The sequence below is a fragment of the Fictibacillus sp. WQ 8-8 genome (genome assembly GCF_024494405.1).
GTDB classification, from domain to species: Bacteria; Bacillota; Bacilli; order Bacillales; family Fictibacillaceae; genus Fictibacillus_C; species Fictibacillus_C marinisediminis.
In genome coordinates this window covers 1-57,671 of the sequence record NZ_JAMXKG010000001.1, presented here as the reverse complement: position 1 = coordinate 57,671, position 57,671 = coordinate 1, and the positions used below count along the sequence as shown (strand labels likewise).

The window sequence follows — 57,671 nt, the reverse complement described above, 5'->3', positions numbered from 1 at the left end:
TCCTTGAACATGGCTGTAATGCTTTTTTAAATGAGGCGATGGGACGCGGATGGGACTGTCAAAATCTGAATATCTTAACGTCCATAAAGGCATGGGAGTCCCCATCATATAAAAGCTGGCTAGGGTTTCACCGTTTTCCAGAGGATTATTTGACTTTAAGCTTTTGATGCTGTCAGGTATTTTTTCCGGGATAAATTGAAGGTCATAAAAATAATTGCTCGCTATAACCGTGCCAAGGCTGTGAGAGACGACAGAAAGCGGAGTTTGATCTCCTGTTTTGTTCCGCAGTGTATGTAAGCCTTTCGCAACGGTTTCATGAACTCTTTCATAGTTTGGATTTAAATGCGAGGATGAAGCGGGAGCTGGCTGATAAGCGATAGCATCGCCGAAAAAGCGAATGACAAACTGACGAAGAGGGGCATAATTCAGCGAAATCTTCTTATTCATCGAAGTCCATAAATCTTCTTCCCTTTCATTGAATACGCCACCCCAAAAAACAGGGACCATTTCAATTTGCGTTTCAGGTGCATGATGAAAGGAAGCAATTTTTTGTCCGAAGCTATGTTTTAATGAATTCATAAAATCATCGGCGTACGTTTCATCCTGGTTGCCGATTCCGTGAAGGATCAGAACTCCTACTTTAACTGACATGACTTCACTTCCTTTGATGTTTTGATGAGTGATTAGGGCTTGGTTTTACTATGACAAAAACCTTTACAAAAAGAAAGAAAATTCTATGTTGTCAAAATAATCGAAATGTCTTATGATGAGTATAGAACTAAATTTAAAAAGTAGTCATTTATTTTTTACCCTAAAAATGAATGAGTGTTCATTCAATAGCTGAAGGAGGAAATAAGATGGCCATAACCATTCAAAAGGCTGCTGTTTTGGGGTCTGGAGTGATGGGAGCAGGAATCGCTGCACATCTCGCGAATGTAGGAATCCCTACTTTGCTTCTGGATATGGTGCCGAGAGAGTTGTCAGAGGCTGAAAAGGCAAAAGGCATTACGGAAGACAGCCCCCAGTTCCGCAACAGACTCACCATACAGGCAAAGGAAAGAATGCTTAAACAAAAACCAGCACCTCTGGCGGTAAAAGAGAATCTTGATTTAATTTCAGTCGGCAACTTTACAGATGACTTATCCAAGCTGAATGATGTGGACTGGATCATTGAGGTCGTTGTTGAACGGCTGGATGTAAAGCGACAGATTTTTGAACAAGTGGAACAATTCCGAAAGAAAGGTTCAATTATTAGCTCTAACACATCAGGTATTTCCATCCATGCGATGGCAGCGGATCGTTCTGACGATTTTAAAGAACATTTCCTAGGCACGCATTTCTTTAATCCGCCGCGATACTTAAAACTGTTGGAAATCATCCCAACAAAGGATACCAGCCCTGAGATCGTTTCTTTTATGAAGGAATTTGGGGAGAACATACTTGGAAAAGGCGTAGTCGTAGCAAAAGATACACCGAACTTCATCGCCAACAGGATTGGAACATACGGCCTGATGGTCACGGTTCAGGAAATGATGAAACAGGGGTACAGCGTAGGGGAGATTGATTCTGTGACAGGCCCGCTGATCGGCCGCCCGAAAAGTGCGACCTTCAGGACCCTTGACGTAGTAGGATTGGATACCTTCCTCCACGTGGCAAGAAACGTATATGACCAAGTCGAAGGAAAAGAAAAAGAAGTGTTTGATGTTCCTCCATTCTTGAACGAAATGGTGGAAAAAGGGTGGATGGGAAGCAAATCCGGCCAAGGCTTCTATTTAAAGCAGAAGAGCAAGCAGGGAGCAGAGATCCTTGAACTGGATCCTGCTACACTGGAATACAAGCCGCGCCAAAAACTGAAGACCGCCACCACAGAACAGGCAAAACAATTGAAGACAACAGAGCAAAAAGTGAAAGCGCTTTTATATAGTAAAGACCGTGCAGGAGAGATGCTTTGGTCGATCGTTAAACCGGTATTGATCTACTCTGCTGAAAAAGCGTATGAAATCGCGGATGATATTGTTGCCATCGATAATGCGATGAAATGGGGCTTCGGATGGGAGCACGGACCGTTTGAGATCTGGGATGCCATCGGAGTGAAAGAATCCGTTAAACGCATGACGGATGAAGGAGAGACTGTACCATCCTGGATTCATGAGTTTGTTGAAAGCGGAAACAATTCTTTCTACCAGACAGAGCAGGGTGAAGTTTCGTTCTACCATAACGGTGACTATAGAAGAGTCAATGAAAACAAAAAGACGATTCACCTTTCATTGCTGAAAAACAAAGGAAACCTGATCACAAAGAACAACGGTGCGAGTCTGATCGACATGGGGGACGGGGTAGCCTGTTTAGAATTTACGTCTCCAAACAACGCCATGGGCCCTGATATCATCATGATGATCCATAAAGCGCTGGAAGAAGTAGAAAGAAATTACGAAGGGCTTGTCATCGGAAACCAGGGGAAAAACTTCTGCGTCGGTGCCAACCTGATGCTAATTTTAATGGAAGCACAAGATGACAATTTTTATGAGCTGGATATGATGGTCCGCCAGTTCCAGAATACGATGGGCATGGTGCGCTACAGTAAAAAACCGGTCGTCACCGCAAACTTTGGCATGAGCCTTGGCGGAGGAGTGGAAGTTTCTCTTCCTGCAGCTGAGATGCAAATGTCGTCTGAAACATATATGGGCCTTGTGGAAGTAGGTGTCGGGTTAATCCCTGGCGGTGGCGGAAACAAAGAATTGCTGCTTCGCCAGGTGGAACGTCTGCCTAAAGGTGCAAAATTGGATCTTCAAGGTGTTGTTAACCAAGTGTTTGAAACCATTGCGATGGCCAAGGTTTCTACTTCAGCACAAGAAGCTGAAAAGCTTGGATTCTTAAGGCCGCAGGATGGAATCTCTGTTAACAGCGATCATCTTCTGTATGATGCCAAACAGCGCGTGCTTTCATTGGCGAAGCAGGGGTACCAGCCGCCGAAACACAAAAAGATACCGGTTGTTGGTGAAGCAGGTTATGCGACACTTTCACTCGGTGCTGAAACGATGAGATTTGGGGGCTACGTCTCCGAGCATGATCTGAAAATAGCTAAAAAACTCGCCTTCGTCCTGTCAGGCGGAAGAGTCCCTGAAGGAACACTGGTCGATGAACAATATTTATTGGATCTCGAACGGGAAGCTTTCCTGAGTCTTGCGGGTGAGCCAAAATCCCAAGCAAGAATGCAGTATATGCTGACTAAAGGTAAACCGCTTCGCAACTAAAAGGAGGGGAAACAATGCTAAAAGAAGCTGTAATCGTAGCAGGAGCAAGAACACCGATAGGCAAAGCAAAAAAAGGATCATTCGCTCAAATGCGTTCAGATGAACTCGCAGCGATCACCGTAAAAGAAACACTGCGGCGCGCTGGCGGCTATGACGGCCCGATTGACGATCTCATCATGGGATGTGCCATTCCAGAGGCAGAACAGGGCATGAACATGGCAAGATTGATCGGGGCGAGAGCAGGCCTCCCGGATACCATTCCGGCGATCACCGTTAACCGGTTCTGTTCCTCAGGACTTCAAAGTATTGCTTATGGCGCTGAGAAAATTATGCTCGGTCATGCGCAGGCTGTTTTAGCCGGCGGAGCGGAATCTATGAGTTTGCTGCCGATGGAAGGCCATGTCATCAAACCGAATCCTCACCTGGTTGAAACAGTTCCTCAATATTACATGGGGATGGGATTCACAGCCGAGGAAGTGGCAAAGCGATTTGGTGTAACGAGGGAAGATCAGGATGCCTTTGCGGTTCGAAGCCATCAAAATGCTGCACGAGCCATTAAAGAAGGCAGATTCAAGGATGAAATCGTACCTGTCTCCGTCACAAGACGATGGCTTGGGGAAGACAACAAGCTAAAAGAAAAAGAGTTCATGGTTGATACGGACGAGGGCGTTCGTGCTGATACCTCATTAGAAGGCCTTGCTCGCCTGCGCCCTGCATTTTCCATTAATGGTTCTGTAACAGCAGGCAACGCATCACAAACGAGTGATGGGGCTGCGACCGTTCTTGTGATGGACCGTGAGAAAGCAGAAGCAGAAGGCTTGACGCCGCTGCTGAAGTTCAGAAGCTTTGCCGTGGCGGGTGTACCGCCTGAAATCATGGGGATCGGTCCTGTCGCTGCTGTTCCTAAAGCGTTAAAACTTGCGGGACTTGAAGTATCCGATATCGGCTTGTTCGAGCTCAATGAAGCGTTCGCCTCACAGGCTGTGCAAGTGATTCGTGAGCTGGGTCTTCCGGAAGACAGAGTCAATGTCAACGGAGGAGGAATCGCTCTCGGCCATCCGCTTGGATGCTCCGGAGCAAAGCTTACTCTCACGCTTCTTCACGAAATGAAGCGAAGAGGAGAGCAGTTTGGTGTCGTAACCATGTGTATCGGCGGCGGAATGGGCGCTGCTGGCGTATTCGAATTAGTAGGCTAATCCAATACAGGAGGGTATAAACATGTCTAACACAATGGAAAAGGTTTTTAAAGGCGGAAGCTTTTTAGTGGAAGATATTCAGGCAGAGGACCTCTTTACACCAGAGGATTTTTCAGAAGAACACCTCATGATCGCCAAAACAACTGAGGATTATGTGGGTAAAGAAGTTGTTCCGCAGCTTGATAAGCTCGAGAACCATGAGTTCGATATTTCCAGGAAGCTCCTGACGAAAGCGGGAGAGCTGGGTCTTCTTGGTGCTGATGTTCCTGAAGAATACGGCGGCCTTGGACTTGATAAAATTTCTTCTTCCTTAATTACTGAGAAATTTGCACGCGGACGCGGCTTTTCAATCAGCTATGGTGCCCACGTCGGAATCGGTTCACTGCCGATTGTCCTCTTTGGTAACGAAGAACAGAAGAAAAAGTATCTGCCTGATCTGGCAGTAGGAGCAAAAATTGCAGCTTATGCACTCACTGAGCCAGGATCTGGTTCCGATGCTCTAGGTGCCAAAACTACGGCGAGGCTGAACGCTGAAGGCACACATTATGTGCTGAACGGAGAAAAGCAATGGATCACAAACTCCGCTTTTGCCGATGTTTTTGTCGTGTATGCGAAAATTGATGGAGAACAATTCTCTGCGTTTATCGTAGAAAGGGATTATCCGGGCGTTTCCACAGGGCCGGAAGAAAAGAAAATGGGTATCAAATCTTCATCCACCCGAACGCTTATTTTAGAAGACGTTCACGTGCCGAAAGAAAATCTTCTTGGTGAGCCGGGAAGAGGGCATGTGATCGCGTTTAACATTTTGAACATCGGACGCTATAAGCTTGCGATCGGATGCGTGGGTGCTGCGAAACGCGGAATCGAAGTTTCTGCGAAGTATGCGAACGAGCGCTCTCAATTCAAACGCAAAATCAGTTCCTTTAGCCTGATTCAGGAAAAGATCGCTAACATGGCGCTTCAAACATATGCGTCAGAAAGCTCGGTTTACCGGACAGTCGGTTTGTTTGAGACACGTCTCGGCAGCCTGAGTGAAGAAGCTCAAAAGGATGGGCTGCAAATCGGAAAAGCCATTGCTGAATATGCGATTGAATGCTCAATAAACAAGTTCTTCGCCTCTGAAGTGCTGGATTATGTAGCTGACGAAGCTGTCCAGATTCATGGCGGATATGGCTTCATGAGTGAATATGAAGTCGAGGGAATGTACCGAGATGCCCGTATTAATCGTATTTTTGAAGGAACAAACGAGATCAACCGCTTATTAGTGCCAGGCACCCTCGTCCGTAAAGCGATGAAAGGTGAGCTTCCTCTAATCGAGAAAGCGACCGCGCTTCAGAATGAGCTCATGATGATGATGCCACAGGAAGTAGGAACGGAGCCGCTTGAGCAGGAGAAATATCTTGTAAGCATGGCGAAAAAGGTCATACTGATGGTAGCTGGTCTCGCAGTTCAAAAGTTTGGACCAAAGCTTGAAAACGAGCAAGAGCTGCTTGCCAACATGGCGGATTTGGTCAGTGAAGTGTACGCGATGGAATCTGTCGTTCTTCGTACGGAAAAAGCGATCAACAGAACAAGTCTTGAAAGAAACACGCAAAAAATGCTTATGACAGAAGTGTTCTGTCAGGAAGCTTTCAACCGCATCGAAGCACATGCGAAGGAATCCATTATCGGAGTGGAAGAAGGGGACACTTTGCGCATGATGCTGTCCGCACTGCGTAAGCTTACCCGCCACACACCGATCAACGTGATCAAGAAGAAACGTGAAATTGCTGCTGTTGTTTTGGAAGAAGAACGCTACGTTATCTAAATTTATTCTAATAATGCCTTATCTTGAAACATACTCTCTCAATTTGGCTCCGGTGATTCACCGGAGCACTTTTTTTATTTAATACGGTGCCAGGCACCGAAATTACACAAGTGTCAAAAAGCAGTGCCAGGCACCGAGATAAGTGATTAATTTCCCTTTACCTGGCTAGACTATTTTGTGTTACTATGGAATGGAAGGAGTGAGAAATTGCATGAGTATAACCTTTTATCAATACCCAAAATGCGGAACATGCCAAAAGGCTAAAAAGTGGCTGGATTCCCATGATGTTGAGTTTGAATCCGTACATATCGTCGAAAACCCTCCTTCTAAAGAGGAAATCAAAGAGCTGGTAGAAAAGAGCGGCCTTGATATCAAAAAGTTCTTTAATACGAGCGGGATGAAATACAGGGAGCTTGGCTTGAAGGACAAGGTGAAAACAGCTTCCGAAGATGAGCTGCTGAATCTTTTGGCTTCTGACGGCATGCTGCTGAAACGCCCGATCACTACAGATGGAAACAAGGTAACAGTCGGCTTTAACGAAGGTGCCTATAACGAAACTTGGAGTAAGTGATGTAATTAGTTGCTTAACTATAATAAATTTAATATTATAGTTATTATAAATAACAAGAAAAGCTGGAGGGATACAAATGAATTTTCCAAAAGAATTGCGTTATTCAGAAGAACACGAATGGGTAAAAGTTGAAGATGGAAATAAGGTAAGAATCGGTATTACTGACTTTGCACAGGATGAACTGGGTGATATCGTATTTGTAGAGCTTCCAGAAGTGGGCGATGAAATTAAAGCGGACGAGCCTTTTGGCAGTGTTGAATCTGTTAAAACAGTCTCTGAACTTTATGCTCCAATCTCTGGCAAGGTGGTTGAAATCAACGAAGATCTTGATGACAGCCCTGAGCTTGTAAACGAATCTGCTTATGAAAAAGCTTGGATGATCGTTGTTGAGGCATCTGATCTTTCTGAGACAGAAAACCTAATGACAGCTGAACAATATGAGGAAATGACAAAAGAAGACTAATCCCTTATTTTAAGTATTTTTGATGAGTACTCAGCTTCTTTCCGGAGACAATACTTCTATGGAAGGAAGTGAGTGTTCATTGGGTTCAAAAAACTCAGGATCTAAATCGGACATTACGTCAAAAGTGTATGGAAAAATGGATACAGGTTACATGTCCCTGTTCCATGATAACCAGAAAATAGGCCGCGTCATCTTTTCCGATCAAGGAAATCAGTATGAAATGGCTGAAGGCTTTGAATTTGATGCTGACAAAATTTATAAAAAAGACAACAGTTCTGCAGAATATCCCCAAAGTTACGTACAGGGATGCGATGAGGGCTGGTGTTAGTTAGAAAAGTGTAAAAAAGGGCAAACCCTCAGGGCTTGTCCTTTTTGCAATTTTATATATTAATCGCTGCTGCGGCTGTTACCGCCTTTTTTGCCGATTTCTCTGTAAAAATCTTTGTTATGGCTGTCGGAAGTAGCTTCTCCGCCCTTTTTACCGATCTCCTGATAAAAATCCTTATCATGGCTATCAGCCGTCGACTTACCGCCTTTTTTGCCAATATCTTGATAGAAGTCTTTATCATGGCTGGATGCAGTTGATACTCCGCCTTTTTGACCGATTTCCTGGTAGAAGTTTTGATCGTGGCTTTTAGAAGTAGCATTTCCGCCCTTTTTGCCGATTTCCTGATAAAAATCTTTGCCACGGGTTTTAGACGTTTTTTGACCGCCCATGCGCCCTGCTTCTTCTCTGCTCATTCCGTCTCGGTTGTCATTATTCTTAGCCATTTCAAAATTCCTCCTTATATATGGTAAATAGTGTGTTCCCAACAGCTATTCACTTTGTGCTGTTGGACTTAGAGAAACCATATCCCCTTTTCGCAATGGTTAAACAGCTTTAATCGAAGTTAGTACGAAACTCCTTATTAAGTTGGCTGCTTGTAGGAAAATGGGTTACATATACATAAATAGTTGTCTGATTTATTAACAATCAATGGAGGATTCTAATAAAATAAAGGGTATTATAGTAAGTAAGAAAAAAATATCAATCGCATTAATACTCGTTCTTTAGCAGATATAGGAGAGATGATTGATGAATAACAACTTGGACAAAGTGATTATCGTTGAAGGGAAATCAGACAAGGAAAAACTGTTCTCCATTTTAAATGAGCCTGTTGAGATCATCTGTACCAATGGCACAATGGGGCTTTCCCGGCTTGAGGAACTTGCAATACAAATTGAAAACCGAGATGTCTATATACTGGTCGATGCGGACGAAGCTGGAGCAAAATTAAGAAAAATGCTTCAGCGGGAGCTTCCAAATGCAGAACATCTTTATATTCATAAAATGTACCGAGAAGTGGCAAAAACACCGCTCATGTATCTTGCCAATATTCTGCTTGGCGCTCGTTTCACCGTAAATAAAGAATGCCTGGGATAAGGAAAGCAAAATTGAACCGAAAGAAATCCTCTTTGAGGAGGATTTCTTAAGTTTGTATTTTACGTACTGTTATAAGCACGGTTGTTGACAGCACCTCTTAGATCCGGGATATTCAATTACATAGAGAAAAAATGGATCCGTAAAAAACTGCAATTGGAGAGAGATATGAGGGATTTAACTAATATAGAAATTCATAATTTTATTAAAGGTTCAACAGAGGAGCCAGCAGCTCTTTATATCCAGACACCGCTTTGCGGAACGTGTAAGATGGGAAGGCGGATGCTCGACATCACATTGGAAGCAATAAGCCAGTCAGAAACGTCTGAACCTAAAATCGGTGCTTGCAACCTAAATGCGATGCCGGAGCTTGCTGAAAAGTACAGCATCACCAGTGTCCCTTGCCTGCTTTTTTTACACAGGGGCATTGCCGTAAAGAAGATTTATGCCATGCAATCTGTTGATTTTTTGTATCAAAACGTAAAAAAGTACCTGTAAAAGACACGGATTGTGTCTTTTTTTGTTTTTAGGGGGTATTTTTTAAATGTAATACATGGTTTATGTGGTAAAATAAAGAAGAAATGTGTAATAAATTTTACAGAACGATTCAGGTGCAACAAAATGAAACGATATCTCCAAACAGCAGTAATAGCAAGCAAGTTACCGCTTCCGAACGATTTATGGGTCAAGACTGCAAAAATTATCCTTTTCAGGAACGTGACAAAAACATTACAATTGTTATAAGTCCTGTAACATTGTTATACAACTGTATCCTACAAACCTACGAATCAATGGTATAAATGTATAGGAGAGCTTGAAATATGTTTGCTCCTGTCGACTTTTGGAATGTATGATCATTTTATCCAAAAGTACAATACAACCTGGATTTAAGAGGTGAAACTATGTCTACTGCATTTGTACCAACTATTCGTAACAGCACACCACTCATTAACATTGAGGATAAAGTACTAAGAATTCAAAGAGGAAATGATTCCTTAAGAAATGAGCTGATCGAAGCTTACCAGCCATTTATTAAAAAAGTGACTTCAAAAGTTTGCAGTCAATATATAGATCGTACGATGGATGAATTTAGTGTAGGTCTTTACGCTTTCAATGAAGCCATTGATCAATATCAAGAAGGACAAGGAAGCCGTTTTCTTTCCTTTGCTGACATGGTAATCCGCCGCAGGGTTATCGACTATATCCGAAAAGAAGTTAGACAGAACCGTCTGATTTATTTGCAGCCGGATGAGGAAGATGAAGAAGGCCGTGTCGAGGACAGCTACGCAGAACAAAAAGCTGCCATGGAACATTACGAAGAAAAGATCCAGGCAGAGAACCGCGTGTATGAAATCGAAGAGTATCAAAAACTGCTGAAGGATTTCAGCCTTAATTTTAAAGTGTTAAGCAAACATTGCCCTAAGCATGTGGATGCAAGGGAAAACGCTAAAGAAATCGCTCGTTTGTTAGTGGAAAACCAGGAAATGGCTGAATTTTTATTGGAAAAAAAACAACTTCCTATAAAAGATTTGTTAAGTATGGTTTCCTGCAGTCGTAAAACAATAGAGAGAAATCGAAAATATATAATAGCGGTATCGCTAATATATCTAGGGGACTTTAAAGCGTTAAAGTCTTATATTCAGCCTTAAATAAGGGGAAGTTAAACGGTTGTAATTACTCGTGGGGACATCGTAATAAATAAGCAAAGCAAGAGAGCAGCAAAACCCATGATGGTTATGATACGAAGCAGATCCTTCGCCTAGCAGGAGGGATATGTGGGATGAAGAATGGAATTTTAATGGAAGTTAAGAAAGGGAAAGCCGTCCTATTAACGAAAGACGGTTGTTTCATCACCGTTAAGGTACCACGCGGAAAGCATCCGGTGGTAGGTATGGAATACAGCGTTTCAAGTTTTTCAAAAAGCAGAACACGCCAATTTATTTTTCCTTCTCTTTCACTTACAATAGCAGCATTGCTTATACTTGTTTTATTTTCAGGAGTAAATCCACTGGGCCGCAACGACAATACTGTTGCGGCTTATGTGAGTTTTGACGTAAATCCCAGCCTCGAAGCAGGAGTTAACAAAGACTTGCAAGTCATAAAAGTAAAAGCATATAACGCTGAGGGACGGGAAATTCTCCAATCATTAAAACAAAAGAAAAACATAAGCCTTTCCCACTTTGCTTCAGCTTTGCTGAATGCTTATGACAACAAAGGATATCTGAAGAAAAACCCGGATGTCATGATCGGAACAACCATCGTGAACCAAAATAATGACAAGCTTTTGTCTGCATTGGATGAGACTGTATCTTCAATTAAACGGAATGCATCCATCTATAATTCGAAAGCCGCCATCATGGTAAAGAATATTAATACAAATAAACGGAATGTTGCCCAAAAGAATGGGGTATCATCCGGAAAATATATGATGTACTTGGATGCTAGACGAAAAGATAAAAACATTTCTCTTAATGAAGTGAAGAACATGTCTTATACCGAGCTAAAGAGAAAGATAAAACCTGTACATGAAGAGCCGGAAGAATCCGGCTTTAAAAAAAACCATTCAGAAAAAATTCTTCGCAATCATAGAAATCTTGAACCCATAAAGATTAAGACGAGTTCCCTGCATAGTTCTTCTCTAAAAGAACATGCGAAAAAAGAAGTCAAAGAAGAAAGGATTGAACCCAAGCTAGAACCAAACAATAAACGTGCTGTCCCAAAAACCAAAAGGCACGAAGATCGAAAAAGCCGCAGTAAAGCTGAAGATAAAGAAAAAAATGAATCAAAAAAAGTAAAACCACATTCTTCAAAGCAACATCACGAACAGCCGATGTACAACAAGCAAGCAAAGAAAAATACTAATTTGAATACTGCTCCGAAACAGCATGTTCATGAAAAGAATAAACATGAAAACCATAAATGGGATAAGGGGAAAAGGCTTGAAAAAAGAGAGCAGAAAAATTCTCCCGTTCATCGGCCTGAAAAAAAGTACTGGAAAAAAGAACTGCAGAAAAATCATAAAAAGGCACAAATGAATAAAGAAATACATAAAAAGGCTGGCTAAAAGTCGACACTACGTTTAATAAACTGTCGAAGGAAAAATCAAGGAAGACACCAACCATCTCCCGAACATTAAGATATACATGTTTTTAAAAGGGGGATGTTTATGGATTGGGTTCTTTGGCAGGAACAGGTTCAAAAAACGGCCTTCCTTCAGCCGCTGATAGGCACGGAGACTCCCAGTGTGACGGCTGACGGAGAACGATTATGTTTTTCCTTCGTAAATAAGTATAACGGATCAGAACGGATATCCATGCTTACAGGCAGGATGGATGATTTGCATGAGGTGTTTGAAGGCCAGCAGCGTCTGAGCGATTTAATCAGGATAAAAAGAGTAACTTTTACGGGAACATACAGAGAACAGCTTAAGTTAGAATCTCTTCTGTTTTTATGCAAATTGGAGTCCTAAGCCAAAAGAATCGGGTCCTTCTATCTAAAAAACAGGAGTTATGGATTGACACTCCATAAAGGTGATGTTAAAATTCGAAACGTGTTAAGAAATGCTAACTATATAACGAATAACAAATTCGTTCTTATCGCGAGTGGTGGAGGGACTGGCCCTATGAAACCCGGCAACCGTTAAGCAGCTTCCTGTTTGAAAAGGTGCCAAATCCTGCAAAGCAAACTGCTTTGGGAGATGAGATGACGGTGCATATAAATTTTTATGCCCTTCTGCTCATGACCTGGCAGAAGGGCATTTTTTATTTTTCAGAAAGTGAGGGATCCGGTCTCTTGATAACATTAGACGCAGTAAAAAAGATTTTTCAGACGAAAGACGGAGCTGTAAACGCAGTTGACCATGTCGATCTTTCTATAGATCAAGGAGAAATTTTCGGGATTATTGGATACAGTGGTGCAGGTAAAAGTACACTGATCCGAATGCTGAACATGCTGGAAAGACCGACGAGCGGAGATGTTAACGTTGCGGGAAAAAATCTTTCCAAACTTAGTAACAACGAGCTTCGAAAAGCTCGGCAGGAAATCAGCATGATATTTCAGCATTTCAATCTGCTTTGGTCCAGAACAGTAAGGGAAAACATTGCATTTCCACTTGAGATTGCAGGTGTGCCGAAAACAGAGCGCCTGAAGCGGGTGGATGAACTGATTAAACTTGTTGGACTAGAGGGCCGCGGAGAATCGTATCCTTCCCAATTGAGTGGAGGACAGAAGCAAAGAGTCGGGATCGCACGTGCACTGGCCAATAACCCTAAAGTTCTTCTCTGTGACGAGGCGACTTCAGCCCTTGATCCGAAAACAACAGACAGCATCCTTAATTTATTAGTTGAGATCAATCAAAAGCTCGGCTTGACCATTGTTCTTATCACACATGAGATGCATGTCATCCGTAAGATCTGCCATCGGGTCGCTGTTATGGAAGACGGTAAAATAGTGGAACAAGGGCCGGTTTTGGAAGTATTCAGGCAACCTAAAGAGTCCATTACAAAAGATTTTGTTAAGCAAGTAACAGAGCCAGAAGAAACGACAGACATGATCAAGCAGCTGGCATCTGAAAAACCTCAGAGCCAAATTGTACAGCTTACCTTTGTTGGAGGAAGTGCAGAACAGCCCGTTATTACAGATGTGATCCGTAAATTTGACGTTCAGGTGAATATCCTGCAGGGTAAGGTATCACAAACACAAAACGGGCCATATGGAACGTTGTTCATCCAGCTGGAAGGAACAGATACCGAAATTCAGGAAGCGGTAGCCTATATGAATGGGCAGAAAGTAGAAGTGGAGGTGATCTCATATGAATAGTCTTTTTCCGAATGTGGAATGGAGTGGAATGTGGGGTGCCACCGGACAAACACTGTACATGACAGCTGTTGCGGTTCTTGCCACTTTTATTTTAGGTCTTCTTTTAGGATTAGCATTATTTTTAACGGGTAAAGGGAACCTATGGGAGAATCGGTTTTTAAATTTTGTCTTTTCAGCGATCGTAAATATCTTCCGTTCCATTCCGTTTATTATCCTGATCATTTTATTGCTTCCGTTTACACTCTTGTTAGTGGGATCTATGCTTGGCGCCAATGCAGCATTGCCTGCTTTGATTATTGGAGCTGCACCGTTTTATGCCCGGATGGTTGAGATTGCACTTCGCGAGATTGATAAAGGGGTAATCGAAGCGGCAAAATCGATGGGATCGAGCAACGCTCAAATTATTTTTAAAGTTTTGATCCCTGAAAGCCTTCCTGCATTAGTTTCCGGGATAACGGTAACTTCAATCGCGCTTGTCGGTTATACAGCAATGGCGGGGGTAGTCGGAGCAGGCGGGCTCGGGAATTTGGCGTTCCTTGAAGGTTTCCAGCGTACGCAAAATGATGTTACATTTGTCGCTACTGTTATCATTCTAATCATTGTGTTTATCATTCAGTTTATTGGGGATAATGTAACTCGCCGTCTTGATAAACGTTAAAATCTAAATTACACAACCAGGAGGAACAACATGAAAAAAATCATTACACTCGTTCTTTTACTTGCATTGACAACAGCCCTTGCTGCATGTGGTGCAAACGGAGGGAAAGACAAAAAACTAGCTGACGATAAGATTGTTGTGGGAGCATCCAATGTTCCGCATGCCGAAATTCTTGAAGCAGCTAAACCTTTAATGAAGAAAAAAGGAATTGATCTTGAAATTAAAACGTTCCAGGATTATGTACTTCCTAATAAAGCACTTGCAAACAATGAAATTGATGCCAACTACTTTCAGCACGTTCCGTATTTGAAATCACAAATGAAAGAAAATAAAAATTACAAATTTGAGAACGCCGGCGGTATTCATATCGAACCGATCGGAGTATATTCTAAAAAGTACAAGTCTTTAAAAGAACTTCCAAACGGAGCAACGATCATCATGAGTAATTCCGTTGCTGACCACGGACGTATGCTAACATTGCTTGAGCACGAAGGCTTGATCAAACTTAAACCTGGAAAAGGTTACAACTCAAAGATTAAAGACATTGCCAAAAACCCAAAACATTTGAAATTTAAAGCAGATGTTGAAGCTGGCCTTCTTCCAAAAGCGTATAAAAACGGTGAAGGAGACGCTGTATTGATCAACACGAACTATGCGATCGATGCTGGGTTGAACCCTCAAAAGGATTCCATTGCAATTGAAGGATCTGACTCACCGTTTGTAAATATCATTGCTGTGCGCAAAGGCGATAAAGATGCTAAAACGGTGAAAACCCTTGTTGAAGTGCTTCACTCTAAAGAAATTCAAGATTTTATCAAAAAGAAATATAAGGGTGCTGTTGTACCGGTAAACAAATAAATGATTTTAAGAAGGACAGCCTTTGGGCTGTTCTTTTTTTTGTCCATTTGTAATAACTGTAAGATGATTTAACAATTTATTGATGGAGGGATGCAGGATGGAAGTACAGCAACCGGCTGGTTTTTGGATCAGGTTTGGAGCCAGTATACTGGATGGCCTTATTATTGGTATTCCATTATCATTAATCGGTTATTTATTCACAGGTAACTTTGTATCAGAAGATCCGGGTGGAGACTGGTTCATGAATGTGATTAGTTTTCTTTATGCGCTTTTGCTGCCCATTTACTGGAACGGTTATGTGGTTGGCAAGAGAATCTGTGGAATCAGGATTGTTAAAGCGGACGGAAGCAAGCTTGGAATTGGGGCAATGGTGCTGAGAGTGTTAGTCGGCGGCTTAATATATGGGTTAACCCTTGGAATTGCGTTGATTGTCAGCGCCTTTATGGTCGGTATCCGCAAAGACAAAAGAGGCATCCATGATTTGATCGCTGGTACGTATGTTACCCATTTGCCACCGCAAAAAGAAGGGTGAACAAGGCGGCATGGAACTGCATCCTTATTGTTAGACACAGGTAACAATGGGAGGGTGCAGTTCATAGATGCCGTCTTATTTTAATGTGATGGATGTAATTTCAGGCCGGCAGAAGAAACGGAAGGGCAGATGAGTAGTTCCCATTCCTCTGTTGGTATATAGAAATTTGTTTTCTGTTTCATAAAGTCCACTATGGTATTTCCTTCCCATTTTTGAAGTGATGATCGGACCGAACAATGGCATTCGGACTTGTCCTCCGTGACTATGGCCAGACAGCTGCAGATCTACAGGGAATTTGGAACTGACTTTGAAATAATCCGGTTCATGGGCAAGCAGAAGAGTAAAACGGTCTAAAGGAATACCATTCAGTGTTTTTTCGAGATCTGCTTCTCCTCTCAGATAGTCATCCAATCCTGCGAGGTACAGCTCATCATTTTCTTTTTTAATCATCCTTTTCTCATTTATTAGAAGTTCAAAGCCGCTTTTTCTCAGCAGTTCAGAAATGGTATCGATACTTTCAAGGTAATCATGATTACCGAGAATCGCGAATTTACCGAAGGGTGCCTTGATTTTATTTAGGTAAGGAAGGCTCTTTATAACGGTTTTCAGCGACGGGTGGGAATTCACCAAATCGCCTGTGAAGACGATCATATCAGGATTAAGCTTCTGTATTTTATCTGCCATCTTAGCAATATGCCTGGCCTTAAAATGAAAGCCCAGATGAAAATCACTAATATGGACAATATGAAATTTTTTAAAGGCCTCTGGGAGCCTTGGGAGCTTAATATCGATTTTTTTAACATCAAACCAGTACGGTTCAATAAACGCAGAATAAAAAGCTGCCGCTCCTGCAGCGCCTGCAAGGGCACCCAATCCGATTGAACCTGCAATCAATGACTTCTTTACCTTTTCCTCTTCCATCTTTTACTCCTTTTTTTCAGCCAGTTTCTTTTAGCCTATTATATTCCCGACTGCAGAAGACTTGAAGCAAAAAGTTCAGCTCCCGTTTTAAAATTGGGATAAGAAAAATAGCTATAACTCATACTAAATCTTGTCTATCTTATGGACAGGAGGATGAAAAGGAAATGGAACATCAAGAAATGTCTGGAAAAAACTCAACGCAGCACCATCTGATCCGCTATAAAGAAGGTCTCGGTAAGTATACGGAAAATATGCCTGAACTGGTCCATTCATTCAGTGAATTCACACGCCATTGTTTCAAGGAAGGCGAGATCTCTGAAAAGAACAAGCAGCTGATGGCTTTAGGGATCAGTATTTATTCTCAGGATGAATACTGTATCATCTATCACACGAAAGGCTGTTTGGATCAGGGAGCCAGTGAAAATGAAATTCTTGAGGCTGTGGGAGTTGCAGCAGCTTTTGGCGGCGGAGCTGCTATGAGCCAAGGTGTAACACTTGTTCAGGAATGCATCCAGGAATTAAACAATCCCATGCATTAAAAATAAAAGGGGCTGTCCTGAATTGACCTTCAGGCATCCCCTTTTCGCGTAAAAAATCTTCAATGAAAAGTTGATTGTAGTGGAAGGTGCGAGACTCCTGCGGGACTAGCGTGACAGGTGAGACTCCCGCAGGCGCTTGCGCCAAGAGGCTCACCGTACGCCCCGCGGAAAGCGAGCGGCCTGGAACGAAAATCAACGGCTTTCAGACTTCTTGGACAGCCCGTTTTTTGTATTTGCTCACATAAGCAAGCATTTGGGAGGATATATAAGGATTCATGAGTCATTAAGGTTCAACAAAAGAATAACCCTTGAGCCTTGTATATATGGCGCTGAATGGAAATTGAATCACAGGAGTGGCTTTGTTACGCTATATACGTTGATTAAGTGTTATATACACGAAAGGAATGATTCATTATTCACTCGATTAAAGTTAACCACACTCCTGAAATGGAAAAAGCCATGCAAAAGAATCATGGTATTGGTTATGCTGAATATGAACGAAATCTAGAAAAACGAATCACTATTGAACAAGAACGTGATAAAGAATATCAAAAAAGTTTAGAAGTTTCTAATGAAATGGAACGAAAAATTCTATAGTATAGGTAGGGAAATCAGCATTCAGAACTGGGTGCTGATTTTCTATTTATGTAGTTTTTGCATTTTCTTCTGCCAATAACTCCTACAGGTTGAAGATAAAATGAATTTGTTATAATATTAGAATGAGAATAAATTGAGAATGGAATGAGAGAAGCTTTCATTCTTGTTCACATTAACAATATATTTCACTGAAATATAAGATGGAGGTAAATTTTATGTCTACACCAAATTTAAAGATTGAAAACCTGCGTGTTTCTATCGATGACAAAGAGATCATCAAAGGTTTAAACCTTGAAATAAACGGCGGAGAAATCCATGCGATCATGGGGCCAAATGGAACAGGTAAATCCACTCTTTCATCTGCGTTAATGGGGCACCCTAAATACGAAGTGACCGATGGAAACGTTACATTTGACGGAGAAGACCTTTTCGAAATGGAAGTTGACGAACGTGCAAAAGCTGGTCTTTTCCTAGCGATGCAATATCCAAGTGAAGTAAGCGGAATTACAAACGCTGACTTTTTGCGTTCTGCTATTAATGCACGCCGAGAAGAAGGTCAGGAAATTTCTCTTATGAAATTTATCCGTGAATTGGATAAGAAGATGGAGCTTCTTGAAATGGACAATGCGTTTGCTCACCGTTATTTAAATGAAGGCTTCTCTGGTGGAGAAAAGAAACGTAATGAAATTCTTCAATTGATGATGATCGAACCTAAGATTGCCATCTTGGATGAAATTGATTCTGGTTTGGATATCGATGCTCTTAAAGTAGTAGCTAAAGGCATCAATGAAATGAGAAACCCAGAGTTTGGCTGCTTAATCATTACTCACTATCAGCGTTTACTTAACTACATCACTCCAGATAAAGTACATGTGATGATGCAAGGACGCATTGTAAAATCAGGAGGACCTGAACTTGCACAGCGTCTAGAAGCGGAAGGATATGACTGGATTAAGGAAGAGTTGGGAATTGAAGACGAAACTGTTGGCCAAGAGGCGTAAGCAAGTTAGGAGGATTTGTACATGTCAGTTGAAACTTCTTTAAAATATGACAGGGATTATGTAAGCAAGTTCTCTGAAAGCCGCCAAGAACCAGCATGGCTTTCAGAACTTCGTTTACGCGCATTGGAATTGGCACAGCAGCTTCCTATGCCTAAACCTGATAAAACAAAAATTGATAAATGGAACCTTACTGAATTCAATCACCTGAGCACTGCTGAGGAAAGCGCAGACCTTCCTGAGCAAGTGAAAGCATTAATTGGTGATGAAGAAGCGGGCAATCTGCTTGTGATCCGCAACGGAAACGTCGCTCACTCATCGGTTACAGAAGAGCTGGCTTCTCAAGGTGTCATTTTCACCGATTTCGTAACCGCAGCTCAAAAGCATGGAGACCTTCTTCAAAAGTATTTCATGAAAGAAGCTGTCAGCATTGACGAAAACCGCCTTACAGCCATTCATGCGGCACTAGTAACCAATGGTGCATTCATTTATGTTCCAAAGAATGTAGAATTGAAAACTCCGCTTCAGGCGATCTACTTCCATGATGATGAGCAAACAGGGCTCGTTAACCATGTCATCATCGCAGCGGAAGACAACAGTTCGGTCACGTATGTTGAGAACTACTTGTCAACAAACGAAAACAGTGAATCTGTTGCCAATATCGTATCTGAGGTTTTTGCAGGTTCAGGTGCTAAAGTAGTGTACGGAGCTGTCGATAATCTGGCCAAAGGAATGACTTCCTATATCAGCCGCCGAGGACGTGCAGGACGCGACGCGCGAATCGAGTGGGCATTAGGACAGCTTAATGATGGAAACACAGTATCTGATAATACAACACATCTTGTCGGAGACGGTTCATTCACAGACACGAAGACTGTAAATATCGGCCAGGGTGATCAAAAACAGAACTTTGTTGCTCAAATTTTCCATCATGGAAAAAGCTCTGAAGGCTACATCTTAACTCATGGAGTAATGAAGGATTCTGCAAGCTCGATCTTCAATGGAATTACAAAGATTGAACATGGTGCGACAAAATCAAACGGCGAACAGACAGAACGGGTATTAATGCTGAGCGAAAAAGCACGCGGAGATGCGAACCCGATTCTCTTGATCGATGAAGATGATGTTACAGCTGGCCACGCCGCATCAGTTGGACGAATTGATCCGATTCAGTTGTTCTACTTGATGAGCCGCGGAATATCAAAAGCTGAGGCTGAACGATTGATCATTCATGGTTTCCTAGGGCCTGTTGTCAATGAAATGCCGCTTGAATCCGTGAAAAAACGTTTAGTTGAGGTAATAGAAAGGAAAGTCAGATAATGAACGCACATGAAGTAAGAAAGCTGTTTCCGATCCTGCATCAGGAAGTCAATGGAAAACCGCTTGTTTACTTTGATAGTGCCGCCACTTCACAAAAGCCGGTACCTGTCATTGGAGCGCTGGAAAAATATTACCGGGAATATAATTCAAACGTTCATCGGGGTGTCCATACTTTGGGGACCAGAGCTACTGACGGCTACGAGGGAGCCAGGGAGAAAGTTCGGCGTTTTATTAACGCGAAATCCACACAGGAAATTATTTTCACACGTGGAACTACGACCTCAATCAACACAGTTGCAGCAAGCTACGGTTTAACGAACCTGTCAGAAGGCGACGAGATCGTCATTACGCCGATGGAACATCACAGCAATATTATTCCATGGCAGCAGGTCGCTAAAAAAACCGGTGCGGCACTTAAATACATTCCTTTAAAAGAAGATGGATCCATTGATCTTCAGGATGTTGAAAATACCGTAACTCCACAAACTAAAATCGTATCCGTTATGCACGTATCCAATGTGCTGGGAACAATTAATCCTGTAAAGGAAATTGCAGCGATCGCTCATAAAAACGGAGCTGTAATGGTAGTGGATGGGGCGCAGAGCACACCGCATTTAAAAGTGGATGTTCAAGATCTGGATTGCGATTTCTTTGCCTTCTCTTCCCATAAAATGTGCGGGCCGACTGGTATTGGTGTACTTTACGGAAAAAAAGCATTGCTAAACCAAATGGAGCCTGTTGAGTTCGGTGGAGAAATGATCGATTTCGTTGATTTGTATGACTCCACATGGAAAGAGCTTCCTTGGAAATTTGAAGGAGGCACTCCAATCATTGCAGGAGCGATCGGTTTGGGGGCAGCCATTGATTTTCTTCAGGAAATTGGGCTTGAAAACATTCAAAAGCATGAACATGATCTTGCGGAGTATGCTATTGAGCGCATGTCGGAAATTGAGGGCATTACCATTTACGGGCCTAAGGACCGTGCTGGAATCGTGACGTTTAATATCGACGATGTTCATCCTCATGATGTAGCCACTGTTTTAGATGCTGAAGGAATTGCCGTGCGCGCTGGACATCACTGCGCCCAGCCATTGATGAAATGGCTGAATGCATCTTCAACCGCACGGGCAAGCTTTTATTTATATAACACCAAAGACGAGATTGATTCTTTTGTAAAGGGATTAGTCACGACAAAGGAGTATTTCGGCCATGTCTTCTAATTTAGATCAGCTTTACCGGCAAGTCATTATGGATCATTACAAAAACCCTCGCAATAAAGGGCAATTAGCCGATGATTCGGTCACCATCAACATGAATAATCCAACGTGCGGAGACAGAATTCAGCTTCATTTGAAGGTGGACGATGGAAAAATTTCTGACGCAAAGTTTGATGGAGAAGGGTGCTCAATCAGCCTTGCTTCTGCAAGCATGATGACACAAACGGTAAAGGGTTTATCTGTGGAGGACGCGGTTAAGCTCGCACATGTATTCTACAATATGATGCTGGGTAAAGATTATGATGATACAACATTTGATCTCGGTGACATTGAAGCCCTGCAGGGTGTTTCCAAATTCCCGGCCCGCATAAAATGTGCCACCCTTGCCTGGAAAGCGATGGAGAAGGGCGTAGGGCACGAAAAAGAAGAATAAAACATCAAGTATTCGAAGAAGCAATTAGTTCTTTTAATTGGGTGCCAGGCACCATTTGGGATTAACTGCTGGTGCCAGGCACCGTTTCAGAGAAGTGATTTTCACTTTTTATTTGGTGTAATGCATCATTTGGGTTAAACTGGTGGTGTAAGTTACTATTTCATAGAAGCAATTAGTTCTTTTAATTGGGTGCCAGGCACCATTTGGGATTAACTGCTGGTGCCAGGCACCGTTTCAGAGAAGTGATTTTCACTTTTTATTTGGTGTAATGCATCATTTGGGTTAAACTGGTGGTGTAAGTTACTATTTCATAGAAGCAATTAGTTCTTTTAATTGGGTGCCAGGCACCATTTGGGATTAACTGCTGGTGCCAGGCACCGTTTCAGAGAAGTGATTTTCACTTTTTATTTGGTGTAATGCATCATTTGGGTTAAACTGGTGGTGTAAGTTACTATTTCATAGAAGCAATTAGTTCTTTTTAAATGGTGTCAGGCACCAAGTGGGTTAAATTGCTGATGCCAGACACCCGTTCAAAGAAGTTTTTGTGCCATTGCAAGAGAATTGTATCCTTTAAGGAGGGATGAAACGATGGCTAAGAAAATGCCTGATATCGGTGAATACAAATACGGTTTTCACGATAAAGACGTTTCGATATTCCGCTCAAAACGCGGATTGACTAAAGAAGTTGTAGTAGAAATCTCCAAGATGAAGAACGAACCACAATGGATGCTGGACTTCCGTTTGAAATCTTTAGAGCAATTTTATAAAATGCCTATGCCTCAATGGGGCGGAAACTTGAAAGACTTGAACTTTGATGACATTACGTACTATGTAAAGCCGTCCGAGAAGTCCGAAAAGTCTTGGGATGAAGTGCCGCCTGAGATTAAGGCTACGTTTGATAAACTTGGAATTCCTGAAGCAGAGCAAAAATATCTCGCAGGAGTTTCTGCACAATACGAATCAGAAGTGGTATACCACAACATGAAAGAAGACCTTACTGACTTAGGGATTCTGTTTACAGATACTGATACAGCGCTAAAAGAGCACGAAGAAATTTTCAGAGAGTATTTTGGAACGATTATTCCTCCTTCTGACAACAAGTTTGCTGCTCTTAACTCGGCTGTATGGTCCGGTGGTTCTTTCATTTATGTGCCAAAAGGCGTAAAATGTGATACTCCATTGCAGGCGTACTTCCGAATTAACTCTGAGAACATGGGTCAATTCGAGCGTACCCTGATCATCGCTGACGAAGACAGCTCCGTTCACTATGTAGAAGGATGTACAGCACCAGTGTACTCAACGAACTCTCTGCACAGTGCGGTTGTTGAGATCATTGTTAAAAAGAACGCTTATGCTCGTTATACAACCATTCAAAACTGGGCGAATAACATTTATAACCTTGTAACAAAACGTGCCGTTGCAGAAGAAAATGCAACAATGGAATGGGTAGATGGAAACATCGGTTCACGCCTGACCATGAAGTATCCGGCCGTTGTTATGAAGGGACGCGGGGCGAAAGGAACTATCCTTTCCATCGCGATTGCAGGGAAAGGACAGCATCAGGATGCTGGAGCGAAGGTTCTTCACTTAGCGCCTGATTGTTCATCTACTATCGTTTCGAAGTCAATTTCCAAGCATGGCGGTAAAGTTACGTACCGCGGTATTTCTCACTTTGGACGCCGTTCTGAAGGATCCAAATCCAATATCAAATGTGATACATTGATTATGGATAACCAATCCACTTCAGATACGATTCCTTACAACGAAATTCTGAACAACAATATTACTCTTGAGCATGAAGCTACGGTTTCAAAAGTGTCAGAGGATCAATTGTTCTACCTCATGAGCCGTGGTATTTCTGAGCAGGAAGCAACAGAAATGATCGTAATGGGCTTCATCGAGCCATTTACAAAAGAACTTCCAATGGAATATGCGGTTGAAATGAACCGTCTGATTAAATTCGAGATGGAAGGTTCTATCGGATAAAGTCTGAAAAGCCTTGGTATAAGGGATATACCAAGGCTTTTTTTGTTCGAATTCTTTTCGTGCTGATTTCGTGCGATTCGAAATTTTTTCATTCTAATAGTTATACTTTTTTAAGTTATGAAATACATCTAATTTCAACAAAGGGCAAGATTGTAGAGGAAAAAGTGTCCATGCAAGCGATGCTTACCTTCGCTGCCATGAACCTTAAAAAACTGGCAAACTGGAGATGGCAAGGGCCATGTCCAGCATAAGAAATAGTAATCATTTCATTTTAAATAGAAAACCCCTAGTCAGAATAATTGTGACTAGGGGTTTGTCGACGGTCTGTGGGGCTGTCCAGAAAGTCGAAAATTGACCTTCAGGCAGCCCCTTTTTGGCTTGAAAAATCTTCAATGAAAAGTTAATTGAAGTGGAAGATGCGAGACTCCTGCGGGACTAGCGTGACAGGTGAGACTCCCGCCGGTGCTTGCACCAAGAGGCTCACCGCACGCCCCGCGGAAAGCGGGCAGCCTGGAACGGAAATCAACAGCTTACAGACTTCTTGGACAGCCCCTTTTTTATATGGTTTTTAACATTTTGAATGTGGTTTGAACAAGATTTTGACAGGCGGAAATTAGCATTTGTTTGACTCGAACATCAAATGCAATCTTTTTTTCCAACTTAAGCGATCGGAACCAATAGAGATAGTTATCTAGATATTTGGTCGCTGTCACCTGGAAGCTCCCCAATTTCGTGTTTCTCGGATTTCTATCATAATAGCCAAGATAATGGTTTCAAATGTTAAACGGACAGTTTCAATCATCGAATCTTCTATAAGGGCATTGAAATTAATTAATTCCAATAGGATAAGAATTGTTAATTATTAAAAACAATTGTGCATCAGTCTTATATAAAGGAAATTGAAAGCGCTTTATAATTAAAGGAACACATCCAAAGTTAACGGTAAAGTGCTTCGAGAGAAAGGAAAAGCTTTCTATTTTTACTATGATCGTATTTAAATAGGAGATGAAAAGATGAAGTTACTGGATGAAGATTTTTTGTTGAATACATAGAGTGCCAAACTCTTATATCTAGAGGAAAAAGAACTGATTTAATGTCATTTAATGTTTACATTTTATCCCCTTATACTAATGAAAAATATATAAAAGGAGGCATCTATGAAACTAAATAAAAGCGCAATCCATACTGTTAGGTTAGAGCAAAAGTCCGTTTTTATAAGAAAAAAAACAAGGGAAAAAAGGTGGGAGGCACCATTAATCGGGTATTTGTTTGTTTCACCGTGGCTGCTTGGTCTATTTCTATTGACTCTTTATCCTATGGTACAATCTCTCTACTTTTCCTTTACAGATTATTCTTTATTGGAAGCCCCAAATTGGATAGGCTTAGAAAACTATCAAAAAATATTTCTGCACGATAAACTTTTCTATAAATCGTTAACCGTCACGATCGTATTCGTAGTCATTTCTGTCCCTTTAAAATTAATAACAGCATTAATGATGGCTATGTTTTTGAATCAAAAAATTAAGGGGATTTCGATTTATAGAACGTTGATTTATTTGCCTTCTCTTATCGGAACGAGTATTGCAGTTGCTATTCTTTGGAGTAACATGTTCGGCAACGATGGATTGGCAAATCACATTTTGGCTTTATTCGGCATAGTGGGTAAGAACTGGATTGGGAGTCCAGATACTGCGCTAGGCACTTTAATATTGCTCATTGTGTGGCAATTTGGTTCTTCTATGGTAATTTTCCTTGCAGGATTAAAACAAATTTCACCGGAGCTATACGAAGCATCTGCTGTAGATGGGGCTACCAAGATTAAACAGTTTTTCTCGATTACACTTCCTATGCTTTCTCCAGTCATTTTATTTAATCTCGTATTACAAACAATAGGTTCGTTCCAAATGTTTACTCAAGCTTTTGTTATAACTAAGGGAGGTCCTATTCAATCTACCTATATGTTTGCCTTGTATTTATATCAAAAAGCATTTGCAGGATTTGAAATGGGCTATGCTTCTGCCTTAGCATGGATACTCCTTCTTATTATTGCACTGTTTACAGGTTTGATTTTTATCTCCTCGAGATATTGGACTTTTTACGAATCTGAGGGAGGAAAAGGATGATGAAAAAGAAGTGGTTTAGTCATATTATTTTAGTGATCATTTGTCTCTTTATAATTTATCCTATTTTCTGGTGGTTTGGAGCAGCATTTAAGACAAATAGTGAAATTGATTCAATTAATCTGTTTCCGATTAATCCGACACTATCTAACTTTACAGAAGGTTGGCATGCGATCCCGGGATTTACTTTCACTCATTTTTTTATGAATACATTTGAATTGATACTTGGTGTGTTATTTACAACCATTATTTCTTGTAGTCTTGTTGCTTTTGCTTTTGCCCGTCTAGATTTTCCGCTACGCAAATTCTGGTTCTCAATCGTTTTGGTAACCTTAATGTTACCGAGCCAAATTACATTGGTTCCTCAATACGATCTGTTTAATTCTTTTGGATGGGTCAACACATACTTGCCTTTTATCGTTCCTCATTCCTTAGCAGGAGGAATCGGCGGTTCGTTCTTCATCTTTCTATTAGTTCAATTCATTAGAGGAATACCTAGAGAGCTAGATGAGGCCGCCAAAATGGATGGTTGTTCATGGTTTGGAATCTATTTCAGGATCATTCTCCCTCTTATGAAGCCCCCTCTAGTAACAGTAGGTATTTATTGTTTTTTATGGAACTGGGATGATTTTCTTGGACATTTAATTTATATTAATTCAGTTGATAAATATACGGTGGGATTGGCACTCAAGATGTTAGTTGATACAAGCACCTCTGTACCATGGGGACAATTATTTGCGATGTCTCTGCTATCAGTTGTACCAGCTATACTCATTTTCTTTTTCGCTCAGCGTTATATTGTAGAAGGAGTAGCAACATCCGGTTTAAAAGGATAAAATAAGGAACTAATTTAAGGCTGATGAGTCAGCCTTCTTTTTTGTGATATTATTAATTAATATGCATCTGAAAGAGGGAGTTGTCCTTGAGAAATCTTTTTAAACAATACCCGATTAGCTACGTTTTTTTTGCTGTATTTGCAGGTTTTATGGCCCTTCTTCTTGCTATCATCGTCATTGTAAGTTATCAAGTTACGATTAAACAAATGACCCATAATACTTCTTATTATCAACAAAAACTGTTAAGAGAAATGAATGAGCAGATTAGTATGCAGAAAAAGTCGATAGAAGAGGTCACTCTTGTTATGTCGAGAAACCGAGATTTACAAGAATATCTTCAAGGACAAGAAGTCGAAGATAAATACACTGCATATCGTCAAATTTCAAAAATTAATTCTTCTTTTTTAAATATTGCCTTTAGTTTACCTACGATTGATTCCATCCAAGTTTATTTAGATTATCCCCCAGTTAAAGAAAAAGTGGGACCTATCCGCTATTATTCATATAAACAAAATAAGAATACTGATTGGTTGAAACCCTTAAAAGATTCGGATTCTTCGTGGTTGTCTAAGCATACCATTCAATCTGCGCAGGGAAAAACTCCAGTCATTAGCTTTGCCAGAAAAGTATATACAGCAGATCAGAAAGCTGCAGCAATATTAATCGTTAATATGAAAGCGACAAGCTTCAAGAGATTGATAAAAGGCGATAATAAAAAAGTTAATCGTCTTTTAATCGACTCATCAGGAAATGCTATTACATTTAATGGAAATCTTAAAACGGATGACTACTTATCTATTTTGGAGGAGTTAAATAAAAATCCGGATCTGAATTTAAATGCTGACGGTTTCACTCGCTATAAAGAAAATTTTGTTGTGTGGTCTAAGCTATTTAATACCGGTTGGTTACTGCTAGAAGTTACTCCGTGGGGAGAAGTTTCGAAAGGCAGTAAACAACTTGCGACACTTTTGTTTTCCATTGGAATGATAACAATAGGATTAATCATCATCTTGACCTTATATTTATCAAATCAATTTACAAAACCGATTAAGATTCTAATGAATAACATGGATAGTTTTTCTTTAAACAAGGAAGAGGATTTACCTCATGATTATAAAAATGAATTTGGTTCCTTATTTCGGGGATATAAAAAATTAATTATGAATATTAAAAAACTCTATCAAGATTTAGAAAGGGAGTTTCATTATAAACGCAAAGCAGAAGTTGCTGCTTTGCAAGCCAATATTAACCCGCATTTCTTATACAATACACTTGATCAGTTAAATTGGATGGCAATAGAAGAAGGTCAGGGGAAAATCAGTCAAGTCCTTGAATTAATGGGGAAAATGTTTCGAATCGGATTATCAAATGGGGAAAGCTTAATACGGATAAAAGATGAATTAATTCACTTGGAGTCATACCTACAGATTCAACAAATTCGATTAGGGCATCATTTTCATTACAGAATCGATATACCAGAAAAAGATAAACACTGTTATATACCTAAATTGACATTACAACCTTTTGTGGAAAATGCCATCATGCATGGTTTGCATGATCGGGAATCCGGACTAATTACGTTTAAAATGTATGAAGTTCAGAATGATTTATACATTGTGATAAAAGATGACGGTATAGGAATAAAAGCAGAATCAGAAAAAAAACATAACAAAACAGGAGGTTATGGCATCAAAAATGTAAGGGAAAGATTAGTGGCATACTTCGGGGAAGAGTATACTGTCTCCCTTTACGGGGTAGAAGGCGTTGGAACGACAGTGATGATTAAGATTCCTAAACTATTAAATTATAATGCCAAAGGAGGGAGTATTGATGTGGAAAGCAGTAATCGTTGATGACGATCGTCAAGTATTAAAAGGAATGAAGAAAGCGATTCCATGGGAGAAGTTAGGGATAGATTGCGTAGGTGAGGGGACTGATGGGGAAATGGGGTTACAAGTCATAATGAAAACCCAACCGGATATCATTTTAACGGATGTTTATATGCCTGTAATGAACGGTTTGGAAATGTTGCAACGTGTGAGAGAAGAAGGGTTAAAAGGAAAAGCTATTATATTAAGCGGATATTCGGATTTTGAATACGCACGAACAGCACTGCGTTTAAATGTTCACGATTACTTATCCAAGCCGGTTACTATTCAGACAATAGAAAGCGTTTTATCAGCAGCAGTTACTGAATTAGAAGAGGAAAAAGATAGTTGGGATAATCAAGAAGGTTTGAAGGATGAACTTGAATATTATAAATCTCTCATTTCGAATGACTGGTTAAAATCAGTCATGATAGGAATAGAAGATCAGGAACTGATTCATATGAGCCAGCAGAACATCAACTTAAGAGAGCGCAAGCATTTAGTTATAGGAATCAAGTTGAAGAAAACACAGAAGCTTAACACTGTCTCAAATGCGACTTGGTCCGTTTTTCAAAAGGCTTTAAACCATATACAATCAGAAATTGTTTTTTCTCCATTGAAAAGTGTTGATTGGATCGAATTGAATCATTATCATTCTGCGATTTTACTTTCCTATGAGCGAGATAGTGAATCAAAATTATGTATGGATTTGGCCCAAGAGATCGCAGGGGAAATCATGAAACACACACAAAAGCTACTATCTATCTCATTTCAAATTGGAATAGGTAGTTTAAAAGAGGACTGGCACGAAATATCAAAATCCACAGAAGAAGCTATACATACTGCCTCAAGATCTTTACCAAATAGTATTGAACGTTATGAAGAGTTAGTGAAAAAGGAAGGAATTGATCCTATTCATAAAAGCAACGAGGTTCAAAGTCCGTTCCAATTCTATCGTGACTTAGCTGAGGCAGTAAAGCATTATCAAAAAGATCATGCTATTAAAATAGCAGTAGATTTTGTCAAGGAGTGCAAAGAAACAAATAACTATCTTTCCTCTCAAGTGAAAACCTTAGGGAAAGAATTATGGTTAGTATTTACATATTGTCTATATGATAATGGGATTAATTTAGAAAATTTATTTGAAGAGAAGTCAATTTCTAAGCAAACTGAGGGTTTAAACAATTTAGAACTATTTGAGAACTGGCTTGTTGAAAAGATTAAAGTAATCTGTAGTCACAATCAAATGGATGAAAAAGAGAATATTAGGCATAAACAGGCGGTTGAGTATATGATTCAGTACATTCATACCCATTACAGTGAAAACATTACATTGAATGAGCTTTCAGAACAAGTCTATATTTCTAGAAACTATTTAAGTCAAATCTTTAAAAAAAATACAGGTCTATCATTTAACCATTATGTAAATAAAGTTCGTATGGATATAGCTAAAAACTTGATCATAGAGGGACAACATTTAATATATGAAGTGGCAGAGAAAGTAGGATTTAAGAATACCCCATATTTTAGTTCGTTATTTAAGAAGTATACAGGGCTTAATCCGACCGATCTGTTAAAACAATAGAATAAGACTTGTTAATTATTAAAAACAATTGTGCATCTCTCATATATAAAGAATTATGAAAGCGCTTTATAATTAATTGAATTGCTACTATCTTTTAAACATTGGGAGGATTGGTTATGAACAAGGGGAATTTTAAGAAATGGCTGTATTTGTTAGTTACTGCTGTTTTAGTACTTAGCTTAGCTGCATGTAGTGCTAAAACATCAAATAATGAATCGGCACCAACTGACAAGTCCGGCAAGGTAAAGCTTCGAATTGTTTGGTGGGGATCTCAAGAACGTCATGATGCTACATTAAAAGTATTAAAACTTTACGAAAAAAAGAATCCAAATGTAACATTTGAATCAGAGTTTTCAGGTTGGGATGGGTATTGGGATAAGTTAGCGACGCAATCCGCAGCAAAAAATGCGCCTGACATTATCCAAATGGATGCTCAATTCTTGCAAGAATATGCTTCAAGAAATCAGCTCGCTGATATAACTAAAGGTATTCAAACTAGCGATATCGATCCATCTCTTTTAGATTCAGGAAAATATAAAGATAAATTATATGCTATTCCTCTTGGGAATAACGCTTATGGAATGGTTTATAATAAAGCCGCTTTAGAAAAATTAGGTGTAACGCCTCCAAAATCCGGCTGGACTTGGGATGATCTTTTTAAATTAGCTAAAGATGTACAGCCTAAGCTGGAAAAAGGAAAATATGTATTAAGAGATTTAACGTATGATGCTGGTGCGTATGAGATGTATCAATTAAGCAAAGGCAAAGGGAATCTTGCCACTAAAGATGGAGCATTCCATTTCGATAAAGATACTTGGTTAGAATGGATAAAAATCTTCGCGGATCTTAGAAAACAAGGAGTTGTTTCTCCTCCAGAAGTTACAGTTTCTGAACAAGAATATGATCCAAAACGAGATTTATTATTAAATGGCTCAATTCTAATCAAGCAAGGGTTGGCTGCCCAGTTTCCAAGCTTTAACAGTGTGAAACCGAATACGTTCGCTCTTGTTGCCGCTCCAAGAGATAAGGAATCAGGAGGCTACTTAAAACCTTCCATGTTCTGGTCAGTGAGTCAGAACTCAAAGTACAAAAAAGAGGCAAAAAAGTTTATCGATTTCTTTATTAACGATCCCGAGGCTGCAGAGATTTTAGGAGTATCCAGGGGATTACCAGTTTCTAATAGTGTTTTGGAAAAACTGAAACCAGGATTTACAGATTCTGATAAAGCTCAATTGAATATGATTAATGAAACAGCGCCAGATGCCCAACCTTTTAATGGAGGGGTCAAAGGATGGGGGCAATTCAACCAAGTTGAGTACAGTTCTATAGGAGAACAATTGATATTCGAGAAAATCTCGGCTAATGACGCATTTGAAGAAATTCAAGCTAAATTCGCAGAAACAGTGAAACCGTAAAAGCCAGAATAGAATCTTACAGGGATACATAAGGTGTTCCGAAAAAAATAGGGTTTTTGGAACACCTCCCTAATGAATGACGATATCGATTTCAGTAGATACTTTAGAGAAAAAACGACGTCTTTAAAAGCCGCTTCTTAGTTCTTTTTTACAGAATGAGAAAGAAAAGTTGAGGGAGAAAAAAGTTGAAACTTTTTTTAAAACACTTTTTTATTATGTTCCTTCTGGTTGTGACAGGCTGTGAATCATCTTCAAAAGGCGTAAACGTGATGGTTTTCTCGAATATCTCACCAATGTATGAAGATGCTATTGAAAGTGCTATTAAAAGTGAGCTGCTTGAAAAGGCCGGACAACAATATGACATTAATGTTCATCTCTATCCGCTTTCTAGAGAGAAGTTTTCTGTCCTTCTTTCTCAAAAGTCAGGAGATATATATATAACTGATCAAGTATATATTTCTGGTCTTTTAAAAAAGAATGGGTTAACTGCTCTAGAGTCGCTCATACAACACCAAACTAATAATGAGGATGCGTTTAAATCGATGATGACAAAGAACGAGAAAACAGGAGAAGCTCATCTATACGGCATCCCAATAAAAGAAGGTATTTTTAAAGAAAACGAGATAAAAGTGAACGACGGGTTGTTTGCTGTATTGCCATCATTCAGCAAACATCAAAAGGAAGGAATGGTGGTAATGAAGATTCTGACTCAATAGAAAGGAGAGAAGAAAAAGATGAATAGAGAGAACTGGTTGGGAAACGTCTATCATTTGACAGACTGGATCATGCGTCTGGCTTATCTCAATCTACTTTGGCTCGCCTTTACCCTTTTGGGATGTGTTCTGTTCGGATGGGCTCCAGCAACGATTGCTATGCATACTGTCATTCGGAAGTGGATGATGGGTGAAGAACACATTAAAGTCTTTTCCTGCTTTTGGGATACTTATAAATCTGTATTTCTGAAAAGTCAGAAAATAAGTTGCGTCTTGATAATACTAGGTTGTTTATTGTTCGTTGATTTAAAGTTCTTCATGTCGGGACAATCAGCGGTATTTACTCTTGGGAAACTGTTTTCACTTCAATTGATCATTGGTTATTTTGTTGTATGTAGTTATATATTTTCGCTATATACAAATTATAAAATGAATGGTTTCGAGATGTTTAAAATCGCACTGCTGCTTGGACTTATGTACCCAGTTAAAACTCTGCTTACTCTACTGGGATCCTTTGTTTTTATCATGATGTTTTTAGCTATTCCTGAATTGACTATCTTTTTTGGAGGAAGTTTATTCGCTCTTTGGTGTACGTATAGTTCAAATAGAGTGTTCCGCCAAAAGAAGAATGTTTTTCTTCCACAAAGACTCGTAAATATCTCATAGATTTCAATGACAATCCATTTTTCAAACGTTTAAGGAGGAACATCAATGTTGACTTTAACAGGTTTTGCGGATGAGATATCTTCAGATTTAAATATTCAATTAGAGGTATTACAATCCGAAGGAATTAAGTTTATTGAATTTAGGGGAGTATGGGAAAAGAATGTTCTTCGCTTATCAGACGATGAACTAGCAACCATTAGAAAAGAATTGCAGCAAAGAGGATTTCGATTATCCGCTATCGGATCCCCAATTGGGAAAATTAATATATTGGATGATTTTGAGGAGCATTTAATAGACTTTGAAAGAGCTCTTTATATTGCAAAATTTTTTGAAACAAAATATATTCGTATTTTTTCATTTTTTATTCCGGAAGGGGAAGATCCTGCTATTTATCGTGACGAGGTCATGAGACGTATGTGGGCATTAGTCAAGAAGGCCGAAGAAAATGGAATCATATTGCTGCATGAAAATGAAAAAGAGATTTATGGTGATAATGCAGAGCGTTGCAAGGATATTTTAGAAACGGTTCAATCACCTAATTTACGAATGGCTTTTGATCCTGCTAATTTTGTACAATGCGGTGTAAAACCTTATTCGGAAGCCTATCCTCTATTGGAATCTTTTATAGAATATGTTCATATTAAAGATGCACTTCTTGAAGGGGGAAAAGTGGTACCAGCAGGAAAAGGTGACGGTGAATTAAGAGAATTGTTAAAATCATTAAAAGATAAAGGATACAGTGGATTTCTATCACTTGAACCTCACTTGTCAGCTGCAGAAACATTTTATGGATTCAGTGGACCGGATTTGTTTAAAATAGCTACTCATGCTTTAAAAGATTTGTTGAAAGAAACAAAGGCAGAATGGAATTAGAGAGGAGAGGAAGAAAATAATGGAGAAAAAAATACGTTTTGCAATTATTGGCTGCGGAGTTATTAGTGATACTCATCAAGCACAAATACAATCTATTGAAGGAGCCGAGTTGGTAGCGGTTGCAGATCATGATGAACAAAAAGCGAGAATGTTAGCTGAAAAAGCCAATGCAGACTGGTATGTAGATTACAAAAAAATGCTAGAACGGGATGATATAGATGTAGTAAATGTTCTCACTCCCAGTGGATTACACGCAGAAATGACTGTAGCCGCTGCTAGGGCAGGCAAGCATGTTATTTGTGAGAAACCTTTAGATACAACTTTGGAAAAAGCAAGAAAATTGGTCGAGGAATGCAGAAAAGCAAATGTCAAGCTTTCCATCATTTCGCAGCATCGCTTTGATCCTTCTACTATTCAAGTAAAGCAATTGATAGAAGATGGGAAATTGGGTAATATGGTTTTGGGTCAGGCGGCAGTAAATTGGTATCGCTCTCAAGAGTATTACGATAGTGGAGAATGGCGGGGTACATGGAAAATGGATGGAGGAGGAGCTTTAATGAATCAGTCCATTCATACCATAGATTTGCTACAATATTTTATGGGACCTGTAGAAAGTGTGTATGCTCATACCGCAACCCTTGCGCATGAACGCATCGAGGTCGAGGATGTAGCAGTTGCGACAATCAAGTTTAAGAATGGTTCATTAGGAACGATATCTGGTACCACGAGCGCTTTTCCAGGTTTGTCCGCTAGACTTGAAGTCTTTGGTACGGCTGGAACGGCAGTAATTGATAACGATATTCTTACAAATCTATATCTTAAAGATGTACCTTCTAATACATCAGATCATTATAGTGTGCAATCAGAAAACTTGGCAAACAGCAAAATGAACCAAAGAGGAACAGGTGCAACTGATCCAGGATCCATTGAAGGTAATTCTCATCGACTCCAATTGGTGGATATGATTGAAGCCATAAAAGAGGACAGAGAGCCTTTGGTAAATGGTGAAGAAGGAATTAAACCCTTAGAAATAATTTTAGCAATTTATGAATCTGCAAATACTGGAAAGCCTGTAGAGATATCCTCTTTTGCCGAGTTTAAAAAAGTAAATTTTTAATCAGATGCTCAGAAAGGTCAAGTACAACTTCTAAATAGTTTTTCTAATCCATGTGCACACTCACATAGAAAAGTGAAAATAGGTTCGTTTGAAATATTGCTGTTTTAACATCACACTGCCTAAGATCATAGAGTTGTGACCAATGAGGGACATCTGAATAGAGGGTTAGTCCCTCCTTTTTAATGCATAAAAAACAAGGGATATATCTGTAATCTAATGAGTTTTATTTTCTACGAGAATGAAAAACAACGTGAAACAGCGGCTTCCGAGTAAAAGAGCAAAAGTAATTATCATTGCACATATATAAAGTTACTAAAAATGAATAAGGATAGAATTGAGGTTAATCGGGCCAAGTTGATGTTTGTGACGGTTTATTTTTCTTAATTCAAGACTTTCCCGTGCTGCCTCATTTAATTAAATCGGATTTTTCAGAAGAAGTGATTATTGGTGCATGGACAGTGTTAGATAGTGAGTCAGCTAAACTGGCCTTTAATGCGGGTGCTAGTTTCATAGTTTCTCCAGCATTCGATAAAGATACAGCTAAATTATGTAATCGCTATCAAATTCCATACATACCAGGCTGCATGACAATAAAAGAAATGATTACTGCTATGGAATATGGTGCTTCAAACATTAAACTTTACAAAAGAAATGAGGTAGGTTCTTATGAGAAAATTTATTGATGACGATTTTCTATTAGATCATGAGAGTTCAAGAATACTCTATCATGAGTTTGCAAAAGAAATGCCCATCTATGACTATCATTGTCATTTGAGTCCAAACGAAATTGCAGAAAATAAACAGTTTCAAAACTTGACTGAAATCTGGCTGAACGGTGATCACTATAAGTGGAGAGCGATGCGCGCAAATGGGATCAGCGAAAGGCTCATTACCGGCAATGCAGACGATAAGGAAAAGTTTGATGCATGGGCAAAAACGATGCCGTCTTGTATCGGTAATCCTCTCTATCACTGGACCCACTTGGAATTAAAGCGGTATTTTAACATTGATTTAGCCCTAAGCGAAAAAACAGGGGATGAAATTTGGGAGCACTGCAACACTCTCTTAAAGCAGGAGAATTATTCAGCCCAAGCTATTATCAAAAAATCAAATGTTAAGGTGATTTGTACGACGGACGATCCAGTAGACACACTCGAATTTCATAAAGAAATTAAGGAGAATGAAAACATTGAGGCAGCAGTGTTGCCGGCATTTCGTCCTGATAAAGGACTTGAGATTTCGCATAATGAATTTCTTCCTTTCGTGAACGGTTTATCAAGTTCGGCAAGCCTTGAAATCAATAAATATCCAGATTTTTTAAAGGCACTGGAAGATCGGGTGAAGTATTTTCATAATGCTGGGTGCAGAGTATCTGATCATGGATTTGAAAGTCTTTTCTATGAAGAAAGTACGCTCGAAGAAGCTTCAGCCATTTTTGATAAAGCAGTAAATGGTCAAACGATTTCTCTGCTGGAGGAAAAGAAGTATAAAACATACACACTTTTGTTTTTAGGAAAACTCTATCATGCACATGGCTGGGTCATGCAGCTTCACATTGGGGCCATCCGGAATAATAATACAAAAATGTTTAAACGGCTTGGTCCTGATACCGGGTTTGATTCAATGAACGATTTTGAATTGGCAAAACCATTAAATCAATTGTTAAATCAGTTAGATTTGGAGAATGAATTGCCAAAAACCATTCTATATAATTTAAATCCAGTTCATAATCCAATCATTGCTTCAGCCATCGGAAATTTTCAAAATGAAGAAGCAAGAGGTAAGCTCCAGTTTGGAACAGGCTGGTGGTTCAATGACCAAAAGGACGGAATGCTTCGTCAGATGACAGATCTCTCAAACATCGGGCTAATCAGTAATTTCCTTGGCATGGTGACGGACTCCCGCAGTTTCCTCTCCTATACAAGACACGAATACTTCCGTCGGATTTTATGTAATATGCTTGGCGGATGGATGCATAAGGGAGAAGCACCGGATGATTATGAGCTGATGGGAACTATGGTTCAAGATATTTGCTATAACAACGCGAAAAACTATTTTGAGATTACTAGATAAATAATTGGAGGGGTACCGACTATGCAAATGACGTTTCGATGGTACGGTGATAATGATCCTGTTACCCTACAAAAAATAAGGCAGATACCCGGAGTGACAGGAATTGTTTCAGCCATCTACGATATTCCTGTTGGCGAAGTATGGCCATACGATAAAATTATTGAGCTGAAAGAAAGCATAGAAAAGAGCGGTTTAGAACTAAGTGTCATCGAAAGTGTACCCGTTCATGAAGATATCAAGCTCGGTCTTCCTTCAAGGGATCGATATATTGAAAACTACAAAACGACGATTAGAAATTTATCAAAAGCAGGAATCAAAATTGTTTGCTATAACTTCATGCCTGTATTCGACTGGACTCGCTCATCATTGGACTATGAGCTTGAAGATGGATCTACCGCTCTGATTTATGAAGAAGAAAAAGTAAAGCAAATGAATCCATTAAGCGGAGAATTGTCATTGCCAGGGTGGGATTCAAGCTATGAAGCCGAAGAATTAAAGAACCTGCTTGAACAATATCAGCATGTATCAGAAGAGAGACTATGGGAAAACCTTACGTACTTTATAAAAAAAATCATCCCTGTTGCAGTGGAAGAAGAAGTCAAAATGGCAATTCATCCAGATGATCCGCCATGGTCTATTTTTGGACTTCCGAGAATCATCACAAGCAAAGAGAATTTAGACAGATTCGTCAATTTATTTGATAATCCAAATAATGGACTGTGTTTATGCAGCGGTTCTCTCGGAGCAAATCCAAACCACGATTTCCCTGAATTTGTCCGCTACTTTGGCAAAAAAGAAAAAATTAACTACGTACATCTTAGAAATATAAAATGGATCGGCGAAAAGTCATTCCAGGAATCCGCTCACCGTTCGGAAGATGGCTCATTGGATATGTATGAAATTGTCCGTGCGTTGAGAGAAGTGGATTTTTCTGGACCGGCACGACCTGACCACGGCAGAATGATTTGGGGTGAAACCGGAAAGCCGGGTTATGGGTTGTACGACCGTGCACTTGGTGCCACCTATTTAAATGGAATGTGGGAAGCGGCAACGAAGGAAGAAAACAGACAGTCTAAATAGAAACGAGGGACATACATGAAAATTCCTTTTTATATAGATTTAAACGATAAAGTAGCTGTCGTAACCGGAGGAAGCGGGGTTTTATGCAGTCGATTTGCCAAAGCCTTAGCTAAATGTGGAGCAAAAGTTGCTGTCATCGGCAGGCGGCAGGAATCCGTTGATCGCGTTGCCGAAGAAATTCGTGCAGACGGCGGAATCGCACTTGCTGTTGCAGCAGATGTCCTTGATAAAGCCAGTCTGGAACGGGCGAAAGAAGAAGTGAAAGAAAAATTAGGAACATGCAGCATTCTCATTAACGGTGCGGGCGGCAATCATTCAAAAGGAAATACTGATAAAGAATACTTTTACAAAGAGGATTTAGAAGACCTTAAAACAAATACATTTTTTGATTTGGATACAGAAGGAGTTAGATCAGTCTTTGATTTGAATTTTCTCGGTGCACTGCAGACCACACAAATATTCGGAAGAGATATGGGTCAAGGAGATGTCATTATTAATGTTTCCTCCATGAATGCCTTCACACCATTAACAAAAATTCCTGCTTACAGCGGCGCAAAAGCGGCAGTCAGCAACTTTACCCAGTGGCTTGCTGTACATATGTCTAAGGCAGGCATCCGTGTAAATGCCATTGCACCGGGATTCTTTTTGACCGAGCAAAACAGAAATCTGTTAATGAATATTGAAGGGACCTATACCGATCGAGCTAAAAAAATTCTTAACCAGACACCGCTCGAGAGATTCGGAGAACCGGAAGATCTGAACGGAACCTTGTTATGGCTTGTCAGCAATGAAGCTTCTCGCTTTGTCACGGGAACTGTGATTCCGGTTGATGGGGGATTTTCGGCGTATTCGGGGGTTTAAACAATGGAATGCACATCGTTATCCGAGTATGTTTATGTTGTTGGATAAAATCTTGATTTTCTTTTTGTTGTATGATGGTTGTCTTTTTACTGGTTTGTTTTAAAGAACTTGAAAAACAAAAGGCATGGCTGGCTCTTAAGAAATATCTTGAAATTGTAGAAGCTAATTGATTTTAGAAATATGTCTGCGGTTGTTTTAATGGTTTTATGGCCAGTTTAATTACTACAACATTGGTTAACATTTCGGGGGCGATTGTTATTCTTGATTGTCTGTTGTTTTTGATTCTAGGTTAGATCTGTCAATTGACTCAGTATATTTTTCTTTTTTTACCAGGTTGATTTCTTTCGTTCGTGTATTCCATATACTATATTTGAGTGTATTTGGAACATCTTTGTTTTTTGCCATTATTAATACTCCTCCGTTTAATATGGTTTCAAAAAAAAATAAAACTATACTTCAATAAAGTTGTTTTTTTTGTTTTGGACTCTAATCATTTCATGAAAAGGGAGCATTATTTGAGCCGAAACCATTATTTCTTACATACCGTACTAAATGTTGGTTACATTAACAACAAGCGGAGGTGAAGAAAATGGCAGATAAAAAAGATAAAATTCAGGAAAACGTACGAACACAGCTTGGTGGCATGGGCCTATATGGCACAACCAGCAATGAGGAAGTAGGAGGATACCGGGCATCGGGAGATATTGAAAATGCCGGTCAGCTCGATAAGGGATTTCAAAAAGAACCAGGCAATGAGGGTGAAACTGCATCTTTCTCTACTAAACAGCAAAGGGAAAATGAGTAATAAGACAACTTGCTTTCTAATTGCTATTTTATAGCATAAAAAAAGACCTAGCAGCAGTTTAATGCTCCAGGTTTTCTTTTTTTATTTATACTCTCATAAAGTTGTTAAATTTATAAACCAGCTGTCGATTTAAACATTGCAGCTGAAGCAGTTGACATTGTACGGTGTGTTCGCTTGAACGTTTGCAAATCCTTTGCACCTTAAAAAGGAAAAGCGCTCCTTATTTGATCCATAGCTGCTTTTACGCTTCACGGGCTGAAGAAAGCTCTAAAATCTTTACAAGGAGTTTTATATATTCCCCAATTACGGTATTTATTTCTTCCGCTCTAACGCGCCATGTTCAAGCTTTACGAGCAATTAAACTGCCAAAAGGTAATAACGCTTTCTACACCGAAATATTGACCTTTTAAAACAGCTGCTGCCATATAATTTATTTTGCTTGTGTTAAAGCCGATGTTAAAATCCACTATATAGCCGGAATAAAAATCCCCATCTAAAATAGAACCATAGGTTTGAGAGGAGCTATGGTTCATGATTACAAGAGGGGATTTTTTTATGATCAGAGATATGCACAAACGAGGAATGTCTATTTCAGATATAGCAAGGGAACTAGAGCTCGATCGAGGAACAGTGAGGAAATACATAAACACTTCTACTGCTCCTTCGAAGCAAAAGAGAAAAAAGAAGAAAAGCAAGTTAGACCCATTTAAGGATTACCTCCATCAACGGATATTGGAGGATGGGGTTTACAACGGAGAACGTTTATTAGATGAGATTCAACAATTAGGCTATATCGGTGGGAAAACAATTTTAAAAGACTACATTAAACCATTTAGGGATCAGGAGAGAAAGAAGTTTTCAGTACGGTATGAAACATTACCAGGTGAACAGATGCAAGTGGATTGGAAAGAGATTGGGGAGATCATTCTAAGAGGTGAGCGAATTAAGCTATCCATGTTTGTCGCAACGTTAGGTTTTTCCAGAATGAAATATGCGGAGTTTACAACCTCTCAAGATCAAGAACATGTCCTTCAATGTTTGCTTAATAGCTTTAAGTACTTTGGAGGAGTTCCTCAGAAGGTATTGTTTGATAACATGCGGACGGTAACCGATGGACGAGATCAGGGAATCGTGAAGTGGAATCGTTTACTCAGCGGAATACAAAAAAATTCTCTAAAGTTTAAGATGAACTTTATCCTTATGAATTTGCAAAACTTCCCCGGTAACACAGTATTATTCTCTAATTTGACAGACCAAAATCTCGACTAAAATATGACCAAAATTATTTAAAAAAGTAAGATATATTTTGAAAACCAATACATAATAAAAGCTGATATAACAGCATTTTGAGAATATTATAAAAAGGAAAAAAAGAGTGAGATGTGTTCCGCACACAAGTTCACCCTCGGGAACGTGAACAATATATTAGCATGTATTAAGACTAAAATCCCTTGATACCATTGGTATCAAGGGATTTTTGTTTTGTGAGTAAAATTTAATTTATACCTTAATTAAGATTTTCACCCACAAAACACCCACAATAAAGTCAAAAAAATTATTCAGAACGCGTTTCATGTGGTCCTCGAAGAATCGGCGGTTTAGTATAAAAATTTATTGTTATTTAGCCGTAAATAACCTAAGCAGCAATACAGATTCAAGAAGCAAAGTCTCAAATTGATGCAGGTGAAATACGACCATTAGTGAACGTGGGCAGCAAAGTTGTTGAAGAATATAAGGACATACCTTTGGCTAAGGAAAAATGGTCAGATGTTTCTTTCGATGTTTATACCGGCCTGATTGCACCGAAGGATCTACTTGAAGATGTTCTTACTATTCTACACGGCCTTCAAAAAAACCATGGAAGAAGTCCAGCTTGTGAATGAATGTCATCATGATTTTTGAAGATTTTTCCCTTTTACGGGTGAAAGTGTCCGTTCCATCCAGCCCATTAGAATGTCTGCTAATATTGCCATCAAAGCTGTTGGAATAGCACCTGCTAAAATAATGGCTGTTCCGTTTGTGGCATTTGTTCCCCTTACGATAATATCACCTAATCCGCCGGCACCGATAAATGTACCAATGGTAGCTATTCCGATCGCGATAACGAGCGCTGTCCGAAGTCCGGCCATTATTACAGAAACTGCAAGTGGGAGCTCAACCATTCGCAAGATTTGCACTTTCGTCATGCCCATTGCTCTTCCAGATTCCAGTAAAGCTTTGTCCACACTGCAAATTCCGGTATACGTATTTTTAATGATAGGAAGCAGTGAATAGAGAAAAAGAGCCATAACGACCGTATTCGTTCCTAACCCCATAACCAGCATGAGCACAGAAAGCATAGCTAATGCCGGAATGGTTTGAATGATATTTGTCAGTGAGATCACCCATTGGCTTAATTTGGCATAACGGGCAATCAAGATGCCTAATGGAATCGCAATAATTGCCGCAAATAATACCCCATATGCTGACATTAGAAAATGGCGGTAGAATTCGGTCCACACGTAGTCAAAGTTTTGGTTATAATACAGCCACAAATCTTTTATTGTTCCCATCCTGCCAACACCTCCTTATCTTGTTACTCAAAGTAGTGATGCTCTTGTAAAAATTCTTTCGCGACTGTAGCAGGCTCTTTCATTTTTCCATCACCTTCATAATTGAGCTCCTGCATTTTTTCAGTGTCGATCTTTCCTTGAAGTTTTTGTAAAATCTTTTTGATTTCTGGATGTTTTTGCAACACTTCATTCCGAGCAACCGGGGAAGCATCATACGGTGGGAAAAATTTCTTATCGTCCTTCAGCACTTTGAGGTTATAAGATTTCAAACGTCCATCCGTTGTATAGGCTAGAACAACATCCATCTTTCCGTTAGCTGCAGCTTTATAAACTAAACCTATTTGCATTGGAAACGTTTTTCCAAACTCCATATCATACGTATGGACAAATCCCTCGTAGCCGTCACCCTTCCTCTTTAACCAGGCATTATCTACTCCTAGCCGTAAATCCGGAGCGATCTTTTTTAAATCAGAGACCGTCTTCAGGTTTTCCTTATCTGCTAAATCCTTCCTCACTGTAAAAGCATAGGAATTTGCAAATCCATAGGAATCGAACCACGTTTGATGGTAGCGTTTTGAGAATTCCTTTTGAACGATCGATAATGCCTGTTTCGGATCCTTCACCGGCTCCATTCCCAGGGCCCCGACAAGGTCTGTCCCTGTGTATCGCGTCGCTGTAATGTCTACATCGCCATTCATCATCGCTTTATGCTGAACGATGGAGGAGCCGAGGTTATTGGCCATTTCTACTTTTAGATTCGTATCGTGTTCGATCATTTGACGGATTATATTCCCCATGATTTGGGATTCTGTAGTATTGAGCGTACCAATTACAATCGTATGATCAGAGGTCTTGCTCAAACCCGGCAAAGAACACCCGCTCATTACCAATACGAACAAAAGCATCATTGCAATGATCCCTTTTTGTTTTATTTTCATTTTCTGGTGTCCCCCTTCTAAGCCGTTTGATCCGCTTTTTTCATTCCTTTTGGTGTTACTGCGTATTCGAGCCGTCCTAATAGCAGATCTACGAGAAGTGCCAATAATGTAACCGGTACTGCTCCGGCTATAATAAATTCCGGCTGGTATAAATTCAGGCCTGAGAAAATATAATCTCCCAGCCCGCCGGCGCCAATGAATGAGGCAAGTGTCGCCCAGCCAATTAGATAAACGGTAGATACACGGATCCCAGCCATAATAATGGGAATGGCAAGCGGGATTTCAACATAGAGGATTCGTTCCCATCCAGTCATCCCCATCCCATGCCCGGCTTCTAATAGGTTTTTGTCTAAACCTTTAACTCCGGTATAGGTATTTCGCAGGATAGGCAGGACTGAATAGAAAAATAAAGCAATGACTGCTGGGATTTTTCCAACACCAAGCAGAGGAATAAAAAACGCAAGGATAGCCAGGCTGGGCAGTGTCTGAATCACACCGACCAGGCCCATTACAAACCCGGCGATTCCAGGAATCCGGGTTAAACTTATACCTAGTGGGACAGCCACTAAAATGCCGAGAATCACAGCAGTGAGCGAAATATAAAAATGTTCCCATGTTTTAAAAAGGAGTTCTGTCCAATTACTGTTTAAAAAGCTGATTAGGGTTTCCATTCGTTTCTTCCCCCCTATTCCTGGCCTGCCGCGGCGAGGCCTTCCTCATTACCCCAGATTGAATCATAAACAATATCCACAAGACTGGCTCTTGTTACGATGCCTACAAGATGATTATTTTTATCCACGACAGGAGCATATTTTAAGCTTCTTTTTAAGATTTTATAAACGGTATCCCGCAGCAGCGTATCTGTTTCTACTTTATAAAACACGGTTTCCATGATTTCACCTACTGTGTCAGCTTTGTTGCGATTTTGTTCAATCATCTCCACATCAATATAGCCCTCGAGCTTATGCTGCTCATCGACAACCAGCAGTGAATCCACCCGTTTTTCCTTCATTAACGTAATCGCTTGAGAGAGTAATTTATGTGCAGTCACCGTTGCTGGATTAGTATTCATGATTTGCTCGACGGTCTGGATAGAAGGTCTCGCCTGGATTAAACGTTCTTTTCCGATAAATTCTTCCACAAAATCATTTGCAGGATTTCGTAAAATTTCATCAGGTGTTCCGATCTGAACAAACTCTCCGTCACGCATGATGACAATACGGTCTGCAATTTTTAATGCCTCATCCATGTCATGGGTAACAAAGACGATCGTTTTATTTAAAGTTTTTTGTAACTTCTTAAACTCTTCTTGAAGGGAATCACGTGTAATAGGATCTAATGCGCTAAAAGGCTCATCCATTAAAATGAGAGGAGGATCAGCTGCCAGCGCACGTAAAATCCCAACACGTTGCTGTTGTCCGCCACTTAATTCATGAGGGTAACGATCGAGGAAATCATCTGTCATATTTACAAGTTTCAGGAGCTCCATCGCACGTTCTCGTCGTTTACTTTCCGGCCATTTTAATAATTTGGGAACTAAAGCGATATTTTCCTGGATGGTCATATGAGGAAACAAGCCGATTTGTTGAATGACATAACCGATTTCTCGTCTTAATTGAACGTAATCTTTTTCAAGAATATTTTGCCCTTCAATAGAAATGGTTCCTTCTGAAGGTTCAATCAAGCGGTTAATCATCTTCATGGTTGTTGTTTTTCCACATCCGCTTGGGCCGATGAATACTATGAATTCTCCTCGTTCAATCTCGATGGATATGTCGTTAACTGCTTTTTTACTGCCTTTATACGCTTTAGAAACATGTTCAAATTTCAGCAAAAGCAAGCACCTCCAATATATTTTTAAAGAAATGTAATCACACAATGATAACCCCGCCCAAACTTCTCACAATATAAGCTTAATAGAAAAGTTGTGTAATAGAAAGTTTATAAAAAGTTTATATAGTTTATAATATATGTAAAATATTTATTGTACAAAGTTTAAGATTCTATATGGTTACATTTCCTTTTAATTACGGCGATATCCTTTGGAATCCTAATTTTCTATTCGATCTTGAATATGGTACAGTGGGCAAAGAAATATGGTGATATTGAAAGGAAGGGTCCTTGTGGAAGAGAAACCCGTACAGAAAATCAATCAAGTAGAAGAGCAATTTATTGAAAAAATAGCTGATAATATGAACACCTATGGCGTTTCACCCACAGTAGGTCGGGTACTGGGCATTATCTATATGAATCGGAAACCAATGACGCTCGATGAACTTTCGGATGCAACGGGAATGAGTAAAACCCGTATGAGCCAGGTTGTTCGTGAAATGGTAGAGTTCAATATTGCGGAGAAGGTTTTTGAAAAAGGGGTTCGGAAGGATTTGTATAATGTTGAACAAGACTATTATCAAACTTTCATTTCTCTGTTTACTTCAAACTGGCGGAAAGTTATCAATAAAAACAAAATGTTTGAGAAGAAACTGAACAGGGAGCTCCTTGATCTATTGGAAAACGAAAAGATAGACAAAGAAAGTGAAGAAAAAATAAATGACCTGCTAAAGGAAACAAAAGAATGGTTGAATTATTATCAGTGGTTGAGCAACCTGGTTGAGTTCTTCGAAAGTGAAGAGATTTTTAAATACGTTCCAAAACCTTGACACAACTCTTCTATCCTTATATTGACCATAAACAATGTACAAACAAGGAGAGGATACTATGAGAAATAACGTTATTATCACTAGTGCCGTGACCGGAGCAGGAGAGACAACGAAGAAAAGTTCTTATGTCCCGGTGACTCCAAAAGAAATCGCTGAATCTGCCATCGAATCTGCAAAAGCGGGAGCCGCAATCGCCCACATTCACGTCCGCGATCCAAAAACAGGAGCACTTAGTCATGATTCCTCATTATTTGCCGAAGTGGTTGAACGCGTACGGGACTCGGACACAGATGTCATTTTAAATTTAACAGCCGGCGGTGGAGGGGATTGGATACCCAGCAGAGAAAATCCGGCTGTTGGCGGACCTGGAACCGATATTCAAACTCCTGAAGAGCGACATGATCCGGTCGGGCAGCTGTTGCCGGAAATCTGTACACTGGATTGCGGGAGCTTGAATTTTGGAGACCAGCTGTATATAAGCCCGACTGATTGGCTTCGTAAACAGGCTAAACTCATTCAGCAATGCGGCGTTAAGCCGGAGTTAGAATGCTTTGATACGGGTCATCTATTGTTTGCGAAACAATTGGTGAATGAAGGGCTAATTGACGGAGATCCTATGTTTCAATTTTGCTTGGGTATTCCATGGGGAGCGGATTGCGATGCGGAAACCATGTTGTATATGAGAGAAAAACTTCCTGAAAATTCCCACTGGTCAGCATTTGGAATCGGAAGGCATCAAATACCTGCTGCCGTTCAATCGATGCTTCTTGGCGGAAACATTCGTGTCGGGTTAGAGGATAATTTGTACTTAGAAAAAGGAACGTTGGCTACAAATGCACAGCTCGTTGATAAAACAGTAACCATTATTGAAAATATAGGTGTTCGTCCAATGACACCAAAAGAGGCAAGACAACATCTTGGCTTAAAAGATCCACAAGGGCAGGTGGAATAACGTGCAGTCATTAGTAAAAAACGTCACTGTTGTAGGGACTGGTGTTATTGGCAACGGTTGGATCAGCCGGTTTTTAGCTAATGGATACCATGTTACAGCGACTGATCCAGCACCAGGCGCTGAAGAAAAAATGAGACAAGCGGTAAAATCGGCATGGAGTTCCTTGGAAAAACAAGGACTGGCAGCTGGAGCGGCACCTGACCGCCTTCATTTCGAACCAAATCTTGAAAGGGCAGTTAGTAACGCGGATCTTATTCAAGAGAACGCACCCGAACGTGAAGAAATAAAACGCTCCCTATTAAAAACGATATCCCATGCGGCTAAACCAAATGCCATCATCGCATCGAGTACTTCCGGTTATATGCCCAGTATCCTTCAAAAGGATTGCCTTCATCCAGAAAGAGTCATTGTCGCTCATCCCTTTAATCCCGTGTATCTCATGCCGCTCGTAGAATTAGTCGGTGGACAACAAACGAGTTCAGAGGTTATGGTTCGGGCACAGTCCTTTTACCATTCAGTACGGATGAAGGCACTGATCGTGTCCCGTGAAATCGATGGTCACATTGCCGACCGTTTAATGGAAGCCATTTGGCGTGAAGCTCTCCATCTTGTTAATGATGGAGTGGCTACGACAGAGGAAGTGGATGCGGCCATAGTCTATGGGCCTGGCTTGCGGTGGGCTTTAATGGGTCCGTTTCTCACTCTTCATATGGCAGGGGGAAAACAAGGAATGAGACATATGCTTGAGCAGTTTGGCCCTGCGTTAAAACTTCCATGGACACATCTTGTTGCACCCGAATTAACGGAAGAACTTGCCCAGCGAGTCATTGAGGGTTGTGAAAAACAAACGGATGGGATGGACATGAGCATTCTCGAAAAACGCCGTGATGACTTTCTAATTGAATTAACAGATCTGCTCGAAAAATATTGGCCCTCTGCTAATCTGAACGGAAAACTGTAAGTAGGTCTTATATGAAGGAGACTCTATTATGGATAACATCAATAAACCGCTTTTAAAGGAAAAGGTACAAAAAGAGTGGGTTGACTACAATGCCCATATGAATGATGCGGCCTATGCTCTTGTATTCAGCAGAGCCGTGGACCGATTAATGGAAGACATAGGGTTAAATGAAACCTTCAGGGAGCATGAGAAGTACTCCATCTATACGCTTGAAACCCATCTCTGCTATTTAGCTGAAGTGCGTGAGAGAGAGCCGATTGATGTGTTTGTACAGTGGTTGGATTATGATTCAAAACGTCTCCATGTTTTTTTTGAGATGAAAGATCAAAAAGGAAAGCGGCTGGCCACCAGTGAACAAATGCTGATGGGAATGAACATGGAAAGTAGGCGACCCGCTCCTTTTCCTTTGCCGATTAAAGATCAAATCCAAAAAATTGCCAATGAATGCCAGACCATTAAACCTCAAGAGGCAGGTCGAAGAATAGCGATCAAAAGGGGGAATGGGATCGGGAATGGTTAAAGCGGTGGATGCTAAACTGCTGGGGAGTAGCTTTAATAAAAATTACTAAGTCGTCCTAGTTCACTTCTAACAACCAAGTTTAACAAAAAAAATTGGTAAGACGAACAAACTTGTGTCAAAGCGATATCTACTTTGACACATGTAATATCTAATTGTCATCCTGACAAAATGTACCTGTAGGTTTCCAATGACCATTTTTACATACGTTCCAACGATCACCAATACAAGTTCTGTCGCCGCAGCTGTGGAGCTTTGCTGTTAAGCCAATGCTCTTGGACCGTTTCTATATTTTTTTACAAAAACACATTTTAAGTGACGGTCCGTTTTTATACCATAAATGGTTGCATTTTTAGTTTCACAAATTATTGTTCATCAATGTTATCTTCATTGTCTCCATTAATATAAGGGTTGTCCGTGGTCGCGAAACGTGCTGATTGAAGACTTGTTTCAGGATCTAGGCCGAATAATCCATCTAATGATTGCTTATCATCTTTCTCTTCATTGGGAAATAGGGGTTCCGTATTTTTTCTTTTCAACTTAATCACTCCACCCAATTGTTTTCTGTGTTGTTTTATGTAAAACATATCATTCCCAGATTTTCATGAATAATAAAACCCGCTTTCAAATTATCATTTGAGAGTGGGTTTTTGACTTTTAGGATCTTTGTAAGGATAGGGTACTATCTGATTCACTGTGCTCCAACGAAGCATCGTTTGAATTCATGGTTGGTTGTAATAGGTAAGGAGTTCATAAGGCTTCACGTTTCACAATCGTTTGTATAAATCCAGTTTGAGTGGCCGCCTTCCATTGTGGATAAACAATTGCTTTCACTTGCTATACTTCTTTTTTACAAGGCGGAGTTTAGGCAAAGGTATCTATGGTCTTATTGTTCTTGCTGTTTTCCATCATTTCCATAAGCCCTGTTATCTCAAATAGTCGGCGGACGCGATTCGTCATGCCTTTTAGCATTAACGTACTGTTGTTCCTGATCGTTGAACTAATCACTCCAGCGAAAACTCCTAATCCAACACTATCTATGAAATCAATTTGCTCAACATCAATAATTATTACTTGTTTAGTTTGTTCTGATAATGAGACAAGTATTTTTTTTAACTTCGGTGCCGTGTAGCTCTGAACGTCTCCCACTAATTTAAAATAATGTGTGCCGTTCGATTTTTCATGTGTAATTTTAAGATCCATAACAATCTCCATTGACATCGTCATAAGGCAAACCTCCAGGAGAAAGATTAGTCAACTTTATCGCAATTGTAGGGCACCTGTTTATACCAGGGCTCGTTGATTATTGCGTAAAGGGGAAAAGGCATTCATGACCGTTCTTTCAGTTATAGTTTAATACACAAATATAAAAGATTAGTGTGTAGATTATAAAGAATTATTAAGTAAACATTAAACCTGTATTTGGCTGGATGGTTCTTGTTTCAACAAAGTGCCCATTTCCCTAATGTAGAAACGAGGAAATTTACACAAGGGTTTCGGCTTGTGTTCAATATGACGTAATTGGTCGGATACTAACGGTCCAACTTTAATATGTAGGTGGAAGCAATATCTCCTCTGAAAAAGTGTGGAAAAACTCACATAATAACTATAGTTTATTATTTCATCCCATGCCCAAAGTTATTGCGAAGAGAGCTGGTATAATAGAAGAACTTGATCTGCTATATCCTAAGACAACTTTTAAACAAAACGTTTAAAGTGGTGGATTTATATAAGTACAGCGGCCATTTCTGACAAACAAATAAACCCATTGACTCTTTCAACCAATGGGTTGCTGTTTACTTGGCGTATAGCCGATAGCCGTCAGTTTTATCAGTTCCATTACCAAAAATGGTTGCAGTTGAAGGAGAAGAATCTGACTTATTGTCATACTTCCATTCCAATCTTAGGCCCATAAAGCCGCCAGCTCCGTAGGTGGAAGTGTTTTTCTTCTTTATATATTGTGAAAAGCTGTTCCAGGTTTTTGGGCCAACGATGCCATCGGCAATTAATCCATTTTCTTTTTGATACTTCTTTACACCTGCGGCTGTTTTCGGTCCAAATATGCCATCCACATCAACGAGACCAGTATCAGTGTAAAAAGACATTACGTTAAGAACATACTGCATATTCTTAACCTCTTTGTTGGCCTTGCCTTGCTTAAGAACAGAATTGTGTTTCCAATTTTCAGGGTGATGAAACCCGCTTGCCGAAGCAATGGAAGGGGTTGACAGCATAAAGGTCAACAATGCGACAAGGATACCTGTCATCCATCTTTTGTTAAATTTCAACATAAAAATTTCTCCTTTTCTCCCTTTATTTTTTTGTGTTACCTACACACATTAGTCGTTAGAGGGAAAGAAAAAGTTTCAAGATAATTGATTGATGGATTAAGATCTTCGGAAAAATATAGCCGGTTACATGTTTTTGATTCGGGTCATTCAGCCAAAAGAAGCAGGTCCAGCTTCGGACTGTTTCTTTTTAAATTTTTTTATTATCGATTACTTACGATCATCCATAGCCGAATTGATATAAGTTTCCAAAATTCCTTTGCTATTACTTGGTAGCCACTTAAACTCAATGATTATCTTGGGGAGAAGGAGATGTCCTTCTATGATGTGAACGAGACTAGTTGCTTGTACTGTTGAGTTAACAAAGGCATGGAAATGTTAAGACATGCCTCTTGTTACGTATAAAATTTTCAGTATAATAAGGCCACGTTGTGTCATCAGCTTTTGTGTATGTCCATTGAGGCAAGCTGAAACTCGTTTTCACATTGGGCTAGTGTGAACGTGAACGGGTAATTAAAGTATAAATAACTTCCGATTATGATAAAAGCAAGAAAAGCAGCCGTTTGGCTGCTTAAAGATTTAGGATGGTTTGACGTTCATTCACACGCTGTTTTTGTTCATTTTTAATATTAGCTTGAGCTGCTGCTAGGCGAGCAAGAGGCACTCGATATGGTGAGCAGCTTACGTAATCTAATCCTGCATCATGGAAGAATTGGATCGAGCTTTTTTCTCCTCCATGTTCTCCGCAAATTCCTGTTTTTAACCCTGGCTTTGTTTCTCTACCGAGTTTTACGCCAATTTCTACAAGTTTCCCTACGCCTTCTTGGTCAAGAGAGGCGAATGGGTTTTTTGGTAGAATTTTGTTGTCAATATAGGCCTGAAGGAACTTACCCTCTGCGTCATCGCGACTATATCCAAAAGTAGTTTGAGTTAAATCATTTGTTCCAAAGGAAAAAAAGTCTGCCTCCTGAGCAATTTGGTCAGCTGTTAAGGCCGCTCGTGGAACTTCAACCATCGTACCTATGAGGTAATCGTATTCCTGTCCTGTTTCTTCCTGAACTTGCAGCCCCGCATTAATGACCAATCGACGCATTTCTTTTAACTCATTAACATGACCAACCAAAGGAATCATTATTTCTGGTTTTACGTCGATTCCTTTTTTCATGACTGCAGTGATTGCATAAAAGATTGCTTTTGCCTGCATTACATAAATTTCGGGGTAAATCATGCCCATTCTGCAGCCACGGTGCCCTAACATAGGATTAAATTCATCTAATTGACGTACTTTTCTCAGAAGATGTTCCTTCTCCTTTAAATCTTTAGAATTTATGTCTGTCATCTGAAGCTTTGTCACTTCAACAAGCAGTTCTTCCTTATCCGGCAAGAACTCGTGAAGAGGGGGATCTAATAAACGAATCGTTACAGGGGACCCTCCCATCGCTTCAAAAATTCCTTCAAAATCATTTTGTTGCATTGGTAATAGCTTATGAAGAGCCTCTTCACGCTCCTCGTATGTTTCAGCCAGAATCATATCCTGAACAATAGGGATTCGATTTATGTCCATAAACATATGTTCTGTACGGCACAATCCAATTCCACCTGCACCAAATTCAACCGCTTTTTTGGCATCCTCGGGATTGTCAGCATTTGCTCTTACACCAAGTTTTCGTTCCTCATCGGCCCAAGTAAGCAACACTTGGAACTGGTCCGAAAGCTGTGGATCGATCATTGGGATCTCACCTAACATGATTTCACCCGTTGAACCATCAATCGTAATCATATCGCCTTGGTTAACCGTCGTAGTTCCTACTTTAAAAAGCTTTGATTTTAAATCAATTTTTAATGATTCACAGCCACATATACAAGCTTTTCCCATACCCCTTGCAACAACGGCTGCATGGCTAGTCATTCCTCCACGGCTTGTGATAACGGCTTGAGCAGCAACAATTCCATGAATATCATCAGGTGTAGTTTCTGAGCGAACAAGAATGATTTTTTTGCCATCTTTCGCTAATCTCTCTGCTTCATCCGCATCAAATACGACTTCCCCTGTTGCTGCCCCAGGAGAGGCAGGTAGCCCTTTAGCAATCTGTTTTCTTTCATAGGAATCATCAATTCGACGATGGAGTAGCTGATTAAGCTGGTCGGGATCTACACGTAAAATGGCTTCTTTCTTATTAATAATTTGTTCTTCTACTAATTCAACGGCTATTCGAATGGCCGCTTGAGCTGTTCTTTTACCTGTCCGCGTCTGAAGAATAAATAGCTCACCTCGCTCTACCGTGAACTCAATGTCCTGCATGTCTTGATAGTGCTTTTCAAGCAGTTGACAAGTATCAATAAACTGCTGATAAACTTCGGGCATTTCATATTGAAGCGTCGCAATGGGTTGAGGTGTACGAATTCCAGCAACAACATCCTCTCCCTGTGCATTGATCAAATATTCACCATAAAGCTTAGCTTCTCCTGTAGACGGGTTACGTGTAAAGGCAACGCCAGTACCAGAATCGTTACTCATATTTCCAAAAACCATACTTTGAATATTTACTGCTGTACCAAGGTGACCAGGAATTTTTTGAAGACGGCGGTATACAATCGCACGTTGATTATTCCAGGAATCAAAAACGGCACTGATGGAAAGGAATAATTGTTCCTTTGGATTTTCTGGAAAAGTTCTTCTCGCATGCTTCATAACAATTTCTTTATATCCTTTAATCACTTCTCGCCAATCTTCTTCAGTCATTTCGGGATCTGAAGTATATCCCTTTTTTTCTCTCGTTTCCTCTAAAAGTTGCTCAAAATAATAACTGTCCACATCGAGGACAACATCACTAAACATTTGAATGAACCTACGGTAGGAGTCATAGGCAAAACGCGGATTTTCTGTAAGCTTGGCCAATCCTTCCACAGTGTCATCATTCATACCAAGGTTTAATACGGTATCCATCATTCCGGGCATGGAGTGTACAGCACCAGAACGTACAGAAACAAGAAGGGGGTTCGATGGGTCTCCAAGTTTTTTACCTGTTTTTTCTTCAAGTTTACCAAGAGCTTCTAATACCTGAAATTTGACCTCTGTAGAAATCGATTTTCCGTCCTCATAATATAAATTACAGGCCTCAGTGGAAAGGGTAAAACCATAAGGGACAGGTAACCCGATTTTTGTCATTTCTGCCAGGTTTGCTCCCTTACCTCCTAATAGGTCCTTTTTTTTGCTGTTTCCCTCGTCAAACATATATACAAATTTAGTCATCATATCAGCAAATACCTCTCTTTTTTTAATATGGCTAATATTGAATCAGCGGTCTCTTCAACCGCTTTATTTGAGACATTAATAACTGGACAGCCGATGCGTTTCATGATTTTCTCAGCATAATCTAATTCCTCAAGAATCCGATCTAAATTTGCATAATTTGCTTGAGTTGCTAACCCTAAATTCTTTAATCGTTCCTTTCTGATTTCATTCAGTTTATCTGGTGTAATGACTAAACCCACGCATTTGTTTCTTGGAATATCAAAAAGCTCGTCAGGAGGTGTTATTTCAGGGACTAAAGGTACATTGGCCACCTTATACTTCTTATTAGCTAAATACATAGAAAGGGGGGTCTTTGATGTTCTAGAAACCCCAATTAATACAATATCTGCCCGTGTAATCCCTTGTACCTCTTGTCCATCATCATATTTTACGGCGAACTCAATCGCTTCAACTCTTCGGAAATAGTTATCATCCAATTTCCTCATTAATCTAGGTTCGCCTTTAGGTTCTTTATTAAATTTTTGACTAAATGCTGTCATAAGCGGATTCATTAAATCAACTGCGACAATCCCTTCTTCACGTGCCTTTCGATCGAGATATTCCTTTAAAGATGGAATGACAATCGTGTAGGCAATGATGCAATTACTATACTTCGATACAGCAATGACATTATTAAGATCTTTGTTATCCTCTACATAGGAAAAATTTTGGATTTCAATATCTTTCCCATTAAATTGAGACGCAACTGCTTTTACCATCAACTCAGCTGTTTCTCCAACCGAGTCAGAAACGACATAGACAAATTTTTTCTTATTCACATCCGAATCTCCTATTCTTGCATTTTAATGTCATCACTTCAGCAATTCTTATGTAATCGTCGTTTGGTAATCCATAAGAAGATCATCTTACATGTACTCCATTCACTTACACCAAATAGTGAATCTATTTAACAATTAATTAGAATTTTTGCTATAGAAATAAGCTTCACTATTGTGTTTGAAACAGTCAATGCTCTCGTCCCAATAGATAAGGAAGGTAAAACATTAAACTTGTAATAACTACCTACCAGTGATATTGCTAAATGAAATACAGATCCACTTTTTCATCCTTTGATTAAATTATGTTATACTATTTATCTTATTAAAATGTATATGTGTTATACTATTTTATTTAAATAGTATACTATCATTAAATATAATGAGATACAATCCCTTTTCGAGGTATCTCGTAAAAAAGTTCAAAAAACAGGTAAGTCCCTCAGGTTTTCCGCAGTAAAGAACTAAATCAGTTGTCTACTTCATGTTCGCTATAGATCGTTTATCACTGAAGATGGCTACTTTTTCAGGTTCAATTCGAAGAGAGGTAAATGATTGCAGGTACATTTAAAAGGGGAAAAAATCATCGCAGCAACCGCCAACTGTAAAAAGCCATTAAGAATAACCCGAAAAAGAACGAGGAGGGATAATTTTTTTGTCAAATAAACATAAAATTTACGACAAAATGTAAAGTTTAGCATCCTAATGTTTTTACGGAATGTATAGTGAAAAATTCTGATAAAGCATGTATAGCTAGAATATTGATTTGATACTGTAATCGACTATACCAATCAAACAATTAAAATCAATGATGACAAAGCTGTTGAAAAAGATCTGACTAATGCTCTTTTAGTTACTGAAAAAGCAGTCAAAAATAAAAACCAAAAGGGTTTGTTAATAGCCCATCGTATCTTTTACGATCTAGCTATTTTATACAACGACTATGATGAGTTTGAGTATACAAAATATGGTAGGATATTCTGAAAAAGCAGCTGAGGAGTATTTAAAAAAGTAATAAAGTTGGTACTTTGGAGCGATTCCAACCCGCATAAATTAAATTGTTTATTTGTACCCATACGTAAACAGTTGTGTTTTTATTATGGGTAAAATACTTTTTAATTTACTGGTACAGCTTCATTTGCAGGGTGGGAAGTGGCAATCCCTTAATTAGAGGGGGTGTCGCTGATGGTTACTGTTACTGATAAACTAATGCTCATGATTTTTTTCGCATCACTGAACGTTGTAGTATTAATCAACACAAAAAGTAACCCACCCTGCACGGCCAATGTAGGTATAGGTTACTTTTTTGTTGCCTTATTTACTTAGCCACTGCAATTCTTGCAGAATAGCTGTGCTTAGGAGTATCAGTTAGTGGCCGATGCCCGGTACTGACCGGGCATAAAGTGAATTGGCTGTGACTGGGGCTGCCCCTGCTGTCCAGGCACAAAATGTATAGGATGGGACTGATGCTGTCCCTGGTGCCCAGGTGTCCAATGTACTGGATGAGTGTGCAAACCATGTTGTACAGGTGTCCAATGTGCCGGATGGGTGTGAGGATGAGGTACATGGTGTCCATGTGACCAATGGATATGATGGGGATGATGAACATGATGGGGATGATGTCCATGCGGCCATTGAGCGTGCTGGGTGTGTGGCATGTGATGCTGACTATGCTGGCTGCTATGCTGACTATGTTGTTGTTGCACCATCACTCCTCCTGGAATCCATGCGCTAGGCTGCTGGTGTCGATTAACCAATCAAAAACCTCCCTTCATTCAATTTGAAATAGAAGGACTTCTCTATCAGTTTATAAACGTATAGAAAAACTGTTCTGATGATAATGCCTAAATCATATGTAAAAATCAACAAAAACAACATTTTTATTATTATATTATAGTCTCTAAATCTCGATTTGTTGCCGCAATCAAACGTACATCAAAAGTATTACTTCAGTTCTGCCGACTCTGACTAACTCTTTTTGCTGCAGAACCCTCAACAGCTTAGCCTGGAGAAGGTATATCATATCACCAAATTCATCTAGGAAAATGGCGTTTTTTTGAATGTGTGAGAACTAATAAAACTCAAATAATCATGTTGTATGATCAAATATTTTACAATCGTATATGCTTGCATATACGATTATGTGTACATTTGTATTTTGTCGAATAAACCAATAAAAGTTAGTAAAAAGGAGATTGGCTGTCTTTTTCCTCCTTTGTTCTTCCCAGTTATGCTCCATCATTGAATATTGAGGAATTCGTAGGATTTTAAATATGTACCGAGTACTGGATGTGTTCAACAAAAGGGCAAAGATCCGTTCCGTTAGCTCCCATTGGGTGGCGTAACAAGGAATTTTATTTATAAGTAATTGGAACATTAGATTTGGTTTAGTTGAAGAGATATTTTTTCCTACAGGTTTGTCCTGTAGCAGCAAAAACTAGAGGACCGGATCATTATTATTGACCGTTGCTTAAATTAGTTTCATAAGACTAGAAGAAGTTTATCGTAGTATGGAGAGATTTTCTTCGAATAAGAAAAGTGTGTGCTAAAGCTATATATAGCTGTACTTTTACCAACAAGAATAGTGTATACTTAGAGCGTATGTTCGCTTTTTGTGCATATCATTCAAATAATATAGTAAATCGTTAATTGGAGTGTTTATGATGTTAAGTATTGAAGGAGAAAAGGTTAGAGGGTTCTTATATGACTCGCTAGTAACTGCGAAGAGTGATTTAGGGAAAAATGAAACTATAGTTACAGAGGATCATGTATTATTCTTTATTATTAATAATAGAGACTATAATAAAGTCAGTAATGCTGGTTATGTAAAAGTATCTAATTAAAACCCTGCCAAAATGGGGTCTTCAAGTTGATTTTAAGGCTGATATGGTATGGTAAATTAAAATGCAGTTACATAAGCAGGGTGGCGGTGGCATCCCCGAAAGAAGGGGGGTGTAACCGATGATGACTACTTACGAAGCTTTAACACTCATGATAGCATTCGCAACCTTAATCGTAATAATCATCTCAAACACAAAAAAGTAACCACCCTGTCTGGCCAGACGAATTAATGGGTGATTACTTTTTCTTCTCATGTTCGATTCGAGCCGCCGCACTTCTTGCGGGTAGCTG

General features: G+C 39.7%; 56 protein-coding genes, 3 pseudogenes and 1 riboswitch (1 of these 60 running past the window's edge). Of the genes and pseudogenes, 44 read left to right on the top strand and 15 right to left on the bottom strand.

Annotated features, from left to right (window positions below; all coding sequences use genetic code 11):
• Positions 1–651 carry the 5' portion of a hypothetical protein gene (locus M1K46_RS00290; RefSeq protein WP_091003283.1) on the bottom strand. It extends 231 nt beyond the left edge of the window, so 651 of the gene's 882 nt are visible here — the first part of the coding sequence; it begins with the start codon at positions 649–651; its stop codon lies beyond the left edge, outside the window.
• Between the two features lie 206 nt (positions 652–857).
• Between M1K46_RS00290 and M1K46_RS00285 the strand changes: the two genes are divergently transcribed.
• The 6 genes from M1K46_RS00285 (at position 858) to M1K46_RS00260 (ending at position 7,619) form a co-directional block, all read left to right on the top strand.
• Entirely contained in the window at positions 858–3,254 is a 2,397-nt protein-coding gene (locus M1K46_RS00285; RefSeq protein WP_256224393.1) for a 3-hydroxyacyl-CoA dehydrogenase/enoyl-CoA hydratase family protein, read from the top strand.
• A 14-nt stretch (positions 3,255–3,268) separates the two neighbouring features.
• Complete coding sequence (locus M1K46_RS00280; RefSeq protein WP_256224392.1) at positions 3,269–4,450, top strand: acetyl-CoA C-acetyltransferase; 1,182 nt, start codon at positions 3,269–3,271, stop codon at positions 4,448–4,450.
• Between the two features lie 22 nt (positions 4,451–4,472).
• A complete protein-coding gene (locus M1K46_RS00275) occupies positions 4,473–6,257 on the top strand; it encodes an acyl-CoA dehydrogenase family protein (protein ID WP_256224391.1) in 1,785 nt (594 codons plus the stop codon).
• Positions 6,258–6,468: 211 nt separating this feature from the next.
• Positions 6,469–6,828, top strand: a complete 360-nt coding sequence (locus tag M1K46_RS00270; protein ID WP_091003290.1) for an arsenate reductase family protein — start codon at positions 6,469–6,471, stop codon at positions 6,826–6,828.
• A 76-nt stretch (positions 6,829–6,904) separates the two neighbouring features.
• On the top strand, positions 6,905–7,291 hold the full coding sequence (gcvH, locus tag M1K46_RS00265; protein WP_053357260.1) for a glycine cleavage system protein GcvH: 387 nt from the start codon (positions 6,905–6,907) through the stop codon (positions 7,289–7,291).
• Positions 7,292–7,370: 79 nt separating this feature from the next.
• The gene (locus M1K46_RS00260) at positions 7,371–7,619 is read left to right on the top strand and encodes a YusG family protein (protein ID WP_234293213.1); all 249 of its coding nucleotides are present in this window, start codon (positions 7,371–7,373) and stop codon (positions 7,617–7,619) included.
• Between the two features lie 59 nt (positions 7,620–7,678).
• On the opposite strand, the gene M1K46_RS00255 is transcribed toward M1K46_RS00260, so the two are convergent.
• Positions 7,679–8,062, bottom strand: a complete 384-nt coding sequence (locus M1K46_RS00255; RefSeq protein WP_062233086.1) for a KGG domain-containing protein — start codon at positions 8,060–8,062, stop codon at positions 7,679–7,681.
• A gap of 304 nt (positions 8,063–8,366) precedes the next feature.
• On the opposite strand from M1K46_RS00255, the gene M1K46_RS00250 reads away from it, so the two are divergent.
• The 9 genes from M1K46_RS00250 to M1K46_RS00210 all read left to right on the top strand — a co-directional run bounded on the left by M1K46_RS00250 (position 8,367) and on the right by M1K46_RS00210 (position 15,577).
• Positions 8,367–8,714: a toprim domain-containing protein gene (locus M1K46_RS00250; RefSeq protein ID WP_062233090.1), complete on the top strand. Its 348-nt coding sequence runs from the start codon at positions 8,367–8,369 to the stop codon at positions 8,712–8,714.
• A 165-nt stretch (positions 8,715–8,879) separates the two neighbouring features.
• On the top strand, positions 8,880–9,209 hold the full coding sequence (locus M1K46_RS00245; protein WP_256224390.1) for a thioredoxin family protein: 330 nt from the start codon (positions 8,880–8,882) through the stop codon (positions 9,207–9,209).
• 404 nt (positions 9,210–9,613) lie between these two features.
• Positions 9,614–10,360 (top strand): RNA polymerase sigma-I factor, encoded by a 747-nt coding sequence (sigI, locus tag M1K46_RS00240; RefSeq protein ID WP_091003296.1) that lies wholly within the window; start codon positions 9,614–9,616, stop codon positions 10,358–10,360.
• A gap of 131 nt (positions 10,361–10,491) precedes the next feature.
• Complete coding sequence (locus M1K46_RS00235; RefSeq protein WP_256224389.1) at positions 10,492–11,775, top strand: anti-sigma factor domain-containing protein; 1,284 nt, start codon at positions 10,492–10,494, stop codon at positions 11,773–11,775.
• 102 nt (positions 11,776–11,877) lie between these two features.
• Positions 11,878–12,180: a hypothetical protein gene (locus tag M1K46_RS00230; protein WP_053357267.1), complete on the top strand. Its 303-nt coding sequence runs from the start codon at positions 11,878–11,880 to the stop codon at positions 12,178–12,180.
• A 121-nt stretch (positions 12,181–12,301) separates the two neighbouring features.
• Positions 12,302–12,415, top strand: a riboswitch (SAM riboswitch).
• A gap of 88 nt (positions 12,416–12,503) precedes the next feature.
• Positions 12,504–13,529 (top strand): methionine ABC transporter ATP-binding protein, encoded by a 1,026-nt coding sequence (locus M1K46_RS00225; protein WP_256224388.1) that lies wholly within the window; start codon positions 12,504–12,506, stop codon positions 13,527–13,529.
• Complete coding sequence (locus M1K46_RS00220; RefSeq protein WP_053357268.1) at positions 13,522–14,187, top strand: methionine ABC transporter permease; 666 nt, start codon at positions 13,522–13,524, stop codon at positions 14,185–14,187. The genes M1K46_RS00225 and M1K46_RS00220 overlap by 8 nt, the downstream gene beginning before the upstream one ends.
• A 30-nt stretch (positions 14,188–14,217) precedes the next feature.
• Positions 14,218–15,045 carry a MetQ/NlpA family ABC transporter substrate-binding protein gene (locus M1K46_RS00215; protein ID WP_062233101.1) on the top strand — a complete coding sequence of 276 codons (828 nt, stop codon included), beginning with the start codon at positions 14,218–14,220 and terminating at the stop codon, positions 15,043–15,045.
• A gap of 97 nt (positions 15,046–15,142) precedes the next feature.
• Positions 15,143–15,577 carry an RDD family protein gene (locus tag M1K46_RS00210; protein WP_062233104.1) on the top strand — a complete coding sequence of 145 codons (435 nt, stop codon included), beginning with the start codon at positions 15,143–15,145 and terminating at the stop codon, positions 15,575–15,577.
• Positions 15,578–15,652: 75 nt separating this feature from the next.
• On the opposite strand, the gene M1K46_RS00205 is transcribed toward M1K46_RS00210, so the two are convergent.
• Entirely contained in the window at positions 15,653–16,498 is an 846-nt protein-coding gene (locus M1K46_RS00205; RefSeq protein ID WP_256224387.1) for a metallophosphoesterase, read from the bottom strand.
• A 164-nt stretch (positions 16,499–16,662) separates the two neighbouring features.
• Here M1K46_RS00205 and M1K46_RS00200 point away from each other — a divergent pair, with 164 nt between their 5' ends.
• The 7 genes from M1K46_RS00200 (at position 16,663) to sufB (ending at position 23,588) form a co-directional block, all read left to right on the top strand.
• A complete protein-coding gene (locus M1K46_RS00200; protein ID WP_082683377.1) occupies positions 16,663–17,037 on the top strand; it encodes a carboxymuconolactone decarboxylase family protein in 375 nt (124 codons plus the stop codon).
• Between the two features lie 459 nt (positions 17,038–17,496).
• Positions 17,497–17,634: a hypothetical protein gene (locus M1K46_RS00195; RefSeq protein ID WP_175501739.1), complete on the top strand. Its 138-nt coding sequence runs from the start codon at positions 17,497–17,499 to the stop codon at positions 17,632–17,634.
• Positions 17,635–17,849: 215 nt separating this feature from the next.
• Positions 17,850–18,635 (top strand): Fe-S cluster assembly ATPase SufC, encoded by a 786-nt coding sequence (gene sufC, locus M1K46_RS00190; protein ID WP_053357272.1) that lies wholly within the window; start codon positions 17,850–17,852, stop codon positions 18,633–18,635.
• 21 nt (positions 18,636–18,656) lie between these two features.
• Positions 18,657–19,952, top strand: coding sequence for a Fe-S cluster assembly protein SufD (gene sufD, locus M1K46_RS00185; protein ID WP_256224386.1), 1,296 nt, complete (start codon positions 18,657–18,659; stop codon positions 19,950–19,952).
• Positions 19,952–21,172 (top strand): cysteine desulfurase, encoded by a 1,221-nt coding sequence (locus M1K46_RS00180; protein WP_256224385.1) that lies wholly within the window; start codon positions 19,952–19,954, stop codon positions 21,170–21,172. The genes sufD and M1K46_RS00180 overlap by 1 nt, the downstream gene beginning before the upstream one ends.
• A complete protein-coding gene (gene sufU, locus M1K46_RS00175) occupies positions 21,162–21,602 on the top strand; it encodes a Fe-S cluster assembly sulfur transfer protein SufU (protein WP_091003309.1) in 441 nt (146 codons plus the stop codon). Before M1K46_RS00180 ends, sufU begins: the two co-directional genes overlap by 11 nt.
• Before the next feature lie 588 nt (positions 21,603–22,190).
• The gene (sufB, locus tag M1K46_RS00170) at positions 22,191–23,588 is read left to right on the top strand and encodes a Fe-S cluster assembly protein SufB (RefSeq protein ID WP_053357276.1); all 1,398 of its coding nucleotides are present in this window, start codon (positions 22,191–22,193) and stop codon (positions 23,586–23,588) included.
• 557 nt (positions 23,589–24,145) lie between these two features.
• Here the strand turns inward: sufB and M1K46_RS00165 are convergent.
• Positions 24,146–24,307: pseudogene (locus M1K46_RS00165) on the bottom strand (IS1595 family transposase); the annotation flags it as partial.
• Between the two features lie 438 nt (positions 24,308–24,745).
• On the opposite strand from M1K46_RS00165, the gene M1K46_RS00160 reads away from it, so the two are divergent.
• The 13 genes from M1K46_RS00160 (at position 24,746) to M1K46_RS00100 (ending at position 38,795) form a co-directional block, all read left to right on the top strand.
• The gene (locus M1K46_RS00160; RefSeq protein ID WP_256224384.1) at positions 24,746–25,711 is read left to right on the top strand and encodes a carbohydrate ABC transporter permease; all 966 of its coding nucleotides are present in this window, start codon (positions 24,746–24,748) and stop codon (positions 25,709–25,711) included.
• Positions 25,708–26,544, top strand: a complete 837-nt coding sequence (locus M1K46_RS00155; protein WP_256224383.1) for a carbohydrate ABC transporter permease — start codon at positions 25,708–25,710, stop codon at positions 26,542–26,544. The genes M1K46_RS00160 and M1K46_RS00155 overlap by 4 nt, the downstream gene beginning before the upstream one ends.
• A gap of 86 nt (positions 26,545–26,630) precedes the next feature.
• Positions 26,631–28,397, top strand: coding sequence for a cache domain-containing sensor histidine kinase (locus M1K46_RS00150; RefSeq protein WP_256224382.1), 1,767 nt, complete (start codon positions 26,631–26,633; stop codon positions 28,395–28,397).
• Positions 28,375–29,997 carry a response regulator transcription factor gene (locus M1K46_RS00145; RefSeq protein WP_256224381.1) on the top strand — a complete coding sequence of 541 codons (1,623 nt, stop codon included), beginning with the start codon at positions 28,375–28,377 and terminating at the stop codon, positions 29,995–29,997. The genes M1K46_RS00150 and M1K46_RS00145 overlap by 23 nt, the downstream gene beginning before the upstream one ends.
• Positions 29,998–30,113: 116 nt before the next feature.
• Positions 30,114–31,412 carry an ABC transporter substrate-binding protein gene (locus tag M1K46_RS00140; protein WP_256224380.1) on the top strand — a complete coding sequence of 433 codons (1,299 nt, stop codon included), beginning with the start codon at positions 30,114–30,116 and terminating at the stop codon, positions 31,410–31,412.
• A gap of 185 nt (positions 31,413–31,597) precedes the next feature.
• A complete protein-coding gene (locus M1K46_RS00135) occupies positions 31,598–32,128 on the top strand; it encodes a hypothetical protein (RefSeq protein ID WP_256224378.1) in 531 nt (176 codons plus the stop codon).
• Between the two features lie 18 nt (positions 32,129–32,146).
• Positions 32,147–32,791 (top strand): YesL family protein, encoded by a 645-nt coding sequence (locus tag M1K46_RS00130; protein ID WP_256224377.1) that lies wholly within the window; start codon positions 32,147–32,149, stop codon positions 32,789–32,791.
• 45 nt (positions 32,792–32,836) lie between these two features.
• Entirely contained in the window at positions 32,837–33,664 is an 828-nt protein-coding gene (locus M1K46_RS00125) for a sugar phosphate isomerase/epimerase family protein (protein WP_256224373.1), read from the top strand.
• A gap of 19 nt (positions 33,665–33,683) precedes the next feature.
• The gene (locus M1K46_RS00120; RefSeq protein WP_256224372.1) at positions 33,684–34,781 is read left to right on the top strand and encodes a Gfo/Idh/MocA family protein; all 1,098 of its coding nucleotides are present in this window, start codon (positions 33,684–33,686) and stop codon (positions 34,779–34,781) included.
• 398 nt (positions 34,782–35,179) lie between these two features.
• Complete coding sequence (locus tag M1K46_RS00115; RefSeq protein ID WP_309144528.1) at positions 35,180–35,464, top strand: hypothetical protein; 285 nt, start codon at positions 35,180–35,182, stop codon at positions 35,462–35,464.
• Entirely contained in the window at positions 35,448–36,854 is a 1,407-nt protein-coding gene (gene uxaC / locus M1K46_RS00110) for a glucuronate isomerase (RefSeq protein ID WP_256224371.1), read from the top strand. Before M1K46_RS00115 ends, uxaC begins: the two co-directional genes overlap by 17 nt.
• A 21-nt stretch (positions 36,855–36,875) precedes the next feature.
• Positions 36,876–37,934, top strand: a complete 1,059-nt coding sequence (gene uxuA, locus M1K46_RS00105; RefSeq protein WP_256224370.1) for a mannonate dehydratase — start codon at positions 36,876–36,878, stop codon at positions 37,932–37,934.
• Positions 37,935–37,949: 15 nt separating this feature from the next.
• Positions 37,950–38,795, top strand: coding sequence for an SDR family oxidoreductase (locus M1K46_RS00100; RefSeq protein WP_256224369.1), 846 nt, complete (start codon positions 37,950–37,952; stop codon positions 38,793–38,795).
• 255 nt (positions 38,796–39,050) lie between these two features.
• Here the strand turns inward: M1K46_RS00100 and M1K46_RS00095 are convergent, their stop codons facing one another.
• Positions 39,051–39,200 (bottom strand): hypothetical protein, encoded by a 150-nt coding sequence (locus M1K46_RS00095; protein ID WP_256224368.1) that lies wholly within the window; start codon positions 39,198–39,200, stop codon positions 39,051–39,053.
• A gap of 184 nt (positions 39,201–39,384) precedes the next feature.
• Between M1K46_RS00095 and M1K46_RS00090 the strand changes: the two genes are divergently transcribed.
• The gene (locus tag M1K46_RS00090; protein ID WP_256224366.1) at positions 39,385–39,600 is read left to right on the top strand and encodes a hypothetical protein; all 216 of its coding nucleotides are present in this window, start codon (positions 39,385–39,387) and stop codon (positions 39,598–39,600) included.
• 531 nt (positions 39,601–40,131) lie between these two features.
• Positions 40,132–40,755: pseudogene (gene istA, locus M1K46_RS00085) on the top strand (IS21 family transposase); the annotation flags it as partial.
• Positions 40,756–41,489: 734 nt separating this feature from the next.
• On the opposite strand, the gene M1K46_RS00080 reads toward istA, so the two are convergent.
• Genes M1K46_RS00080 through M1K46_RS00065 form a run of 4 tightly spaced genes read right to left on the bottom strand, consistent with a single transcriptional unit; the run spans position 41,490 to position 44,924 of the window.
• Positions 41,490–42,152, bottom strand: coding sequence for an ABC transporter permease (locus M1K46_RS00080; protein WP_062233125.1), 663 nt, complete (start codon positions 42,150–42,152; stop codon positions 41,490–41,492).
• A 23-nt stretch (positions 42,153–42,175) separates the two neighbouring features.
• On the bottom strand, positions 42,176–43,090 hold the full coding sequence (locus M1K46_RS00075; protein WP_062233128.1) for an osmoprotectant ABC transporter substrate-binding protein: 915 nt from the start codon (positions 43,088–43,090) through the stop codon (positions 42,176–42,178).
• Positions 43,091–43,107: 17 nt separating this feature from the next.
• Positions 43,108–43,761 (bottom strand): ABC transporter permease, encoded by a 654-nt coding sequence (locus M1K46_RS00070; protein ID WP_091010346.1) that lies wholly within the window; start codon positions 43,759–43,761, stop codon positions 43,108–43,110.
• Positions 43,762–43,775: 14 nt separating this feature from the next.
• On the bottom strand, positions 43,776–44,924 hold the full coding sequence (locus M1K46_RS00065) for a betaine/proline/choline family ABC transporter ATP-binding protein (RefSeq protein WP_062233134.1): 1,149 nt from the start codon (positions 44,922–44,924) through the stop codon (positions 43,776–43,778).
• Between the two features lie 262 nt (positions 44,925–45,186).
• On the opposite strand from M1K46_RS00065, the gene M1K46_RS00060 reads away from it, so the two are divergent.
• The 4 genes from M1K46_RS00060 to M1K46_RS00045 are packed head-to-tail and all read left to right on the top strand — an operon-like array spanning position 45,187 to position 48,183.
• Complete coding sequence (locus M1K46_RS00060) at positions 45,187–45,750, top strand: GbsR/MarR family transcriptional regulator (protein ID WP_305583684.1); 564 nt, start codon at positions 45,187–45,189, stop codon at positions 45,748–45,750.
• A 58-nt stretch (positions 45,751–45,808) separates the two neighbouring features.
• Entirely contained in the window at positions 45,809–46,702 is an 894-nt protein-coding gene (locus tag M1K46_RS00055; RefSeq protein WP_256224364.1) for a 3-keto-5-aminohexanoate cleavage protein, read from the top strand.
• Between the two features lies 1 nt (position 46,703).
• The gene (locus M1K46_RS00050; protein WP_256224362.1) at positions 46,704–47,663 is read left to right on the top strand and encodes a 3-hydroxyacyl-CoA dehydrogenase NAD-binding domain-containing protein; all 960 of its coding nucleotides are present in this window, start codon (positions 46,704–46,706) and stop codon (positions 47,661–47,663) included.
• A 28-nt stretch (positions 47,664–47,691) separates the two neighbouring features.
• Positions 47,692–48,183 carry a thioesterase family protein gene (locus M1K46_RS00045; RefSeq protein WP_091010355.1) on the top strand — a complete coding sequence of 164 codons (492 nt, stop codon included), beginning with the start codon at positions 47,692–47,694 and terminating at the stop codon, positions 48,181–48,183.
• Between the two features lie 362 nt (positions 48,184–48,545).
• Here M1K46_RS00045 and M1K46_RS00040 read toward each other — a convergent pair whose 3' ends face one another.
• The 5 genes from M1K46_RS00040 to M1K46_RS00020 all read right to left on the bottom strand — a co-directional run bounded on the left by M1K46_RS00040 (position 48,546) and on the right by M1K46_RS00020 (position 54,542).
• Positions 48,546–48,719, bottom strand: a complete 174-nt coding sequence (locus tag M1K46_RS00040; RefSeq protein WP_256224361.1) for a hypothetical protein — start codon at positions 48,717–48,719, stop codon at positions 48,546–48,548.
• A 325-nt stretch (positions 48,720–49,044) separates the two neighbouring features.
• Positions 49,045–49,407 (bottom strand): STAS domain-containing protein, encoded by a 363-nt coding sequence (locus M1K46_RS00035; protein WP_256224360.1) that lies wholly within the window; start codon positions 49,405–49,407, stop codon positions 49,045–49,047.
• A gap of 569 nt (positions 49,408–49,976) precedes the next feature.
• A complete protein-coding gene (locus tag M1K46_RS00030) occupies positions 49,977–50,471 on the bottom strand; it encodes a peptidoglycan-binding domain-containing protein (RefSeq protein ID WP_256224359.1) in 495 nt (164 codons plus the stop codon).
• Positions 50,472–51,039: 568 nt separating this feature from the next.
• Positions 51,040–53,721, bottom strand: coding sequence for a pyruvate, phosphate dikinase (ppdK, locus tag M1K46_RS00025; protein ID WP_256224970.1), 2,682 nt, complete (start codon positions 53,719–53,721; stop codon positions 51,040–51,042).
• Entirely contained in the window at positions 53,721–54,542 is an 822-nt protein-coding gene (locus tag M1K46_RS00020; RefSeq protein WP_256224358.1) for a pyruvate, water dikinase regulatory protein, read from the bottom strand. The genes ppdK and M1K46_RS00020 overlap by 1 nt, the downstream gene beginning before the upstream one ends.
• A 1,483-nt stretch (positions 54,543–56,025) precedes the next feature.
• On the opposite strand from M1K46_RS00020, the gene M1K46_RS00015 reads away from it, so the two are divergent.
• The gene (locus M1K46_RS00015; protein WP_256224357.1) at positions 56,026–56,274 is read left to right on the top strand and encodes a hypothetical protein; all 249 of its coding nucleotides are present in this window, start codon (positions 56,026–56,028) and stop codon (positions 56,272–56,274) included.
• A gap of 154 nt (positions 56,275–56,428) precedes the next feature.
• Here the strand turns inward: M1K46_RS00015 and M1K46_RS00010 are convergent.
• A pseudogene (locus M1K46_RS00010) lies at positions 56,429–56,589 on the bottom strand (sigma 54-interacting transcriptional regulator); the annotation flags it as partial.
• A gap of 613 nt (positions 56,590–57,202) precedes the next feature.
• Between M1K46_RS00010 and M1K46_RS00005 the strand changes: the two are divergent.
• Together M1K46_RS00005 and M1K46_RS25795 are read left to right on the top strand one after the other, a co-directional pair.
• A complete protein-coding gene (locus M1K46_RS00005) occupies positions 57,203–57,382 on the top strand; it encodes a hypothetical protein (RefSeq protein WP_062234592.1) in 180 nt (59 codons plus the stop codon).
• 118 nt (positions 57,383–57,500) lie between these two features.
• Positions 57,501–57,584 (top strand): putative holin-like toxin, encoded by an 84-nt coding sequence (locus M1K46_RS25795; RefSeq protein WP_354005837.1) that lies wholly within the window; start codon positions 57,501–57,503, stop codon positions 57,582–57,584.
• The last annotated feature ends 87 nt before the right edge of the window (positions 57,585–57,671 follow it).

Coding starts and splice junctions, on each gene's coding strand:
- M1K46_RS00285 (WP_256224393.1), top strand. CDS start 858: ATGGCCATAACCATTCAAAAGGCTGCTGTTTTGGGGTCTGGAGTGATG.
- M1K46_RS00280 (WP_256224392.1), top strand. CDS start 3,269: ATGCTAAAAGAAGCTGTAATCGTAGCAGGAGCAAGAACACCGATAGGC.
- M1K46_RS00275 (WP_256224391.1), top strand. CDS start 4,473: ATGTCTAACACAATGGAAAAGGTTTTTAAAGGCGGAAGCTTTTTAGTG.
- M1K46_RS00270 (WP_091003290.1), top strand. CDS start 6,469: ATGAGTATAACCTTTTATCAATACCCAAAATGCGGAACATGCCAAAAG.
- gcvH (WP_053357260.1), top strand. CDS start 6,905: ATGAATTTTCCAAAAGAATTGCGTTATTCAGAAGAACACGAATGGGTA.
- M1K46_RS00255 (WP_062233086.1), bottom strand. CDS start 8,062: ATGGCTAAGAATAATGACAACCGAGACGGAATGAGCAGAGAAGAAGCA.
- M1K46_RS00250 (WP_062233090.1), top strand. CDS start 8,367: ATGAATAACAACTTGGACAAAGTGATTATCGTTGAAGGGAAATCAGAC.
- M1K46_RS00245 (WP_256224390.1), top strand. CDS start 8,880: ATGAGGGATTTAACTAATATAGAAATTCATAATTTTATTAAAGGTTCA.
- sigI (WP_091003296.1), top strand. CDS start 9,614: ATGTCTACTGCATTTGTACCAACTATTCGTAACAGCACACCACTCATT.
- M1K46_RS00235 (WP_256224389.1), top strand. CDS start 10,492: ATGAAGAATGGAATTTTAATGGAAGTTAAGAAAGGGAAAGCCGTCCTA.
- M1K46_RS00230 (WP_053357267.1), top strand. CDS start 11,878: ATGGATTGGGTTCTTTGGCAGGAACAGGTTCAAAAAACGGCCTTCCTT.
- M1K46_RS00220 (WP_053357268.1), top strand. CDS start 13,522: ATGAATAGTCTTTTTCCGAATGTGGAATGGAGTGGAATGTGGGGTGCC.
- M1K46_RS00215 (WP_062233101.1), top strand. CDS start 14,218: ATGAAAAAAATCATTACACTCGTTCTTTTACTTGCATTGACAACAGCC.
- M1K46_RS00210 (WP_062233104.1), top strand. CDS start 15,143: ATGGAAGTACAGCAACCGGCTGGTTTTTGGATCAGGTTTGGAGCCAGT.
- M1K46_RS00205 (WP_256224387.1), bottom strand. CDS start 16,498: ATGGAAGAGGAAAAGGTAAAGAAGTCATTGATTGCAGGTTCAATCGGA.
- M1K46_RS00200 (WP_082683377.1), top strand. CDS start 16,663: ATGGAACATCAAGAAATGTCTGGAAAAAACTCAACGCAGCACCATCTG.
- M1K46_RS00195 (WP_175501739.1), top strand. CDS start 17,497: ATGCAAAAGAATCATGGTATTGGTTATGCTGAATATGAACGAAATCTA.
- sufC (WP_053357272.1), top strand. CDS start 17,850: ATGTCTACACCAAATTTAAAGATTGAAAACCTGCGTGTTTCTATCGAT.
- sufD (WP_256224386.1), top strand. CDS start 18,657: ATGTCAGTTGAAACTTCTTTAAAATATGACAGGGATTATGTAAGCAAG.
- M1K46_RS00180 (WP_256224385.1), top strand. CDS start 19,952: ATGAACGCACATGAAGTAAGAAAGCTGTTTCCGATCCTGCATCAGGAA.
- sufU (WP_091003309.1), top strand. CDS start 21,162: ATGTCTTCTAATTTAGATCAGCTTTACCGGCAAGTCATTATGGATCAT.
- sufB (WP_053357276.1), top strand. CDS start 22,191: ATGGCTAAGAAAATGCCTGATATCGGTGAATACAAATACGGTTTTCAC.
- M1K46_RS00160 (WP_256224384.1), top strand. CDS start 24,746: ATGAAACTAAATAAAAGCGCAATCCATACTGTTAGGTTAGAGCAAAAG.
- M1K46_RS00155 (WP_256224383.1), top strand. CDS start 25,708: ATGATGAAAAAGAAGTGGTTTAGTCATATTATTTTAGTGATCATTTGT.
- M1K46_RS00145 (WP_256224381.1), top strand. CDS start 28,375: ATGTGGAAAGCAGTAATCGTTGATGACGATCGTCAAGTATTAAAAGGA.
- M1K46_RS00140 (WP_256224380.1), top strand. CDS start 30,114: ATGAACAAGGGGAATTTTAAGAAATGGCTGTATTTGTTAGTTACTGCT.
- M1K46_RS00130 (WP_256224377.1), top strand. CDS start 32,147: ATGAATAGAGAGAACTGGTTGGGAAACGTCTATCATTTGACAGACTGG.
- M1K46_RS00125 (WP_256224373.1), top strand. CDS start 32,837: ATGTTGACTTTAACAGGTTTTGCGGATGAGATATCTTCAGATTTAAAT.
- M1K46_RS00120 (WP_256224372.1), top strand. CDS start 33,684: ATGGAGAAAAAAATACGTTTTGCAATTATTGGCTGCGGAGTTATTAGT.
- uxaC (WP_256224371.1), top strand. CDS start 35,448: ATGAGAAAATTTATTGATGACGATTTTCTATTAGATCATGAGAGTTCA.
- uxuA (WP_256224370.1), top strand. CDS start 36,876: ATGCAAATGACGTTTCGATGGTACGGTGATAATGATCCTGTTACCCTA.
- M1K46_RS00100 (WP_256224369.1), top strand. CDS start 37,950: ATGAAAATTCCTTTTTATATAGATTTAAACGATAAAGTAGCTGTCGTA.
- M1K46_RS00095 (WP_256224368.1), bottom strand. CDS start 39,200: ATGGCAAAAAACAAAGATGTTCCAAATACACTCAAATATAGTATATGG.
- M1K46_RS00090 (WP_256224366.1), top strand. CDS start 39,385: ATGGCAGATAAAAAAGATAAAATTCAGGAAAACGTACGAACACAGCTT.
- M1K46_RS00080 (WP_062233125.1), bottom strand. CDS start 42,152: ATGGGAACAATAAAAGATTTGTGGCTGTATTATAACCAAAACTTTGAC.
- M1K46_RS00075 (WP_062233128.1), bottom strand. CDS start 43,090: ATGAAAATAAAACAAAAAGGGATCATTGCAATGATGCTTTTGTTCGTA.
- M1K46_RS00070 (WP_091010346.1), bottom strand. CDS start 43,761: ATGGAAACCCTAATCAGCTTTTTAAACAGTAATTGGACAGAACTCCTT.
- M1K46_RS00060 (WP_305583684.1), top strand. CDS start 45,187: ATGGTGATATTGAAAGGAAGGGTCCTTGTGGAAGAGAAACCCGTACAG.
- M1K46_RS00055 (WP_256224364.1), top strand. CDS start 45,809: ATGAGAAATAACGTTATTATCACTAGTGCCGTGACCGGAGCAGGAGAG.
- M1K46_RS00045 (WP_091010355.1), top strand. CDS start 47,692: ATGGATAACATCAATAAACCGCTTTTAAAGGAAAAGGTACAAAAAGAG.
- M1K46_RS00035 (WP_256224360.1), bottom strand. CDS start 49,407: ATGACGATGTCAATGGAGATTGTTATGGATCTTAAAATTACACATGAA.
- M1K46_RS00030 (WP_256224359.1), bottom strand. CDS start 50,471: ATGTTGAAATTTAACAAAAGATGGATGACAGGTATCCTTGTCGCATTG.
- ppdK (WP_256224970.1), bottom strand. CDS start 53,721: ATGACTAAATTTGTATATATGTTTGACGAGGGAAACAGCAAAAAAAAG.
- M1K46_RS00005 (WP_062234592.1), top strand. CDS start 57,203: ATGTTAAGTATTGAAGGAGAAAAGGTTAGAGGGTTCTTATATGACTCG.
- M1K46_RS25795 (WP_354005837.1), top strand. CDS start 57,501: ATGATGACTACTTACGAAGCTTTAACACTCATGATAGCATTCGCAACC.